Origin of the sequence: Acinetobacter sp. YH12041 (assembly GCF_013419975.1) — a bacterium.
Taxonomy (GTDB): Bacteria; Pseudomonadota; Gammaproteobacteria; order Pseudomonadales; family Moraxellaceae; genus Acinetobacter.
On record NZ_VOZC01000004.1, the window covers coordinates 57672 to 115342 of the forward strand.

Sequence of the window (57671 nt, forward strand, 5' to 3'; positions counted from 1 at the left end):
TTAAGCAAAAACCGTTATGTCACCCAAGGCATTGGTGCTTATCAATGTACGATGCCTCAAGGACAAAACTGGATTGTTTCTATTGAGCCGATTTCTGAACGTCAGCCAGATAAGAATAATACTACCCGCACAGTACGGATTCTGAGCAAGCTTCAAAGCTCGTCTGAAGCGCGTCATTTCTATCAGGGCCATAAAACTACGGCTAAGTCTAATAAAATTGCTGAAAAGAATGCAGCCAAAACCTCAGTCAAAGATGAGAAAAAGGAAGTAGATAAAAAAGAAGCCGATAAGAAAGAGATAAAAATCCCTGCTGTTGAACCGGCAGTGATTGCTGTTCCCGCTGCTCGTACAAGTAGTATCGAAACGCCACAACAGCAGCAGATGAAACTGTATGTAGCTGCACGCCGTGATATCAATAGCGGTAAGAACCTGAACAATGCCTGCAATAATGCCCAGCGTGCCTATAACTATGGCAAATTACAGGGTACAGAAGGAACACGTGTCTATACCGAATCCGGCATGCTAGTGGCACGCTGTTTAAGCAGTATTCCAGTCTATGCTAACCGTATTCCAAATTCCAAGGTTCAGGCCAAACGAGTACTGCAGAATCTGGCCACCAACTATAACCATACTGGGGCAAAGAATCAGTTGCGGCAGTTAAAATAAGTCTACTGTTTTCACATTCAGTTTGATCATTTATTTGGCAAAGTAGATGCACATGAAAAGTCATCTACTTTAAGTATTGGTGATATTTAAAAAAGTATTTCTTAAGCATAGCAGAACTTAAAAATAATATTTTTCTTTTGAAGATCAATGATAAAAGATAAATAGTTATTCTGTTGATAGGAATAAAAATTAATTATTATTGGGTCGCAAATCGAACCTCATTTCAGAGTAAATTTCCCGCCGCCATCTCAGATTTTCTCCTCTATCTCTTTTGTTAAATACAAGCCCATTCAACGGCATATTCTAAAAATTATTGGTATATCTCTTGCTTAAAAATTATCAGTTTTGTGCTTATGGAAAGAGCAAGAAAAACTAATTGATTTTTAACATACACAATAATGAGATTTATCGCTTGAGAAAACATATTTTAAGTCATTTGATTCTTGTGGGTGCATTTCTACATTCACCTGTGAGTTATGCAGTGAGTACAACTTCATTAAAATCGGCAATTGATCTGAATGCGATTGATCGGACGGTTGATCCAAAGCAGGATTTTTATCAATTCGTGAATGGAAACTGGCTGAAAACCGCAAAGATTCCAGAAGATCAGGCATTGTCGGGTGCATTTGCTGAAGTGAGTATGAGATCAACCCAGCAGTTATTTGGCATTTTTAATGAGCTGGCCAAAAAACAGCATCCGCAAGGTAGCAATGAACAAAAGGTCGCGGATCTTTATGCCAGTTATATGGATACCGATCGGCTAGAACAGCTCGGACTTGAGGCATTGCAACAAGACCTGCAGCGGATTGAAAGTATCAAGACCAAAAAAGATCTGGCAGAATTTTTTGCCTATGCGGAAAAAATCAATCTGAATTTGCCATTCTCTACCCGTTTTTATCAGGACCGTAAAGCTTCTTCCAAGGCGATGATGTATGTAGGGCAAGGTGGTTTGGGAATGCCTGATCGTGATTTTTACCTGAGTGAGCAGCCTCGACAACAGGAAATTCGCAATACTTATATGCTTTATATCGCCAATACCCTGAATTTTGCCGGTCAGCCTAAGCCGATTGAAGATGCTCGCACTATCCTGGCTTTGGAAAAGGCACTGGCAAAAATTAGCTGGTCCGCTGTGGAGCTGCGCAATGATGAGGTGAGAACCTATCTCGTTGAAACTAAAAATATTATTAACTATATGCCTTCTTTTGACTGGATGAATTATTTCTCAGAACTGGGCTTAAAAGGAGCAAGAAAAGAGGTTGCGATCTCGCAGATTAATTATTTGCGTCAGCTGGATCAGTTATGGAAGGTCGTTCCAATTGAAACCTGGCAAACCTATTTGAAATTCAACCTGATCAATAGTTATTCGCCATTTTTAACAGAAGTTTTTCAAAACCATCATTTTGAATTTTATGACAAAACACTAGAGGGTGTACAAGCACGTTCTCCACGGAATGAGTCTGCCTTGAAGCTAACTAACGGTATTTTAGGCAATGTGCTTGGCAAGCTCTATGTAGAAAAGCACTTTAATGAAAGCCAGCGCCCAGCGATGCTGGAAATGGTGGAAAACGTCCGTAAAGCCTTTCATCTGAAACTGGACCAAGCTGACTGGATGGGTTCGGACACTAAAAAACAAGTACGGCATAAGCTAGATAGCATCAATATCAAAATCGGCTATCCGAAAGCATGGCGGGATTATTCAGCCCTAGAGATTCGTAAGGATGATCTGATTGGGAATATCCAGCGGACCCGGCTATTCAATTACCAGCGTGAACTGGACAAGGTGGGAGAACCGATCGATCCAGAAGCCTGGCACATGGCGCCACAAACAGCCAATGCTTACTATAATGTCAAGCTGAATGAAATCGTATTACCTGCGGCCATCTGGCAGGCACCATTTTATTATGATGATAGTCATGATCCTGCAGTGAATTATGGTGCCATCGGGGCTGTTATCGCACATGAAATTAGCCACGGTTTTGACGATAGAGGAAGCCGCTTTGATGCCAAAGGCAAGGGTGAAGAAACCTGGAACGAGCGCGACCGTAAGAAGTTCAATGAACGCACCAAAGCCTTAGTCGAGCAATATAAACAATATGAAGCTCTGCCAGGGCATAAGGTGAATGCGGAATTAAATAAAAGTGAAAATATCTCTGACAACCTGGGCTTAGGGATCGCTCATATGGCTTACCGCTTATCGCTCAAGGGTTAGACAGCACCTGTTATTGATGGCTTTAGTGGAGATCAGCGTTTTTATATAGGCTGGGCACAAGTCTGGCGTAGCAAAAGTAATCCTGAATATCTGTTAAATAGCCTAAATATTGCCAGCCACGCGCCAGGTCATGTACGTGGCAATGGCGCCGTCCGCAATCAGCAAAGTTTCTATGAAGCTTTTGAGATTAAAGAAGGGGACAAGATGTATTTATCACCTGAAAAACGAATCTCCATCTGGTAACAGGATTTAAAAAAACAGGTCTGTTCATCTGAAAAGAGACAGGCCTATTTTTTTCTGCGAAGGAACAGCATGCAGAGCCAAGACCAGTTTAAAAATTGGCATATATGCTGCTTATAAAGATTTAAGTGTTTGATTATCAGGTCAACACGTATTGATAAATTCAACTGCGCAGTGAAGCGCGAGGATAGCAAGCTTTGAAAATTTTTCTAAAAACCGCATTGGTAAGTGCTTTATTAGCCGTTTCCTCTGCAAATTATGCTTCAGATCAAACCGCTATTGCAGCACTTGGCTCGGGGATTCATCTTCAACATTTTGATAAAAAAATCGCACCACAACAGGACTTCTATCAGCATGTAAATGGGCACTGGTTAGAGCATGAGGAAATCCCGGCTGATATGCCAAACTGGGGCGCATTCACGATTTTGCGTGAAAACTCGACCCAGCAATTACATGACATTGTAGAAGAGCTGGCGAAAACCAAATCGGATTATGGCAGCAATGAGCAGAAAGTGGGGAGCTTATATGCCAGCTTTATGGATACGGAAACTTTAAATGCAAAAGGTATCCAGCCGCTAAAAGCAGATATCGCCAAAATTGATGCCATGAAAAGCAAGAAAGATTTTACTTTGTTGCTTGCAGACTATGCAAAGAACCGTGTCAGTACACCTTTTGAATTTGGCGTGATTCCTGACTTGAAAAAGTCTGATCAAATGGCGGTGTTTTTGGGGCAAAGTGGTTTAGGTTTACCGGATCGTGACTACTATTTAAAAGACGATGAAAAACTGAAAAGTGCCCGTGAAACTTATGTTAAACATATTGCTAAGCTGTTAACGCTATCGGGTGAAACAGAAGCAGATGCGGCTGCACATGCACAATCTATCCTGAACTTAGAAACTGAAATTGCCAAAATTCAGTGGGATAATGTGCAGAACCGTAATCTCGAAAAAATGTATAACGTCTATACATTAAAAGACGTCAAAAGCCTGGTGCCAGAATTTGACTGGAAAACCTATTTTAAAGCGACGGGTTTAGATAAAAAAACCAAAACCGTGATTGTGGCGCAAAAAAGTTATTTTGAAGATTTAAACAAGATTTTAAGCAGCACACCCCTCGATGTATGGCAAACCTATTTCAAATTCCATCTGATTGATGGCGCTGCACCTTACTTAAGCCAGGAATTTGCTGATGCAAACTTTGAAATGTACAGCAAAACCTTACGCGGTGTGACCGAGCAACGGGCACGCTGGAAACGTGGGGTTGATATGACCAATGCGGTACTCGGTGAAAGTCTGGCACAAGTCTATGTCGCAAAACATTTCCAGCCTGAACAGAAACAGCGTATGGAAAAACTGGTAGAAAATCTGTTGCTGGCATTTGAACAGAATCTGGAAAAACTGGACTGGATGGGCGCAGAAACCAAAGCACAGGCACACCGTAAGCTAAAAAGCTTTAGAGTGAAAATCGGCTATCCAAATAAATGGCGTGACTACAGCAAGCTGGAAATTAAAGATGGCGACCTGATTGGTAATCTGCGTCGTACCAACAGTTTCAATTATGACATTGCGCTGGATAAACTGGGTAAACCAGTTGATCGTGAAGAATGGCATATGCTGCCGCAAACGGTAAATGCTTACTACAACCCGATGGGCAATGAAATTGTTTTCCCTGCTGCGATTTTACAGCCGCCATTCTTTGATATGAATGCTGATGATGCCGTGAACTATGGGGCAATCGGGGCAGTAATCGGGCATGAAATCAGTCATGGCTTTGATGATCAGGGCAGCCGCTTTGATGCAGATGGCAACATGAAAAACTGGTGGACCGAAGAAGACGATAAAAAGTTCAAGGAAAAAACCAAAGCTCTGGTCGAGCAATATAATGCTTATGAAGCGATACCGGGCTATCACGTCAACGGTGAGCTGACCTTAGGCGAAAATATTGCCGATAACTCAGGTCTGGCGATTGCCTATGAAGCTTATAAATTGTCACTAAATGGCAAGCCTGCTCCGGTGATTGATGGATATACCGGAGATCAGCGTTTCTATATTGGCTGGACGCAGGCATGGCGTGCCAAAGTTCGTCCAGAACTGGCATTACAGCTGTTAAAAACAGATCCGCATTCACCAGCAGCCATTCGTGGTCGTGCGACCTTACTTAACCAGAAACCTTTCTATGAAGCCTTTAGCGTCAAGCAAGAAGATCCAATGTATCTGGAAGAAGATAAGCGTGTGAAAATCTGGTAAGTCTGATTTCCTCATTCGATTCCAAAAGTCCTGACTGATGTCGGGACTTTTTTTTATCTCTCAGGTTACAGAGTTCTACAGGTTTTCTAATCTTTTACATGCTACAAAGAAACTGCATTGTTCAAGCAGTTTGAACGGGTGAAAAAGGAAAGGAATATGGGATTCAAAGCTTTATCGGGTCTTCGGGCAGTCTTTATGACTACAGCATTGCTGGGTGCAACTCAGATTGCGACAGCCGGTCCAACAGTTGATCAGCTTAGTGACTGTTTAATGAAATCCACGACGGCCACTGATAAAACCACAGTCTTGCAATGGACCTTTGTGGCATTGGGTAATCATCCCGATCTAAAAGCTTTTAGCAATGTAACTGCAACTCAAAAGGAAACGCTCGACAGAAATTTAGCGATGGTTTTACAGCGGATTCTGGTTGAGCAATGTCCAACTCAAACCAAAGCAGTGATTCAGGCTGAAGGAGTACAAGCAGTGGGCGAAAGTTTCCAGGAGCTTGGGCGGGTCACAGGTGAGGAAATACTGAAAAATCCCGAAATTAAAAGTCAGCTAAGTGGCGTACTTAAATATATCGATATGAGCAAACTGGTTACAACTTTTTTGACCCCTGAGGTGTGGAATAAATTAGGCATCACCCGTTAATGAATTGCAGATGCAGTAAACTTAAACCGCAAAAATGTAGTTTAAGTTTTATAGAGCTTGCCTGGAAACAGGCGGTCTCGAATTTCATTCCAGTTGGTCGATAGCCAGCAAATAAATGAACCTAAGGTGACCATCATCGTACCGATCCAAAAGGTATGCGATAGACTGGTATTCAGTACCCACATCGAAATGATAGACGAAAAGATCGGGCTAAAATAAGATAACGCGACCAGCATTGCGATATTACCCTGATTAATCCCGATATTCCAGGCTGCATAGCCCAATCCAGTTACGACCGAAACCAGCAACATATACAGCATGATATTTAGGTCAATATTAAGAAGTTGTGGTAGTTGTTCGTGATCTAACAGCAGCGTCTTGCTCCAGAGAACTACACTTACCATCGCGAAAAAGAACACGATCGGGTTATGTCCTTGGCTGTATTTTTTGGTAAATACACAATATAACGACCATAAACTCGCTCCAATAAATGCCAATATGTAACTGGTTGGATTGGCTTGCATGTTATGAATGACGGTTGCTAAATGAATATCGCCGTTACCCGTCTGGATATAAAAAATACCTGCCAGACTAATACTGAGCCCAACCACCACCAAGCTGTGAAATTTTAGTTCATGAAATAAAATCAGCATGGCGATGGTCATACTGGGCCACAGATAATTCACCAGACTAATTTCAATGGCTTGCTGTGCAGTTTGTGCAAGTGCTACGGCATAGGCAAAGCAGATTTCATATACCAGAAATAATGCAGCTGCACTCAGCAGATAAAATTTGGGTATGGTTTTGAGTTTGGGAACGCCAAAAACAGCCAGTAAGAGCAGGGTGCTTAAGCTATACATCATAAGTACAGCCAGATCAGGTCCAATACTAAAACTGATTTTTTTGAGTAATCCCACGATAGATGACCACTGTAAAATGGCACTTAAGCCAATCAGCGTAGCGAGGTTTTTCGACATGGTAAGGGCGGGATGGGAGAATGTGCAGATTGTATTCCTGTTGAGTGATTTTCAATATGGGACAGACACGATTTTATGAGCAAATTCAAAAAAATCGTTAACAACCGCTTTATGATTTGAATATCCCGATCATGAGTTTAATGATCCAGAAAATGGGCGTGAAAATTAGCTCGATACCATCGGCAAGGTTGGCTAACTTGGAGTCTCGACTGCTTCGAGTTTTAGAGGGTGTAGTGATTTTGCTACGGGACTTGGGATGAAGTAGAAGCAAGATAATGAGCAGAATAAAGATCCCAAGACCAAAGAAAATATAGAGCTGTAATTGTTCAGGTGTCATTTTTATTTTTCTTCGGTTTGTTTTTGATTTTATAGCATGAATGTAACCTTTCTCTAAGCCTCTCTAGTGCTTCATTTTAGAAATACCTCTCCCTAACCCTCTCCTAAAAGGAGAGGGGATTATTCACTATTAAATTAATGCAGTCATGAAATTATTTGGTACTCCCTCTCCCTTAGGGAGAGGGTTGGGGTGAGGGAGAATTACAAAAAATCAGGATAAAACTTCTCAAACTCCGGATTTATAGCTTCACCCCGCAACAAATAACCTTTCGGTTGAATATAGCTATAAATTTCCCGTGCAGGCTGTTCATGCCAGCCAATATTAAAAGCACAAAGTTTTGGGAAAAATTGTAGATGGCTATAGTTCAGATTGTTATGAATCCAATAGGCAAGCTGTCGCCAGTTGGATTGGTCTTTTTCATACAGTTCTAGAAATGAAGGAATGACTATACACGCCGTTGCACCGTAGCCTTTTTCGTCGGGATAGTCCCAAATATGGCTGGCAAAGTTTTTCTCATTGCTGGCACAGTTGTGTCCTTTTTCATTGCCAAGTTGGTTGACGCTTGGTGAGCGATAAGCCGAGCGAATGGTGATCCGTCCGAATTTTTCTTGTAATGGTTCGAGCAGTTGCTCACACAGTTGTGTGCCTGTGTAGATGGCTTTTTCAGGATGGTCTGGAAAGTTGGGGACACCGTACCAGTTGGTGATTTCGCTACACATGAAGTCGCGCATAAAGAAGGACTTTGAAAGTTGAACACGTCCTAAGTCTTCGAGTGTGGCGATGGAGGATAATTTTTTGATGGTCATGTTTTGATATTGCGACTTATTTTAGGAAAAATTTGCTGAGCATTGGTTTGACTAATAAAATTAAAATATCCTTCTTCTTCTTGTGTCATAAAATTTAGATCTAAAGGTGTATGTTGAAAATGTCTTGAAAAGACTTCCTTCAATTTTTTTATATCTTCGTACGTTCTATAAACTATAAGAAAATCAAGGTCAGCCCACTTGCTACTCTTCAAGTAGGAGCCGAATAAATAGATATCACAATCAATCTCTAATATTTGAAGTTCATTAATTAAATTTGAAATTTCGAGCACTTATGACTTTGGATTTGCTAAAAATGAAAAAAGAGCAGCCCACAATCCAATTTTTACTTCTTGACCACGGTAGGTGTAGTCTTTCCAATGGGCGTTTGGATTTGCTGCAAGAACAAAGTCAAATGGTGCATAAAGCTCATAAATTTCATTTATTCTTTCTTGTGTAATAGCATATTCATTAATAAATACAAAGGTAATATCTCGACCATCATGACGTTTAACGGAAACTTTTCGGTTGGAAGTGAGTTGATAGCTTTTAACATTAAAATTTGTTCCTAAATTCTTCATGACGTATTCAGAATCTTTGTTAATGAAATTTGGATAAGCAGTTTCTGTATCATTCAACAACCTAAATAAATCACCACCTGTACCAAAACTAATATTATTTTGTTTTAATAATCGAATAGCCTCCTCATCTAGGAAAAAATTTTTCTTATTGCACAGTAAAAAATCAAACTTATAAGTTTTTAAGAGGGTTTGAAGCATTTTGCCCGTTAATTTCTCATTAAAGTTTGAAAGAGATAAAAGTTCAGGTCGATTATCTTTCGTAGTTATTTTAATGAGATTACCTTCTTTATTAACGGTTTCAACATTATCATGAGCTTTTAAGCTGTCTAACCAATTCATAATTTAATCCTTAAATATTGTGACTATATCTTGGGGGAATCTTCTATTGGGTAAATAACCTGATTCATGACACGATTTAAAATCGGTGACATGATCTTCATATTGATGATATAAGTCACGTTCCTCTTGCGTCATTAGCAATAGATTTTCAGAGCATATATCCCTAATTTTTTGATGATTAGGCAACATTATTTCTTTAACTTTTTTTCGCCATTCTTCTGTTGCATTACCCTCTAAATCATAGAAAGCATCATTGTTTTCATGAGGACCATAATTAATAAAGATCTGATAGTTCCGATCCCAGTAAGGTTTAAGCTTTTTATAAAGGCGGCTTCTTTGGGCACTTTTCCTGTTTTTGAATTTTTTGTAACCCCATCCTAAAATAGAAAGAACAATGAGAATTAAACTAACAGTCCAACCACTAAAACCAACATTTTGAAGATGTTCTGAAGATAATATCTTGTCCATAAAAAAACCCCGCATTAAGCGAGGTTTTTATCTCATGAAAACAACTGATTAGTCAATTCTCAACCAATCAATTTCTTCATCAACTCATTCACTTGTGCTGGGTTAGCTTTACCCTTAGACGCTTTCATCACTTGACCAACTAGACCGTTGAACGCTTTCTCTTTACCAGATTTATACTCTTCAACCATCTTCTCGTTAGCAGCAAGAACTTCCTTAATAATTGCTTCGATCGCACCTGTGTCAGTTTCCTGTTTCAAGCCTTTCTCAGCAATAATCTCGTCCGCAGTTTTGCCTTCTTCCCACATAAAGCCGAACACTTGTTTCGCAATCTTACCGCTAATGGTGTTATCAACAATACGTGCGATCATGCCACCCAGCTTCTCAGCAGATACAGGAGAGTCAGCAAGGTCTAGGCCAGCTTTGTTTAAAGCACCTGAGAATTCACCCATCACCCAGTTCGCAGCAATCTTACCTTGTGCAGCACCGCCAGCAGCCTTAACGACTTCTTCGTAAAATTCTGACATTTCACGAGTCAGTGTCAGTACGTGAGCATCATACTCAGTCACACCGAAGTCAGCCACGAAACGCGCACGACGTGCAGCAGGCAGCTCAGGCATTTGCGCTTTAATCGCTTCGATTTGCGCATCTGGAATCACCACAGGCAACAAGTCTGGATCAGGGAAGTAGCGGTAATCGTTCGCTTCTTCCTTAGAACGCATTGAACGGGTTTCCATCTTCACAGGGTCAAACAGACGAGTTTCTTGGTCGATGGTGCCGTCCCATTCCAGAATTTCCATTTGACGTTCAATTTCAACATTGATCGCCTGTTCAATGAAACGGAATGAGTTCAAGTTTTTCAATTCACAACGTGTACCGAACGGTTGACCCGGACGACGTAAAGACACGTTACAGTCCGCACGGAACGAACCTTCTGCCATGTTACCGTCAGAAATACCTAACCAGCGTACCAGCGTGTGAATCGCTTTAATGTAGGCAACGGCTTCTTCAACTGAACGCATATCCGGTTCAGATACGATTTCAAGCAGTGGCGTACCGGCACGGTTCAAGTCGATGCCTGACATGCCTTCAAACTGGTCATGGATTGATTTACCCGCATCTTCCTCAAGGTGTGCACGAGTCACGCCAATGCGTTTTACTGTGCCATCTTCAAGCTGGATGTCAATATGACCCAAGCCCACAATTGGGTTGTCCATCTGGCTGATCTGATAGCCTTTTGGAGAATCCGGGTAGAAGTAGTTTTTACGTGCAAATACAGAAGCCTGATCGATATAAGCATCGATACCCAAACCAAAGCGAATCGCAAGATCAACCACTTCTTTGTTCAGCACTGGCAATACGCCCGGCATGGCCAAATCTACAAGGCTCGCCTGAGTGTTTGGATCATTACCAAACTCGGTAGAAGAACCAGAGAAGATTTTAGATTTAGTCGCAAGCTGAGTGTGAATCTCGATACCAATAACGACTTCCCAACCGTCAATCAGGTTAGATTTTGGTTTAGCAGCGTTTTTAGCCATTATGCATTCTCCTCAGCAATTGCAGCGCGTTTAGTATGCCAATCGGTTGCTTGTTGATACTGATGTACCACAGACAACAATTGAGATTCTGACCAGTAGTTACCAATCAACTGTAAGCCAACTGGCAAGTTGTCTTTGTCAAAACCAACAGGCGCGTTAATCGCAGGAAGACCTGCAAGGTTTACCGCGATGGTATAGATGTCACCTAGGTACATTTCAACCGGAGACAGGTTTGCACCGATACGGTATGCAGTAGTCGGTGCAGAAGGCGCAGCGATGACATCTACAGATTCAAATGCTTTTAAGAAATCTTGCTGGATTAAACGACGTACTTTTTGTGCTTTCACATAATAAGCATCGTAATAACCAGCAGACAGAGCATAAGTACCGATCAGGATACGACGCTGAACTTCAGCACCGAACCCTTCTGAACGGGAACGTTTGTAAAGGTCGAGAAGATCTTTTGGCTCTTCACAACGGTAGCCATAACGTACGCCGTCATAACGAGACAGGTTAGAAGATGCTTCAGCCGGTGCGATCAGATAGTAAGTTGGAACATAAGCTTCTGTCATGTTGAGATCAATCTCAACCAGAGTTGCACCCATTTCTTCCAGTTTTTTCAGTGATTCTTCAACACGTGCTTTCACGTCTGCATCCAGACCTTCAACATTGAAGTACTGTTTTGGAATACCAATGCGCAGACCTTTTACAGAAGTCCCGTTCAGGTTGGCAACGTAGTCATCAACATCTTTATCCATTGATGTTGAATCTTTAGCATCATGACCAGCCATCACATTCATCAGGTAAGCACAGTCTTCAGCTGAACGTGCCATTGGGCCGCCTTGGTCTAGAGATGATGCATACGCGATCATACCAAAACGTGATACACGGCCATAAGTCGGTTTCAGACCAGTCAGACCACAAAAAGATGCTGGTTGACGGATTGAACCACCGGTATCCGTACCGGTTGCAAATGGCGCTAAATCCGCAGCAACAACCGCAGCAGAACCACCTGAAGAACCGCCTGGAACGTGATCCAGTGCCCAAGGGTTTTTGGTCGCGCCAAAATAAGAAGACTCGGAAGTTGAACCCATGGCAAATTCATCCATGTTCACTTTACCAAGTGTGACTAAGCCCGCAGCTTTACCTTTCGCTACAACGGTCGCGTCGTAAGGAGAGATAAAATTGTCCAGCATTTTAGAACCGGCAGTGGTTTTAATGCCTTGGGTACAGAAAATATCTTTATGTGCAATGGGCACACCAGTCAGGGCGGTGGCGTTGCCTGCTTTGATTGCAGCATCGGCAGCATCAGCTTGAGCCAATGCCTGTTCAGCAGTCACGGTCACATAAGCTTTGACCTGTGCATCAATTTTTTCGATGCGTTTTAAATAGTGTTGAGTCAATTCGCGGGATGAAAATTGAGCATTTGCCAAACCTTCAGTCAGTTCACGAATGGATAAGCGGTGTAAATCTGTCATGAGAAATAATTCTTTACGTTTAATTTAATAAAAAGAATGAACTGGGTAGTAATTACTCAATCACGCGTGGGACGAGATACAAACCGTCCTGTACAGCAGGTGCAACTGCTTGGTATTCCTCACGATGATTGCTTTCCGACACGACATCTTCACGTAAAGGCTGTGGGTGGTCGAAAGGGCTTTTCAGTGGTTCAACACCGTCAGTATCGATGCCTTTCAGGGTTTCCATCATGCCTAAAATTTTATTTAAACTTTGAGCATATTCAGCAGATTGCGTATCATTAAGAGATAACCTTGCGAGGTTGGCAATAGCTGAAACTGTTTCTGCATTTAAATCTGCAGAAGACTGTGCATCCGATGTAGACATAATATTACCTAATCAGTATTAAAAAAATTCAAATTATCATGCGTTATGATAAGCGATTGACTTGTCCAAATCATCACATTTAGTTAAAGTGGCCACCTTGCGTCCATATAAAGTTTAACTGAGAACGTCCCCGTGATTCTAAAACGACTAATAGGCTTGTTTTCGCCAGATCTCGCTATTGATTTAGGTACTGCAAATACACTTATTTATGCGCCAGGACGAGGCATTATATTAAATGAACCGACGGTTGTAGCCATCCGTCACAGTGGTTCACATAAAATTGTTGCTGCCGTAGGTCTTGACGCGAAACAAATGCTTGGTCGTACCCCAGCAAATATTTCTGCAATCCGTCCGATGAAAGACGGCGTGATTGCGGATTTCGAAGTGACCGAAACCATGTTAAATCAGTTCATTGGTAAGGTACACGAAAAACGTTTATTCCCGCCAGCGCCACGCGTGGTGGTTTGCGTGCCATGTAAATCGACACTGGTTGAACGCCGTGCGATCCGTGAAGCAGTTTATAATGCGGGTGCGCGTGAAGTACGTCTGATTGAAGAGCCGATGGCAGCTGCAATTGGTGCAGGCATGCCGGTTGAGCAGGCGTGTGGTTCGATGGTTGTTGATGTGGGCGGCGGTACAACTGAGATTGCAGTAATTTCATTACAGGGCTGTGTATATGCAGACTCGCTGCGTATTGGCGGTGATGTATTTGATGAACAGATCATCAACTACGTGCGTAAGGCACATGGTTGCGTGATCGGTGAAACCACAGCTGAAGTGATCAAAAAAGAAGTTGGCATGGCACTTCCAGATGAAGGTGCAAAACCGCTGGAAATTGAAGTTCGTGGCCGTAACTTGGCTGAAGGTGTGCCTCGCGCGATTGTGGTGAACTCGGATGAAGTCACTCAAGCGATCTCTGATCCACTACAAAACATCGTGTCTGCGGTGAAATCTGCATTGGAACAAACACCTCCTGAACTGTCTTCTGACATCGCTGAACGCGGGATCGTGTTGACCGGTGGTGGTGCATTGCTGCGTAACCTGGACAAGCTGCTTGCAAAAGAAACAGGTCTGCCTGTTGTGGTTGCTGAAGATCCACTGTCTTGCGTGACTCGTGGTGGTGGTAAGGTACTCGAATTCTTCGACAATCCAAATCATGACATGTTATTTGTAGGCTAAGACAAGGATTCGGCGGGTGCAAGCACATCTGTTTTCTCGACAACCGCCATCTTTTCGCTCTTTTATCATTGCACTGATAACATGTCTGGTGGTGCTATTCTTTGACTGGCGCATGCCACATGTTGTTCAACCTGCAAGGGATGTCTTGTACGCGGCCTATAATCCCATTTATGCCGTGGCTAGCTATCCGGTACTGTCGCGAGAATGGCTGAATCAACAAACCAAATCTGAAGCACAACTGCGTCGTGAGAACACCGCGATGCGGGCTGAGCTATTGCAGGCGCAAGTTCGCTTACAAAAAATTGCAGAGCTTTCTGCGGAAAATACCCGTTTGCGCGGTCTTTTAGATACCCCTCTGATTCTTGATGGACGTATGGAAATTGCTGAGGTCATTGGTACCGATGCTGATCCGCTACGCCATATCATCGTGATCAACCGTGGTTCCAATAACAAGCTGAAAGTCGGTCAGACCGTACTGGATGATATGGGGATTATGGGACAGATTATTGATGTCTATCCGCATAGTAGCCGGGTCATGCTGCTCTCTGATAAAGAACACTCCTTGTCAGTGCGTCTGGAACATACTGGTATGCGTGCCATTGTCTCGGGGACCGGGGATCTGGGACGCCTGAAAATGGAATATGTACCGACCAGCGCCAATATCAAAGTTGGTGAAAAAGTTTACAGTTCAGGTCTAGGACAGCATTTTCCGGCAGGTTATCTGGTGGGAACAGTATCCAATGTGAAACGGCATAATTCAGGGGAATTTGCCCAGATTGATGTTACTCCAGCGGCACAGTTGGCCGGTGGTCATCATGTCGTCGTGCTGTTCTCTGACTCATTAGCGATGGAGCAACCGCATGTCAATCGCTAAGATGCGACCTAAAACACATCGTGATCCTTTATTTGCCATTGTCATATCGGTGATCGTGGCTTCTGTTCTCTCAGTCTATCCACTGTCTTACGAGACCTCGGGATGGCGTCCATTATTTATGTTAATGGTTATGCTGTTCTGGGTATTGTGTCAGCCGACCTGGTGCGGGATCTGGTTTGCATTTGCTACCGGGATCTTCATTGATTTACTGCTTGATGCGCCCTTAGGTCTCAATGCACTCAGCTTTATCATCATTGCTTTTGTGGCACGTTTCCTGACCCGTGAGCGCCGTATTCTGACCTTTGCTAATTTATGGGTCATCACGACAATTGCGATTCTGGCACATTTGATGATTATCTTTTTTGCCCAGATTTCGACCGGCGTACAATTCTCATTTGCACGACATTGGATTCCCATGCTGACTAGTGTCATCATATGGCCAGTGCTTTATTACTTTTTGAGAAAATGGCGCATTTAATCCTCGCTTCCAGCTCACCCCGACGCCGTGAACTTCTGCAGCAACTCGGGCTGAACTTTGAGATCTGTAGCCCAGATGTAGACGAATCTATACTGGAAAATGAGTCCATTGCAGCCTATGTCGAACGTCTGGCGCAAGTCAAAGCGGAAGCGGTGGCCAAGCTGTTTCCGGATGCCATTATTATTGCTGCGGATACCAGTTTAGGTGTTAATAATGAGATTTTGGGGAAACCTGAATCCAAACAGCATGCCTTTGAAATGTGGGAAAAAATTTCAGGAAGATGGCATGATGTGTATACTGGGGTGTGCGTCCGCACAAAAGAAGAAAAATACAGTATAGTAGTCCGTACACAGGTTGAATTTCAGCCACTAAATAGCCATGATATGGAAAGTTACTGGGCAACAGGTGAGCCGCTTGGGAAAGCAGGTGCCTATGCAATACAGGGAATTGCAGCGCGTTATATTCCAAGAATAGAAGGTAGTTATTCTAATGTAGTGGGATTGCCACTATATGAAACAGTACAGTTATTGCAGACGGTTAAGGCACTAAATTAACTGCTGAAAAAGAATTCTTATAATGTTTTGAGTGTTGTTATGTCTGACGAGTTGTTGATTAACGTCACACCGATGGAATGTCGTGTGGCGTTGATTGAAAACGGCACGGTGAATGAACTGTTTGTCGAGCGTACGGCCAAGCGCGGATTGGTCGGGAATATCTATAAAGGAAAAGTGGTCCGGGTCTTGCCGGGCATGCAGGCCGCTTTTGTCGATATTGGCCTGTCCAGAACGGCATTTTTGCATATCAATGACATGGTCTGGCCACGTAGCCAGCCAACGCCGAATGTATTTGAGCTGTTGCAGCCAGGTCTGATTCTTACCGTTCAGGTGATGAAAGATATGCTTGGCACCAAGGGCGCTCGTCTATCTACTGATCTTTCTATTCCTTCACGTTATTTGGTCCTGATGCCATATGGCAATCATATTGGCGTATCGCAGCGGATTGAATCCGAAGATGAACGCAATCGTTTACGCTCGATCATTGAGCGTATTCAGGCAGAACACAAGTTGCCTGGCTCCGTGATTGTCCGTACTGCTGCGGATGGCATTGAAGAAGAGGCGATTGCCCAAGATATGGCTTACTTAGCCAAACTGTGGGAATACATCCAGCGCAAACAAAAAGTTATTGCAGTGCCTTCATTGATCTTTGAAGAGCTGCCTTTGCCACAGCGTGTCATTCGTGACCTGGCCAATGAAGAAACCGAAAAGATCTATATCGATTCACGCGAAATTCACGGCAAGTTGAAAGAGTTTGTGGATGAGTTCGTGCCGAATATGAAAGACCGTTTACTGCATTATCCGGGCGAGCGACCAATTTTCGATTTGTACAATGTCGAAGAAGATCTGCAAAAGGCTTTACAAACCCGTGTCGCACTAAAGTCTGGCGGTTATCTGATGATTGACCAGACTGAAGCCATGACCACCATTGATGTTAATACCGGTTCTTATGTGGGCGGTCGCTCGCTGGAAGATACGGTGTTTAAAACCAATATGGAAGCTACACAGGTGATTGCACGTCAGCTGCGTCTGCGTAATCTGGGCGGTATTATCATCATCGACTTCATTGACATGCAGGAAGCCCAGCACCGTGAAGAGGTGATGAACCAGTTTGTGAAAATGTTGGAACGTGATCATGCCAAAACCAAGATCACCCAGGTGTCTGAACTGGGGCTGGTGGAGATGACGCGTAAGCGTACCCGTGAGTCTTTGGAACACTTGTTATGCGAGTCCTGTCCGACCTGTCAGGGACGTGGATATGTGAAAACAGCAGAATCAGTGTGTTACGAAATTTTTCGGGAAATCCTGCGCTATGCTCGCGCTTATGAATCACAAAGTGGCTTTACTGTGGTTGCTCATCCGGCAGTGATTGATCGGCTGTTAACTGCAGAAGCCCCAGCTGTAGCGGATCTGGAACACTTTATTAATCGTGTAATTAAATTCCAGGTCGAAAATTTATACACGCAAGAGCAATACGATATCATTCTCAGCTGAAATTGTAACAGAATATCGTTAAACACTTGTTACATCTGAAATTTTACAACTCTACTGATATTTACAATACTAGAAACATCAAATTAGCCAAAGCCTTTCTCCCAGTTCTAGGCTTAGCAAAAGGAGTCTATGATGAGTATGAGTAAAGTTGTAATCAATAAAAGCTTGAAACACGTATTAGAACCAAAGGCTGTGCATGCAGGATATATTGTGGATGAACGCGGGAATGAAGTTCAGATTACAGCTTCTATGATTCGCTCTGTCTGCCATCAGTTATTGAAACAATGTCGTACTATTAAAAGTTAATTAAACCAAAATAGATTGCGGTTGTATGAATTTCATTCAAACTATAAAAAGAATAAAATCAAGGGGCTTAAATTGCCCCTTTATTTTTTACTAAACGATTGGCAAAAGTGCTCACATACTTTTTAGCAGTCCATTGCCAGATTTTATTCGTCCGCGGCTAACTGACCGCTTTCAACTTTGGGACGGGTTCACCATCCACAATTCGTTCGAAACGCTGAATTTCTTCTTCAAGATGAGTCAACAGATTCTGCATTTTTGGTAGAGCATTACGGCAAGCGGTAAGACCTACTTCAAGCTTGTCCATATAACTGGTCATGGTGATATTCAGTGCTTGTCCATCCAGTACAATTGAAGCCGGATATAAAGCTTCTAAACGTGCGCCATTCCAGTACAGAGGTTCCTGAGGACCAGGAACATTAGAAATGATCACGTTAAATGCCTGACGTTTTGGCATTAAGCCAGATGCAATATTGAATCCTGCAAGACCGTAGACAAAGGCACTATAGTTCAGAATCTGATTGGCATTCATGCGCTTAAAGCGTTCTTTAGCACTGAGTACACTGCGACGTACCGTTTTAAGACGCTCCAAAGGATCATCCTTATGCGTCCCCAGATTCGCCAGAATCATGGTAATACGGTTAGAAACATCGGAATCATCGCTACGTACAGAAGCGGGCACCATCGCAATTAATGGTTTTTTCGGCAAGGCATTTTGTGTGAGTAAATATTCGCGTAAGGCACCTGAACAGATCGCCAGCACGATATCATTAATCGTTACACCTAAAGCTTTAGAAATATGCCGCAGACGCGAGAACTCAAAAGATTGGGCTGCGAAACGACGTGAGGCACTGACACGCTGATTTAAAATAGAACTTGGTGCCTGAAAGCTGGACACATAATCCGGATTACGCCCCATATCTTTCAGTACGGTTTGCGATAATTCATAAGCCACTCGTGGCGTACATTCCAGCTGTCCTTTAATCGCCTGTAGAACATTCTTCATGCGGCTGACTTTCGGCGCTTTCAGACGTTTTGCTCGTGGGCCTTCTACACACCAAGGTGGCACAATACTTTTGGCATTTGGATCATGAGAAAGTGATTTTTCTACCAGACGCATGCCTGCAATACCATCTACCATCGCATGGTGAATCTTGAAGTACATGGCAAAACGGTTGCCTTCAATGCCTTCAATAATATGACAGGTCCATAAAGGTTTAGCGCGGTCAATCAGTGCGCTGTGTTCTTGGGAAATATAAGTCAGCAGCTCGCGGATACGCCCAGGTTTCGGTAAGGCAATATGACGAAAATGATGATCTAAATCAAACTCTTCATCTTCATCCCAAAATAAACCGTTTAAATAGTTATTAAATGGAGGAATCGGTGAGGATTTGGAATTGCGAATATCAGTCACCAGATCCCGGATAAAAGAGGCTGGTGCATTGTCAGGAATTTGAAACAAAAATAACCCGCCTACATGCATAGGCTGCTGTCGTTTCTCTAAAGACAAAAAAATAAAGTCAATCGGATGTAATGGACGCATAGCGTAGATTGCCTCACTGCATTTTCTTCAGCTGCTCATGTATAAGCAACCTTGTTAGAATTATTGGTATCACATTACAAAGTATAGCGATTTTGTCGCATAAAGGTACTGATTTTTCTGTAGCCGATTGGTTCACAAAAAAACCACCCGACGAACGGATGGTTTTTTAAGATTATTTTTTCAAGTTCCCGGCATGCAAGCCACATTCTTTATGGGTGGCTTCTTCCCACCACCAGCGTCCTTCACGTTCATGCTGATTTGGTAGCACAGGACGGGTACAAGGTTCACAGCCAATGGAAATAAAACCTTTTTCATGTAGTGGATTGTATGGAATTTCCATCATACGGATATAATTCCACACATCTGCACTAGACCAGTTGGCAAGGGGATTATATTTAATCAGCTGTTTGCCTGGACCAGAAAAACCTTCATCAGATTGAACCACTGGAATGTCATTACGTGTTCCCGGGCTTTGGTCTTTACGCTGACCGGTAATCCAGCCATCTAAAGTTGCCAGTTTTTTGCGTAAAGGTTGCACCTTGCGGATTCCGCAACATTCCTGATGGCCGTCACGGTAGAAACTGAACAAACCTTTTTCAGTCGTCAGTTGTTGAATCGCATCTGTTTCCGGGAAACAGATTTCGATATCAATATTATAGTGCTGGCGAACTTTTTCAATAAATTGATAAGTCTCAGCATGCAGACGCCCTGTATCCAGGCTAAATACCCGGAAAGGTTTACCTAAATTAGATGCCATATCAATCAGTACAACATCTTCTGCACCAGAAAATGAAATGGCAATTTCGCCTTCCTGCTCGAGAGCAAGCGCTAAAATTTCACTTGGTGATTTATCTGCATATTCAGATGCAAGCGCATCTACCATAGCAATAGTGGGGATTTTGGTCATATGAGTCCTGGCGGCATAGGCTTGGAAATGACGTGGCCTATATGAATTTATTTCAGATTTATTCTATTTTAATAGAAATGCCCAAAGCTACTTATCACTAAAAAATAAATACTTATGAAAAAAACAGATTTAAAAAAGAACAGTGCAAAATCTTTTTCTTCAGCTATGATAGGGCAAAATTTTTTCAATACAACTGAGGGGATGCTTCATGGAAGTCGTATGTCTAGATCTAGAGGGCGTTTTGGTTCCAGAAATCTGGATCAATTTTGCTAAAAAAACAGGTATTAAAGAGCTCGAAGCAACGACACGTGATATTCCTGACTATGATGTGTTGATGACCCAGCGTTTGAATATTTTAAAACAGCATGGTTTGGGTCTAAATGATATCCAGGCTGTGATTGCGGATATGGGACCATTCGAAGGCGCCAAAGAATTTGTAGAATGGGTAAGTACTCATTTTCAGCTGATTATTCTATCTGATACTTTCTATGAATTTGCTCATCCTTTAATGAAGCAACTAGGCTGGCCAACGATTTTCTGTCATAAGCTGGAAACTGATGAAGAGGGCATGATCACTGCTTATAAACTTCGCCAGCCAGATCAGAAGCGTCAGGCAGTAAAAGCATTACACGGTCTGAATTTCCGTGTGATTGCAGCCGGTGATTCATATAACGATACCACAATGCTGGGTGAAGCAGATCATGGCTTCCTGTTCGACGCACCAGAGAATGTGATTGCAGAATTCCCGCAATTCCCGCCAATTCATGGTTATGACGCATTGAAAGAAGCAATTCGTAATGCATCAGTACGTAATATTCCAGCTTAATTTTTAAGTTTGAAATTAAAAAAAGGCACCAAAGGGTGCCTTTTTTTATTAGAGTAAAACTCTTTATTGCTTAGAAACGGTAGCCGATTTTTAGGCCATAACCCATGGCATGGTTGTCTTCAAAATCACCTACAATAGTACCGCCAGTTTGTGCTTGGGCATCGCCTAACCAGAAATATTTTACGCCAGCCTGAATAAAGTAATTCTCAGCAGGGCTATATTGAGCACCTAAGCCTACATTCCAGTAACCTTCAGTTGGACCTAAAGTCGTTACAGGGTTGCCTGCACCTGAGTCATAACCTACAGAAGCTGAACCTGACCATTTATTATTGAATTTGCGACCTACACCGACTGTTGCTGACCATTGATCATTAGAGTAATCGATCAGATTTTGTGCTTTTTCTTTTGCCAAGGCTGAAGCTTGAGCGAGTAAAGATGGTGTCACAGCAAATTGGTCCCAATGAACCCAACGAAGATTTGCAAAAGCAATAGTATTTTGAGCGATACCTGACTGTAGATCAATATTTACCGACTGAGGTGTAACCGCCTCAACAGTGCTTTCTCTTTCACCTAAAGTCGCCAATAATGGTTTTGCTGGACTTAAAGGATGACCTGCATCAGGAAGTTGTTGTCCTAAAAGAGCTAAATCAGACTGTTCAGAAGATTTTGCTTTATGCTTAATTTCTGAACGATAGGTAACAGAAGCTTTTAATGCAATTTCAGGAATTTGATAAGCAAATCCAGCAAGCCATCCAAAGGCTTCTTCTTGTTTAAGCTGAATGTTATAGCCACTTAATAAAGAATAAGCACCCCCCCGTAATTTAATATCAGCCTCAACAGTTTGCCACACTGGACCAGCATAGAAATTCCAGTTTTCTGTAGGTTGATAACCAATGAGGGCAGTTAAATTATGTGTGTCAACATCAACTGATGTACCTTCTACACCATTACCAAAAGAACCAGCAGTTTCAGCGTATGTTGCATCTGCTCCAAAAGGTTGATCATAGATCAAGCCTAAAGAAATTTTGTCTGTTGCTTGAACTTTAATTGCAGCAGAGGGGAAATAGTAATCTTCCCCCATGTCGTTAATTTTTTCACCTTCAAAAGCAGATACTTTAGATGTCCCTTTCACAGTTGGATCAAGAACAGAAATTCCTGCTTCTGCATAGTTACCAGGTTGTAAAAAAGCCTGAATAGACTGGCCTGAACGGTCTAAACCGGCAGCGAACACGAGAGAAGTAGGCAGGCTAGAAAGAAGAATAGCGATAGAGATTGGCTTAAGCTTCATGGCTCATCCTTGACAATGTTGCATAAATATTAATAAAAGTTGTGGAAAAGTAACACAAATTTAAAAAGAGTAAATGCTCCACTTCGTCCAAGAAATGAACTATGGCGGTTATAAAAAATGATTGCTTAGAGTATTTATACTATATTTTTTTGATTAACTTAATGAAAATAAACAAATAATAATTTTTATCAAAATATATTAAAAACAAAATTTAGGCAAAATTTGATTGGTGATAAAAGCATCGAATAGTATACGGGTGTATAAAAATATAAATGAGACAATAAAAACCACCCGAAGGTGGTTTTTATTAACTAACAGGAATTAGAAGCGATAGCCCATTTTTAAGCCATAACCTAAAGCATGGTTATCTTCAAATTGTGCCACAGAGTTTCCTGTACCAAACATTGATGCAGGTTGAGCTTTAGCATCACCTAACCAGAAGTACTTCACACCACCAGCGATAAAGTAGTTTGCAGCAGGTGAGAATTGTAGACCTAGGCCAACGTTCCAGTAACCTTCAGTTGGACCTAAAGTTGAAACAGGGTTGCCTGCACCTGAATCCCAACCTACAGAGACATTACCTGCCCATTTTTCATTAAATTTACGGCCTACACCTACAGTAGCTGACCATTGATCATCTGTATAACCCACTAAGTCAAAACCATTTGGATTATCTGGGGTTAAGCCTGCGGCACCTAAAGCTTCTGAAACTGTACCAAACTGTTCAGGACGAATTGAAAAATCTTCCCAGTTTACCCAGCGCACATTAGCAAAAGCGACTGTGTCAGCCATGATACCAGTTTGGAAATCAAGGTTTACAGATTGTGGAGTTGTAATTTTGGTAGTAGTGTTTTCGTTATATACCGCACCTGGTCCAGGAACTAAACCAGTTAAAACTAAGCTTGTACCATATTCATTCGTTGCTGCTTCGTGATCAATTTCAGAGCGATACGTTAAAGATGCTTTTAATGCGATTTCAGGAATTTGGTAAGCTAAACCTGCAATCCAGCCTACTGCAGAATCTTCTTTCATATCTGCATTATATTGGCCTAATGCAATAGTAGAACCGTATGCGGTACCACGTAATTGAACATTCCCTTTAACGGTCTGGTATACTGCACCACCATATAGATTCCAGTTTTCAGTTGGTTGGAAACCTAATAGGAACGTTAAATTTTCGGTTGTAACTTCTACTTCAGTTGCTTCTTGGCCATCATGGAATAAGCCCTGTCCAGCAAATAATGCAGCTGGAAGCCCCAAGCCTGCTAATGCTGGGTTTGCTCCAGCATCACCAACTGAATAGGCTGCATCAGCACCAAAAGGTTGATCGTATAAAAGACCCACTGATAATTTATCAGCTACTTGAAACTTTAATGCTGCACTTGGGAAGTAATAATCTTCACCCATGTCTGATAGAGAGGTATTCTCAAGACCAGCTAATGCTGTAGGAATAGCAGCGTTAGGTGTATAACCTGCATTAGCTTTACCAGATACAGATGGGTCTAAAACAGAAATACCTGCTTCAACATAGTTACCAGGTTGTAGGAAGGCTGCAATAGATTGGCCTGAACGATCTAGTGCTGCTGCAAATGCGCCTGTCATAGGCACAGTTGCAAGAATCATTGCAGTAGTTAATGTTTTTAATTTCATTTACGTCTTTCCTTGAGGTACAAATTTATATCTAGCGTTGTTGTTTGCACTTATTAAATTCTTGGAGATTTCGGGTATTTATCCGCAATCATTTGTTACTCCATGTGACAAAAATAGCACAATTAAAATAAGAGTAAATGCTCTAGAAAAAACTAATTAGTCTAAAAAAGCACCAAAATAGAGTTTTTGCACCAAAAAATAGTCGTATTTTAAAATAAGTATTTGAAAGTAAAAGAAATAAAATAATGGAGAAAAAATGATTTTTTGTATAAAAAATATTCTAAAAATATGAAGATTAACGCTGATTTTTTGAAGTATAGATCACATTTTGAAAAGATGGTGCGCCCTGCGGGACTCGAACCCACGTCGGTCGCTTAGGAGGCAACTGCTCTATCCAGTTAAGCTAAGGGCGCGAAAGAAGGCTATTGTACTGTAAAAAATGCAAAAAAAAAGTTATTGCCGAAGCAATAACTTTAAAAATCATCGATTAAAAGATTTTTTGATTAATTCTTAGGGCGCAGTGCCTTAAACAGAATAAACATGATCACTACCCAGATCGGAAGCATCAGTACCGATTCTTTAAAGCCTTGTGTCCACATGATGTAAAGAATGGTCGCAATGAAAGCTAAAACCAGAATATTACTTGCAGGTGACCACAATGCAGGGAAACTGGTCTTTTGTCCTAACTGCTTCATGCTTTGCATAAACTTGAAGTGAGTCAGACTAATCATGGCCCAGTTCAGTACCAATGCACCTACCACCACATAAATCAGGTGACTTAAAGCATCTTCAGGAACAAAGTAATTTAGAAGTACACAGCCGAAAATCAGCAGGGCAGAGAACAGAACTGCAGGAATTGGCACCCCTTGCTTGTTCACGGTCTTGAAGATTTTAGGGGCATTACCTTGCTGTGCCAGACCATAAAGCATACGGCTATTGGCATACATACCACTGTTATAAACAGAGAGTGCCGCTGTCAGGATGATGAAGTTCAGCAGATGTGCTGCCCAGTCAATCCCCAGCTGGCTGAAGATCATCACAAACGGGCTTTTATCTAGACCACCCAGTTCCAGCTGGTTCCAAGGTACTAATGACAACAGAATGGTCAAGGCACCTACATAAAACACTAGAATACGGAATACGACCTGATTAATCGCTTTTGGAATGGTTTTTTCTGGATTTTCAGCTTCTGCTGCTGCCATCCCGATCAATTCAATCCCACCGAAGGCAAACATCAGGAAAGCTAGCATATAAAATAAGCCTTCAAAGCCATTCGGGAAGAAACCGCCTGCTGTCCAAAGGTTGCTGAAAGAAGCACCTGAAGATGCATCAGCAGTCAGGATCAGATAGAGACCAAAGACAATCATGGAAACGACCGCAGTCACTTTCACAATAGACAGCCAGAATTCTGATTCACCGTAGAATTTCACATTGCCGAGATTGACCAGCGTAATTACGATGAAGAAAAACAGGACTGAGGTCCAAGCAGGAATATGAGGCCACCAGTAATTAATATATTTTGCAACGGCGGTGAGCTCGGTCATAGCCACCAGGATATATAAGATCCAGTAGTTCCAACCCGCAAGGAAACCAGGGAATTTGCCCCAGTATTTATAAGCAAAATGGCTGAATGAACCTGCTACAGGTTCATGAACAATCATCTCACCCAATTGACGCATGATTAAGAATGCAATTAAGCCACCAATGGCATAGCCAAGAATAATAGAAGGACCCGCAGATTGGATCACCTGTGCGGAACCTAAGAATAAGCCTGTGCCAATTGCACCGCCCATGGCGATCAACTGAATATGACGGTTCTTTAAGCCACGCTGAAGTTGTGAAGACTCGTTATTCAAAGTGTTCAGCCCGACAATGTAAGAAATAGGTATAAAGATTGTAATGGAACAAAGATAAGAAGCCTAGAGCACCCGTCTGGATGAAATATTATTATCGTATTTATAAAAAAAAATTATAAAAATAAATAGAATAAAAGATATGTGAATCAATATATTAATTTTATTGAAAATGTAACTGATGAGTTTGCTGTTTTTTTAACTCGACACAAATGCTGTTTTTTTATACTTAGGTCGGGCAAGGCAGCTACTTGGCTTTAAACCGATTATACTCGTCTCAGAAATATTCAATAATTTTGATCAGAATAAAGACAAGCCAGAGGAAGAAAGTATTCATGAGTTTCGCTGCCCAAATCAAAATCCCGGCCACTTACCTGCGCGGAGGCACCAGTAAAGGGGTGTTCTTTAAACTGGACGATTTACCTGCTGCTGCACAACAGGCAGGCCGAATTCGGGACCAGTTATTATTAAGAGTGATCGGCAGCCCGGATCCTTATGGCAAACAGATTGATGGGATGGGCGGTGCCAGTTCAAGTACCAGCAAAACCGTGATTCTGACTAAAAGTCAGCAAGAAAATCATGATGTGGATTATCTTTTTGGTCAGGTATCGATTGATCGACCTTTTGTGGACTGGAGTGGTAATTGTGGCAATCTGACTGCAGCAGTTGGGGCATTTGCGATTTCCAATGGCCTGGTCGATCCTGCACGTATTCCTGAAAATGGGCTGTGTACGGTGCGAATCTGGCAGGCGAATATTCAGAAAACCATTATCGCCCATGTACCGATGCAGAATGGTCAGGTTCAGGAATTAGGTGATTTTGAGCTGGATGGCGTAACTTTCCCAGCAGCCGAAGTACAGATTGAATTTCTGGATCCTGCCGATGATGATGCCGAGGGCGGTTCAATGTTTCCGACCGGAAATTTAACCGATACGCTAGAAGTACCGAATATTGGCAGCTTTGAAGTAACGATGATTAATGCCGGGATCCCGACAGTTTTCTTAAAGGCAGAAGATCTGGGCTATAACGGTACCGAGTTACAGGACCATATCAATAATGATGCAGCTGCCTTGGTGAAGTTTGAAACCATCCGAGCCTATGCTGCTCAACAGATGGGTCTGATTCAGGACATTAGTGAAGCTGTTACACGTCAGCATACGCCAAAGATCGCTTTTGTGGCTCCGCCAAAGACTTATACGTCCTCTAGTGGTAAGGAAGTCACTGAAACAGATAGCGATATTCTGGTCCGTGCCTTATCGATGGGTAAGTTGCATCATGCCATGATGGGAACAGCCGCTGTAGCGATTGGAACAGCGGCAGCGATTCCGGGAACCTTGGTTAATCGTGTTGCAGGTGGCGGTGAACGTGAATCAGTCCGCTTTGGTCATCCTTCCGGTACCTTAAGAGTGGGTGCGCAAGCGGTGCAGGAAAATGGAGAATGGAAAGTAAAAAAAGCCATCATGAGTCGTAGTGCGCGTGTGCTAATGGAAGGTTGGGTGCGTGTTCCTGAAGATGTTCTTTCTTAAAATTATTTCTTGAGAAATTAGCCTAAGTAAAACCATCAGTTCTCTGGTGGTTCTTTTATTGATGCAGATTTTCTATCTCAAATTTTCAGTCTAAATACAGAATTATGAAACAACATTTGGATTTAAGACTGAAAATTCAAAGCAATTCTAGGTACAATGCCTGATAACAGACAGGCACTTATAAACTGTCATTTTATTATTCTGGCTACGTATTCGAGGCGAATGTGTCATCTATCACTGACGTATCAACCCATGCACTAACTCAAGCACAACAACGGATTCAACACGATTTAATGACTGCTTTGGAAGCCTTTTCCATTCCGGAACCGTTAAAGTCGGCAGTACATCATGCCGTAATGCTAGGAGGAAAGCGGGTACGTCCAGCACTCTGTTATGCCACTGCCGCTTTAAAACCGAATCAGAATAGTGCTGCGGTACGCCGTGCCGCAGTTGCGATCGAGTTTATTCATTGCTATTCACTGGCACATGATGATCTGCCATGTATGGATAATGACTTGTTACGTCGTGGTCAGCCCACTTGTCATGCTGCTTTTGGTGAAGATACGGCTCTTTTGACGGGTGATATTTTGCAATCTATGGCGTTTGAAATTCTGGGTAGTCGTCTGTTTGATCAGGGGCCTGCAGTAGAACCTGCGATTGTCTTGAAGCAGATGCAGATTCTGGCGACTGCTTCCTCGAAAATGGTCAATGGTCAGGTACTGGATTTACAGGCCGAAGGCAAAAAAATTGATCAGGAAGCACTGGAGACGATTCACCGAAATAAAACCGGTGCCTTGATCAGTGCAGCGATTATGATGGCAGCGGTGACGATCTTTGAAGGAACTGATCTGGCCATTCCAAAATTGCGTGAATTCGGGCAAGCCATTGGTCTTGCTTTCCAGGTGCAGGACGATATTCTGGATATTATTTCTGATACAGAAGTGCTGGGTAAAACGGCGGGCAAGGATGAACAAGTGGAGAAGTCAACTTATCCTGCATTGATGGGTTTAGAGCAAGCCCAAGCCTATGCACAGCAATTACATGATCAGGCCATGACTGCACTGAATCATTTTGAAAGTCAAGCCGATGACCTGATGCAGATTACCCAGTTCCTGCTGACACGTAAAAGCTGATTTGAATAAACTAATCTTCCTGAAATCAGCTGAAAACGAGCATAAAAAAGAGGACTTAAAGTCCTCTTTTTCTTTTATATTAAATTATTTGCTTTCGTTATACAGACGTTCTGCCTGTTCAAAGCGTGTTGTAATTTCAGCTGTTGGTGCTTTGCCTAAGAGACTTACAACTACAATCGCAATCCAAGAACAGATAAAGCCTGGAATAATTTCATAGATGCCGGCTGGAATAAAACCAAGACCTGTTCCACCAATAGTATTCTTCCACAGAATCACCATACATGCACCAACGATCATGCCTGCCAAGGCACCATTCAAGGTCATACGTTTCCAGAACAGAGACAGAATAATCAGTGGACCAAAAGCAGCGCCAAAACCTGCCCAGGCATACGCCACCAGACCAAGCACTTTAGATTCAGGATTACCAGCCATCCAGATCGCCAGTAAAGCAATGAGAAGCACCATCAAACGACCGACCCAAACCAGTTCTTTTTGTGAGGCATTTTTACGTAGGAATGATTTATAGAAGTCTTCAGTCAGGGTACTTGAACACACCAGTAACTGACAGCTAAGCGTACTCATCACCGCGGCCAAAATTGCCGCCAGAACCACACCGGCAATCCATGGATTGAACAGGATTTTAGTCAGTTCCATAAACACGGTTTCAGGATTGGCATTCACCACAGCAGCGAGTTCCGGATGTTGCTGGAAATAGGCAATACCAAAGAAACCTGCGGCCACTGCACCACCCAAACAAAGCGTCATCCAGGTCATCCCGATACGGCGTGCATTTGGAATCGACTTCACTGAATCGGCGGCCATGAAACGCACTAAAATATGCGGCTGACCAAAATAACCCAAACCCCATGCCATTAATGACAGGATCGCGATGGTACTCAGATCACCGACCAAGTTCATGGCCTGTGGACGTGCGGCTTCCAAAGCGAGCGTAACTTGCGACATATCTGAAAAAGTCAGGATGGTTACGATTGGCGTAAGAAGCAGGGCGAAGATCATCAGGGTTGCCTGAATGGTATCCGTCCAGCTGACTGCTAGGAAACCGCCAATAAACACATAACTGATCGTTGCAATCGCACTGATCCAGAGCGCTGTACTATAAGACATGTCGAACATACTTTCGAACAGCCGCGCCCCTGCCACCATGCCTGAAGCACAGTAAATTGCAAAGAAAATCAGAATGACAAATGCAGAAACCACACGCAGTACTTTTTTCTGATCGTTAAAACGGTTCGAGAAATAGTCCGGTAGGGTCAGGGCATTATGCTGGACTTCGGTATGGACCCGTAAACGACCCGCAACCAGCAGCCAGTTCAGCCAGGCACCGATAATCAGACCAATCGCAATCCACATTTCAGACAGGCCTGAAAGATAAATTGCACCCGGCAAGCCCATCAGCAGCCAGCCACTCATGTCGGAAGCCCCTGCAGAAAGTGCAGTTACGAAACTACCTAAACGTCGGCCCCCTAAGATGTAATCAGAAAAGTTGTTTGTCGCGCGGTATGCCATCAGGCCAATTACGACCATGCCGACAATATAAAAAAGAAAGGTAATTAAGGTTGGATTTAGGGAGCTCATACGGTATCCATTTTTAAGTTGGACAGTAGATCGAAACAAGGATTATGACAGATGCGAAAGACTTTAACCCGAAAGCCAGGCAACATCGAATCCAGAGGATTTCAAAAATAAACGCGAAATTTAACCATAAATTCACAATCTTTGCTGAGATTTTCTTATTTTGAAAGAAAATAGGCAACCAATTGGCTGCCTATTGTGAAGTATCTCTGAAATTTAGTGACGTCCCATCACACCGCGAATGGTATTCAGCACATCGGCAGGCAAGACCACAGTCTTGGCATTTGGAGACTTGGCCATATCCTGCATGGCTTTGACATATTGTTCACCCAACAGATAAGCCACAGGAATTTCCTTATCGCCAATTGCCTGACTCACCATATCAATCGCACGCTGTGAAGATTCTGCCAGTACGACTTGCGCTTCTGCATCACGACGTGACGCTTCCAGACGACCATCAGCTTCCAGAATGGCGGCCTGTTTTTCACCATCCGCTTTAGTGACGGTTGCACGACGTTGACGCTCTGCCGCTGCCTGTTCTTCCATCGCCGTCTGCATGGTTACAGAAGGTTTGATATCCTGGATTTCAACCGTCTTTAAGGTGATTCCCCAGTCTGAAATATCATCAGAAATGCTGGACTTTAAACGTGCCTTGATATGATCACGCGAAGATAAGGCATCATCCAGATCCATTTCACCCACGATCGAACGTAGCGAAGTTTGTACCAGGTTCTGAATTGCCCATGAGTAGTTCTCAATCCCGTACACCGCTTTTTCAGGAGTTGTCAGGTTGATATAAGCTACCGCATTCATCAGCAGAACTGCGTTATCACGGGTAATTACTTCCTGCGAAGGAATATCCAAAACGATATCTTTCGTGGTGACTTTATAAGCCACTTCATCTACATAAGGTATGACAAAATTCAGGCCAGGATTAAGCGTGGTGTGGTATTTACCCAGACGTTGCACGATCCACTTATAGCCTTGTGGAACAATTCGTACACCTTTAAAAATGGTAATCGCAACAAAGGCCAAGAACGCAATAACAATGATAGTGCCAGCAGACATAATTTATTCACCTTTTTCGTTTTGATATTGAGTGCTGTGGGGCTGTACAACCAGGTCATTTCCCAAGATATCGACAACACGGACACGATCTCCGACTTGAACTTTATCCAGAGCGCGGCAATCCCATTCATCCGAGCCTAAAACAGGCAGCGGAAACCGGACCCGGATCTGATCCTGTTCAAGATCGGTCTGGATCACCATGCCAATTTGGCCAATGGTTGCTTCACGCGACAAGCCGGCTTTGGTCTTGTCGATAGAAAGTGGCTTGATAAACTTGAACCAGAGCAAGGTACAAAGAACAGACAGGATGATCCAGGTCAGGATTTGAGTGGTCAATCCCATCATCGGGAACATCCAGTACAGAATGCCGACCATAATGGCACCAATCCCGAACCAGAGGGCAGCAAAAGCGGGCAGGAGTAATTCTGAAAGAATAAGAAGTATTCCCAATACAAACCAGTGCCAAGGTTCAAGAACTAATTCCATATCGTGACCTATATTGCTAAGTATTTAATTAATCATCATCTTTATATGATTTACTTCCAATGTAGCAGATGCTGCAGCAGATGAATATAAAAAATTTCTGATTAAAATTTTGCCGGTCGTGCAGGCTTGAATGCAGCCGGAGACTGCTTAAAATCACTGATGGCTTTTTCAATTGAACGGATTTTCAGTTGCGCGGCTTTTTCACCTTCAAGAATGGTTTCATTGCTGGCTTTTAAATCCAATGTGCCGATATGGCCTACTTTAGGCTGGATTACAATATTGGCCTGGCTGAGTTCTTCATTGATGCTTTGCTGACCCATGATATTAATCGTCTGGTCCAGTACGCCCCACATGTTGAGCGCTTTATTGCTGTCCGGACGGGCAGAAATATCTACGGCAATAACAATATCAGCTCCCATATCTTTGGCCGTTTTTACTGGAATTGGGCTAACCAGACCGCCATCGACATATTTTGTACCGCCAATTACAGCGGGTACAAAGACATTCGGAATACTGCAAGAGGCACGCACGGCTTGTCCGGCATTGCCTTTAATAAAATCAGCTTTACGGCCATTGTCCAAGCGGGTTGCCACTGCCGCGAAGCGAATCGGGAACTGTTCAATCGGTTTATTCGCCACATTTTTATTGACGAAATCCTGCAGTTTCTGTCCGGCAATAATCCCTTGACGGTTCAAGGTTAAATCACGAATATCAGATTCCTTAAAGTTCAAGGCGATTTGCTGCAACTGATAAGGAGATTTGCCGCTGGCATACAGGCTGCCCACGAAGCTTCCGGCACTGGTGCCAGTAACAATCTTCGGTTTGATGCTATGCGATTCGAGGACTTTGAGTACCCCGATATGGGCAAAGCCTTTGGCACCGCCACCACCGAGTGCAATAGCCACCACAGGTTCACGAGCCTGAAGAGGAGTAGAGGTTGTTGGGGTTTTAGTAGCTTTATCACATGCTGCAAGGCTTAAACCCAGGCAGCCAATCAGAGCATAACGGGTTAATTTCATTATAAAAAACTGGCGATTAAATCAACAAAATTCAGGCTATCACATCAAAAAAAGCCAGTTTTGCCTAGTCTTTTTTCAAAAGCTTTTGTAACGGCTTGGCGACCCAATCCGGATTTTTGGCCGAAAATTTACCTTCATAATGCTTATAGATTTGTTCCAGATCATATTCATAATCACCTGTCAGGTGATATACACCGAGGATATGAATGGTCTTGATATCATAGTCAAAGGAAAACATCACGATCGGCAAATTGGCTGCCTTGGCAATGTGGTAGAAACCGCTGCGGATTTTTTCTGGCGCCTTGCGAGAACCCTCTGGTGCCATACCCACCCAGATCCGGTCTGCTTTATTAATCACATCAACAATCTGTCGGGTATGACCTTGCGGTGTATCGCGTACTACAGGAACTACACCGATCCATTCCAGAATGGGTTTAAGCGGAGTACGAAACAGGCTGTCTTTACCAAAAATCGTAATCTGAATACCCAGACCGAGTAGAGCATTAAAGCCTAACCAGGCATCGATATTCGAGGTATGTGGGGAAATAATTGCCACTGCTTTAGGCAGGTTAGGGAACTCGCCTTTGAGCTGCCAGCCCTGAGCCAAAAATAGCTGTTTAAACAGGGTTTGGCTCAGTTTACCTCCGCGGGAGGGAACCAATGGAGGGAGTTTGGGAAAGCGTGTTGTACTCATCGATGTCTCATCCTGAAACGTATTTTTCTTTATTTTTGATCATATTAGACTGTTGAAAAATCTGGATCATTGGCAAAATGTATAGCGATGATGGATGCTTTTAGCATTTTTACCTTAAGGACCTGCGCTGAATATGCGGAATACTTATATTTTATTGTTTTCCCTATATTGGGCACAGGGGCTCCCGGTCGGGTTTATGACCCATGCCTTGCCGGTCATTCTGCGGGCTGAAGGCGTATCTCTGGCACATATTGGTGGCTTTGGCCTGCTCATGCTGCCATGGTCGATAAAAATCTTCTGGGCACCTTTAGTTGATCGCTATGGATCAAGATCCAGAGGCCATTATCGAAGCTGGATTATTCCTTTGCAATGGCTTTCTGTCGCTGTGCTGATAGGACTGTCTTTCTTGCCGATCCAAGCCTTAAACCAGCCGCTGTATCTGCTGATCTTTTTTATCACGTTGTTAGTAATGAATGGGATCGGTGCTACTCAGGATATTGCTACTGATGGACTGGCAGTCAATATTCTGAAAAATGAACAGCAACACTGGGGCAATACCTTTCAGGTGATTGGCTCCCGCTTGGGCTTTATTGTTGGAGGCGGGGCAATCCTGTGGTTACTCGACTTTTTGCAATGGCAGATGACCTTTTTGCTACTGGCAGCTCTGGTCTTTCTGAATACTTTACCGGTGTTATGGTTTAAAGAACCAGATCATCAAAAGATGATTTCTTCATCATCTGAGAAATTACCTGCTCCGGCTAGAATCAAAGCCTATTTTCAATATTTTTTAGCTGATTCTACCTTGGCGACATGGCTGCTGGTTTTACTAACCTTTAAAGTGGCGGATGGTCTGTCTGGGCCCTTATTAAAACCTTTGATGGTCGATTTGGGACTGAGTTTTAGTCAGATCGGTATTTATGTCACCATGCTTGGTGCTTTTGCAGCATTAATTGGCGCAGGGCTAGCAGGCTGGTGTTTGAAATACTGGTCGCGCAGCTGGAGTTTAATGATTTTCTCTATTCTGAAAATACTCAGTCTAATCGCTTATGCCTGGCTGGCTGCACAATATGAAGCCCAGAACAAAGTAGCAAACTGGATCATTTATCTCATTAATGCTGTTGAAGATATGGTATCGGCCATGCTCCTAGTGGTTATGCTGACCTTGGTGATGCAATACAGTCGCAAGCATCTGGCAGGGACTGATTTCACCTTTCAGGTCGCCTTGATGGCTACTATAAGCGGGGGACTTTATAGCCTGAGCGGGCTACTAGGGGACGCTTTAGGTTACCAAAACTATCTAAATTTGATCGTAATTATTGCGATTTTTTGCCTGATTCCTATTTTCCGATGGATGAAAATGGCAAGAAATATTTAAAATCCTTTATGTATAAATAAGTTAATGACTCCCCACCTAAAGTATTAAAAAGAATATGTAAATATTTTTTTAATAATTTTGTAATATAGGCGTCGTGTGTATTATTTGTAACAAAATAAGTTAAAGGATTTTTTAATGAAAACTAAGTTAGCAACAGCAATCGCACTCAGCCTTTTAGCGGGGACTACATTTGCAGCACCAACTTTCTATGGTGAAATCGATCTTTCTCTAGATCATGTACAAGCAGATAATAAAAATGGCGTAGAAGATCGTCATATTACTGACCTGAACTCTAATAACTCATTCTTGGGTTTAAAAGGGGACGAAAAATTAACCGACCGTTTAAGCGCGTTATACCAAGCTGAATTCACATTCTATAGTGATGAAGGTTCAAACAGCAGCAATGACGTATTCGTACCGCGTAATATTCTCATTGGTTTAAAAGATGAGAAATTAGGTGCGTTAAAAGTCGGTAAGATTGATACGCCTGTAAAACAGCTTTCTGCTGTAGTGGATACTTTCAACAACTATGTAGCAAACAATGCTGACGTAAACGGTATTATGGCAGGTGAAAACCGTATCGATAACGTATTGGTTTATGAAACTCCTGCATTCAATGTTGGCGAAGGTAAAGTTGAAGCAAAACTTCAACTTGCAACTGGTGAAGGTAATGACACAATTAAATCTACTAAAGGCGGTTATACAGTCGCTGGCCGTGGTTTAGGTGACTCTTGGTCTTCTTCAGTCGTTTACTCAGACAAAACTTTTGTCGCAGGTCTGGGTTATGACAAAGCAATTCCTTCTCGTTTCTTAGGTCGTGGTTTCCTAAATGCCGACAATACAGCTCCTCGTTTAGGCCAAGATGTTACAGCAAGCCGTAATGTTGTTGCAGAAGCAAATACAGTTCGTGCAATTGGTCGTGTCAACTTAGAGAATGGTCTATCACTTCGTGCATTGTATCAAACTTCTGATATTGAAAATGCTTCTGCTAGTCCAGCAGCAAACCAAGCCGCAGCAGCAACTATCGACGATGCTCAAGCATGGTTGATTGGTGCTGAATATAATCTACCAAACGCGAAAAAATGGACAGTAAAGGGTCAATATAGCTACAGCGATGTGACTTTCAATAATGCAACTCCAGACTTTGAAGCTAAGCAATTTCTTGCTGGTGTAGACTACGCTTTATCTAAGCAAGTGAAAGTGTACGGTACAGCAGGTTACTTAACTATTGAACAAGGTTCTGATGAAGACAATCAGTTACTTGTTGGTACAGGCTTCGAATACAAATTCTAATTTTAGAACAAAATAAAAGCGGTGCTTCGGCATCGCTTTTTTATGCCTGAAACAACAAAACTTAGCAATTTTAGGTCTAATCCTGAAAGTTCCCAGTTGTTACCATGACAGAAAACTTTCAATTCCTTTTTAAATTATGACCATTCAAGCTGTTCTATTCGATCTCGACAATACCTTGACCCATCGTGATCTGACGACACAGGCCTATAGCCGTTATCTGGCGGAGTATTATGCTTCGGCACTAGCACAGATTGAACTTGAGAAAATTATTGAGATTGTGCGACGCATAGACAATGGCGGTTATCCGAAAAAGGAATTGCTGACTCATGGCAGTATTGGCGCTTCAGCTGCATATGCATTGTTGCAGGAATTATCATGGTTAACTCCACCAGATCTAGATGAGCTAGCGCAGTTCTGGTTCAGTCAGTTTGGACGTTTCGCCGTAGAGATGCCGCAAGCAGGGCAAGTATTAAAACAGCTTAAAACTGAAGGTTATCGCTTAGCCATTGTGTCTAATGGTGGACATGAGACCCGATTAAATACTATTCGCGGTTTAGGTATTGCAGAGTATTTTGATGAGATTGTCAGTTCAGGATTGGTCGGTTTCAGCAAACCGCAGGCAGAAATTTTTCAGATTACCGCAGAGCGTTTAGGCGTGCAGCCAGAGAAGTGTCTATATATTGGCGATCATCCTGTTAATGATATTCAAGGCGCAACAGCCGCAGGTATGCATGCTTTATGGATGCAAGGTTTCCATCCGGATGCCGGACATATTCAATATAAGATTCAGCAATTACCAGAAATCTTTGATCATTTACAGCGGCTTAAGCAGCTTTAAGTAATCCGGTGACTATTCATGGCTTTTGCCCATTGGTGAGAATGACAGCGTGGACAAGTCTGTTCCGCTTCTTTTAAATACTGGACTTGACCGCAATAAATACAAGCATAAAGCTCTTCTGGCTTGACTTCTTTGACTATGCAGCAGGATTTAGGGAAAAGCGGGAGCCCATGCCGAACATCATCTGGATGGAAATACAAAATGCTGAATTTACCGTCAGTTTCCAGTAAACCTAAACGCACCTGACCCAAATGTTCAATGCCTTGCTGACGCATTTCAGCAAAGAATTCATCATGAGACATTTTGCCTTTTTTAATTTCATCAATGACCAGTAAACCATCTTCCACAATATGAATCGGTTTGCCTTCGAGCAGGTCTTCAAACCATTGAAATTTCATCATGAGCCAAGTGGTCAGACGATACAAGAAAATGATCACCGACATGATCAGCGCCGCCTGGATCAGGGGAAGATCTTCTGTAAACATCGGATCGCCGGCAATAGAACCCAAAGCAAGAATGATGGTGACTTCAAAGATCGAAAGTTGTCGTACCCCACGTTTACCTGTCAGCCGCAGAAACAGGATAATCATCGCGTACATGACTACACAGCGCAGCAAAATCTCTGTGGCAAATTCCCAAGTCGTATCATTTATAAATATGGTGGCCCAGTCCATTGTTATTATTCCAGATCACTCTTTGTTCTGAGTCTAGCAATCTCGGCTGTTAGTTTGCTGCTGTAATTGTGTAAGATTTTGAATAAAAATAAATTATGTTTTTTGAATGTGATTGCTGTGAGTAAAAGATATAAGGACTTTAAGAAAATAAGATAGATATTTCGTGTAAATATTGATTGATTATTCAACAGATTAAATTTGAACCAGTTCACATTTTACTCTGTGTAATTTTTAAGCAGCACAAATAATATCCTGCTGAAATATATCAAGATAAAATCTGAGCAATTTCCTGGGAATAATGAGAACTATTTAATGATTTGTAATCAAATAACTTGATAATTATAAATTTCTGTATGTTGTGCCCTGAAAAATATAGCGATTAGATCAAGCTAAAAATCTGTTTTTTAAATTAAAAATATTGATTTTGACTTCCAAGAAAGGATGTATTGTGAAAAAGATATTCACGCTTTTAACGGTTATGGGCTTAAGTACAGCGGTATTTGCAGATGCAGACTGGAATTATACTCAGCCTGAACAATGGTCGACTCTAAACCAGAAATATTCAGCCTGCAATGGACTGAATCAGTCACCGATCAATATTGAGCGAACTGTCAAAGCCGAACTGGAACCGCTCAAGTTTAGCTATAACACCATGATTCACGCAATCGAAAATAAAGGTCATACCGTTCAGGTGGACTTTGCTCAAGGCGGAGAATTGCAGCTGGATGGTGAAACTTTTGTACTGAAACAGTTTCATCTGCATAGCCCAAGTGAGAACCTAATTAAAGGCAAGAGCTATCCTCTAGAGATTCATTTTGTCCATGCCAATACTCAAGGTGAACTTGCTGTAGTGGCGATGATGTTTGCGCAGGGTACAGAAAATCCGATGCTTAAACGTATGTGGAATCGCTTGCCGAAAAAGCAAGGTGAAAAAGTCGTCTTGAAAACTCCGCAACCTGTAAATGAGATGTTGCCTAAGAATTTGGATTATTACCGCTTTAGTGGTTCGCTGACGACACCACCATGTTCTGAAGGTGTGCGCTGGTTGATTTTGAAAGAGATCCAACAGGCCTCTGCGACACAGATTTCAGAATTTTCCAAGTTAATGGGTCATCCAAATAACCGTCCGGTACAGCCCTTAAATGGCCGTGTGGTGCTGGAATAACAAAAATCTGGATGAGAAAGCAGACTTAGTTCTGCTTTTTTTAATTCTGATACAAATTTCAATAGCCTAAGGTCAAAAGAACTTTGTGGCGAAAGCTGAACGAATTAATATAGATAAGATTTCCTTGGGTCTTTCTGCTGCCATGCTCTTTGACTTAAAAACCATGATCCAGCCATTCACAGCGCTTTCGCCACAGCAGAAGAAGCTGGATCGTCTGATTGATAAAATCGAACAGCAGAAGCTGGAGTTAAAACAATGGCAACAGGCTGAAGAAGATCTACAGCAATATACGCATAAAACTTTCATGCCGGTCTATCATGAATTGCATGGTGTTCTGTTTAAGCAGCTCGAACAGCTCTGGAAGCACTTGCAGGAAACAGATTTTACCAAGGCCGAGTTGGTAGTACTGGATGAGAAGATTCAATACCTGGCAGATTATCTGCAAGATTCTCAGGCGATGTCAGCGCAAGAAGCCAATAAGGTCAATGAAATCTTCACCTATTATCAGCAACGTGCTGAACATGCTCAATTCAGAAAAAGCCAAAAAAAGACCAATGAACTGGAAAGATTCTTTAAGAATGAAAATGTCCCAGATCCGGCTGATGCTGAGGGATTTGAAGAATGGGCCTCTGATCATTTTCAGCAAATCCGCGAGCGAGCCAAACTAAAACGCCAGCGGGAAAAGCAGGAACAGGCAGCCGCGATGGCAGAGCAGTCAGTGAAATCGGTGTATTTAAAGATTGCTGCGGCGATTCATCCAGATCGTGAAGCGAATGATGTAAAGAAGATTAAAAAGACTGAATTGTTGCAACGTGCCAACGAGGCATATGCAGAACAGGATTTGTTTGCCTTACTGAAAATGCAGCTTCAGATTGAGCAAGATCGAGATCCTTCGCAAAAGAGTTTAAGTGCAGAGCAAGTCAAGCTGTATCAAATGGCTTTGGATGTGCAGAGCCAGAAGTTACAAGAGCAGATTGATGCATTGATCAATCGATTGGTCTGGTCATCAAAAACCAGAATTGCAGTCAAAAAAGCAAAGGGAAAAGTTCAAATTGCTGATCTGTATAAGCAGATTGATGAAGATACTTCTACTATAAAGCAGCAGATTAAAGTAGAAAAAGAACGTTTGATGTATATCAAAAAGGTGAAAGGATTAGAGATGTTTTTAAGGCATGGGATGCTCTAATGTTTTTCTCCCTCTTCCTTTGGGAAAGGGTCGGGGTGAGGGTTATTTTTTAGATTCACCTCTCCCTAACCCTCACTTGCGCTTCGTTTTAAAGCAGTGCTTTAAAACTTGCTCAGAAGAGGGAATTCCATTGTGTATCATATAATAAGAATAATATTAAGAAGAAATAAAATGAAAATAGATCCTCAATTATTAGAATTCGCTAAATCCATGCGCCACTCTGCTACAGATACAGAAAACCTGATGTGGCAATTGCTTCGTGCTAAACGCTTTATGAATCTCAAGTTTCGCCGTCAGCATGTGATTGCTTCCTTTATTGTAGATTTTTACTGTCATGAAATTGGTTTAGTGATTGAGTTGGATGGCAGTCAGCATGGAACGGATGATGTTATTGAATATGATGCTGAACGGACTAAGTTTTTGGAAGCTTTAGGTTTAGCGGTTGTACGGTATTGGAATAATGAAGTGTTGTTAGAAACTGATGCTGTATTAGATGATTTATGGGAAGTGTGTTTAGGGCTTAAAAGTAAAAACACCTCTCCCTAACCCTCTCCTAACAGGAGAGGGAATTTCATTACTAAATCCATGCAAGTATTAATTCAAATGACGCTCCCTCTCCCTTTGGGAGAGGGTCGGGGTGAGGGAAAATTAAGAGAAAATTTTATTCATTATAAGACTCAGTTCACAATGATTATTTTGTTGATACGGAATTTTGGGTAAATAACCGATATGCTCTTTCTCAATAATTTTTAGAGCGTTAAGAGCTTTTGAAGGCTTATCTTCACCTGAAGTTTGATTTGGATAATAAGCTTCAATAGCACCTAAATTTAATACAAAATAACCTAAATCATATAAGCGGTTTATTAGTTGAATTTTTTCTTCTAAACAGAAAGTTTCGGGTAATTTTAAAGCTTCTCTCCTTTTATTATTTGTTTCAAATTCGAAAAGTTCATCAATCTCTTTTAAATCATCATCTGAAACTTCATCTCGGTTTTTAATCTTATTTGCTAGTGCTTTTAAACGTTTATATTTATCTTGCCAAGAAAGCTTCTTTATCTGTTCTGAAATAATTGATCCCTTAATCTTGCTACTGATATTTTTCTCCTCACATATCTGATCTAGTTTTGTTAATAGTTGCTGTCTCAAACTATTTAGTTCAGATGCATTAGAACTAAAATCAAGTTTATCGAACCCGTCTATTAGTATATCTAAATCTAATAGGGTAAAGACTTCAATATCAAAGTGTTTATAGAACTCATAAAATCTTTTAGTGTTCATCTTTCCATTTATTCTAATAATGGGAATATTTGTTTTTTCAAAACAGTAATTTTCATTGATAAATTTTGATAATCCCTTTAGGAAAATTAAATCTGAATCACCTTCTACTAACAATACTTTTTTAGAGAAGAAAGCAGGGGTACTATTTTCATAGCAGATAATTTGGAAAGCATCTTTATAAGAACTATTTTGAACAAAGTTAATTTCTTTGGCTTTTGAACATGGAGGAGTTGAGGAAAAATCTTTATATATTTTAATAAAACAAGTTTCTTTGGCCGTAGCAGAAAAAAAGTTTGGAGAATGTGTTGTGACAAATACTTGGTCTTTGATTGATAGTTTTTCAAGAACATTGTAGAGGATTCTTTGACCATTGGGGTGAAGGTACAACTCAGGCTCTTCAAAGAGGAATATATAATCAGTATTTTGACTATCAGAATTAAGCTTCTCAACATAAGTTCTAAGTATAGAAAATACTAAAGTGCGCTTAACACCATCACCTTTATAATCAATGGTAGTTTTTATGCCATCATCAACTAGAATTTGAGTACTATTAAAAATCTGTCTTACTTCTGGGTTAGGTATTTGCAATTCTAATTTAATCTGAGAAAAACTTTCTTGAAAGACTTGTTGGATATCAGACTCTAGTATTTTTAAGCTATCTAATCGTTCATCTAATAATTGCTCATTCCCTTCATCATCTTTGATGAGCTGACGATTAAGCATTTTATTAAGTTTTTCAAATGAATTTTTTATTTCTAAAAATTCTGGAGACTTCTCAATTTGAGTAAATAAAATTTTGACTAATTTACCAAAACTTGTACTTTCTTTAGTTTTTGTTTCATCCGTGAAATCTTTCACTGCTGGTATATAAATAGGTTCAGGAAACATTGGTGTAACTGTGTTGCTGAAACCTGTTGGTAAATGTTCCCAGTCATAGGCGAATTGATCTGAAGGTAAGTTGAGAATCAACCCTTCTATTTTTTCCTTAGCAGCGGCTTGAGAAGAAATATTACTTACATCATTTTGTGTAAATTGATATGTGTCTTTTAGAAAAGTTTTTAGTTCACCCCCTTTCTTACCTTTAAGCTCACTAGCTATCCAATCTGCTTTATAAATTATATTAATCGGCACTTTTTTATAGCAAAGTAACTCACTCGTACAATCTATTTTGTATTTTCTTCGAAATTTAAGTTCATTGTTTTCAATAATATTTTTAATGCGAGATCTATTTTCCTTATCTAAAATTTTATTTAGATCTGTTTCTGTGACATTTGAAAATGTCACATCTATAAAAATTTCTTTAGATTTTTCATAAAAATCCGATTCTGAGATTTTTGTGCCTTTTAAAAATAAGTTAATTGCTAAAAGACCAGTTGATTTTCCTGCATTGTTCTCTCCTATAATACAGTTCATCTGTGCAGGTGAGAGATCAATCTCTTTTATACCCCTAAAGTTTGCTATATGTATCTTAGAAATTTTCATTAAATTTTATCTTCTTGATTATTTGATAAATAATATATTTTTTAAACAAAAAAAAGTCACCCTGTGGATGACTTTTTTTAAATTTAATTATCGTATTACAGTGCCGCAATCTGCTCCATATTCGCTTTAATCTTTGCTAACTGATCAGCAAATTCAGCAAGTTTCACTTTCTCGCCTTCAACCACAGCAGCAGGTGCTTTTGCCACGAAACCTTCATTCGAAAGTTTGTTGGCAATCTGGTCATGCTGTTTTTGAACCTTGTCTAAGTCTTTTTGCAGACGGCCCAATTCCGCTTTAGGGTCAATGAGGCCCTTCATTGGAACGAATACAGACACGTGACCAACCACAGAAGAAGAAGACAATGGAGGTTGCTCACTGTCGCCTAAGAAGGTGATGCTTTCAACTTTCGCCAATGCTTTGAACAGTGCTTCAATACGAGTGATCTGTGCTTTTTCAGCTTCAGTTGTATTCTGAAGAAGAACTGGTAATAAGCGAGCATTACCTAAGCCCATTTCACCACGGATGTTACGTACCGCACCGATCAGACCTTGCAGCCATTGCATATCTGCTTCAGCTTGTTCGTTGATCTTCGCTTCGTCAGCAACAGGGTACTGAGCCAGCATGATGGTTTCGCCAGAGATTCCCAGTTTAGGTGCAAGCGTTTGCCAGATTTCTTCAGTCAGGTAAGGCATGATTGGGTGAGCAAGACGTAAAGACGCTTCCATCACAGCCAATAACACACGACGAACTTCAGCTTTACGCTCTTCAGATACGTTTTCATCGTTTAGAACCGGTTTAGTCAGCTCGACATACCAGTCACAGTATTCATTCCAGATGAACTCGTAGATCGCTTGCGCAGCCAGGTCTAAACGGTAAGTCGCGAATGCTTGCTGAACTGCTTGTTCCGCTTTTTGCAGACGGCTCACGATCCATTGTTCAGGCAATTCCCAAAGATCAGGACGTGCAGTTTGACCAACGGTTTGACCTTCCACGTTCATCATCACGAAACGAGTACCGTTCCAGATTTTGTTGGCGAAGTTACGGTAACCTTCCACACGTTTCATGTCGAATTTGATGTCACGGCCAGTATTGGCAAGCGCACAGAATGTGAAACGAACTGCATCCGTACCGTAAGCCTGAATACCTTCAGGGAATTCTTTACGGGTCGATTTTTCAATCTTCGCAGCCTGTTTAGGGTTCATCAGACCGAAAGTACGTTTTTGTACCAAGGTTTCCAGATCAACACCATCAATCAGGTCTAATGGGTCAAGCACGTTACCTTTAGACTTAGACATCTTCTGACCTTCGCCATCACGTACCAGACCGTGTACATACACAGTTTTGAATGGTACTTGTGGTGTGCCATCTTCATTTTTCATGAAGTGCATGGTCATCATGATCATACGGGCAACCCAGAAGAAAATGATGTCGAAACCAGTGACAAGAACATCAGTCGGGTGGAAAGTATTCAAGAAATAGTTTTCTTTATCTTTCGCTTCGTCGCCAGTCCAGCCTAAAGTTGAGAATGTCCACAAACCAGAAGAGAACCAGGTATCCAGTACATCTTCGTCCTGTTTCAATTCAACTTCAGGTGCAATACCGTGTTTCGCACGAACTTCTTCTTCATTGCGACCGACAAATACATTACCTTCAGCATCGTACCAAGCCGGAATACGGTGACCCCACCACAATTGACGCGAGATACACCAGTCCTGAATGTTATTCATCCATGACATGTACATGTTGCTGTACTGCTCAGGAACGAACTTGATACGGCCATCTTTAACCGCTTCAATTGCAGGTTCAGCCAGTGGCGCAATTTTTACATACCATTGGTCTGTCAGTAATGGCTCAACGATCACACCTGAGCGGTCACCGCGAGGTGGTTTTAGTGTGTAAGGCTGGATTTGGTCTAACCAGCCTTCAGCTTCTGCTTGCTCAACCAGTTTTTTACGTGCTTCAAAACGCTCTAAACCAATGTAGTCTGCAGGCGCAGGGATGGTTTTAGAAATCTGTTCGCCCGCTTTCGCGATGTATTCAAACTCAGCCAGAACTTCGGCATTTTTGTTGAAGATGTTGATCAGTGCCAGACCACAGCGTTTACCCACTTCATAGTCATTGAAGTCGTGCGCAGGCGTAATTTTCACACAGCCTGTACCGAATTCTTTTTCTACATATTCGTCAGCAACAATGGCAACGGTACGACCAGTAATTGGCAATACGATATTTTTACCAACAAGATGTGCATAACGCTCATCTTCAGGGTTGACCGCAACCGCAGTATCACCGAGCAAGGTTTCAGGACGAGTGGTTGCAACGACAATATGGTCTTTGCCATCTTGAGTGCGAAGCGATTTATCTTCAAAGAAATATTTGAAGTGCCACAATGAGCTTTGTTCTTCTTTATCAGATTCTACTTCAAGGTCAGACAGGGCGGTTTGCAGTTTAGGGTCCCAGTTCACCAGACGTTTGCCGCGGTAAATCAGGCCTTCTTCATGCAGTTTCACGAATACTTCTTTAACAGCGTTGGATAAACCTTCATCCATGGTGAAGCGTTCACGTGACCAGTCTACTGAAGAACCCAAACGACGGATTTGACGGGTAATGTTACCGCCAGACTGTTCTTTCCATTCCCAGACTTTTTCGATGAACTTCTCACGCCCCAAATCATGACGACTTACGCCTTGAGCACCTAACTGACGCTCAACAACCATCTGGGTTGCGATCCCCGCATGGTCAGTACCTGGCTGCCATAAGGTATTTTTGCCTGACATACGGTTATAACGAGTCAAGGCATCCATGATGGCATTGTTAAAACCATGACCCATGTGCAAGCTACCAGTGACGTTTGGCGGCGGAATCATGATACAGAATGATTCACCTTTTTGAGACGGCTTGAAGTAACCGCGCTCTTCCCAGGTTTGGTACCATTTTTTCTCGATCTCGGTCGGATCGTAGGTCGTAGCAATATTTTGCGCTGAATCAGTCATAGTCTAAACAGATCAAAAGTGGATAAAAAATTGCATCTATTGTAGCAAAAAAATCAAGGCATGCGGCAGCTTAACCAAAAGCAAACTTTCGCCAATTGGCAGTTGCCTGAACTCAACGTATGATAGATTGATAAAAACGCGACTCATCGCAGACGATTAAAAAAAGGATAACAAGATGAGCTATAGCATTTCTCTCAAGATTCACCCCGATACCCATCAACGGTTTAAAGACCTGCATTCCCGATTTAATGCCGGCGAGCAGGAAAGTCTGGCCAAACTGCTCGGTGAAAATCTGGCTGATATTGCCTGTGAGATTATTGACCAGATTTTTGGTCGTGTCGTGCAACTCTCTAGCTCCCCAGATCAGGAATCCGAAAAAGTCATTCAACAGATTTTAGAAACGACTCGCAAATATATGCCATGGTCGGTTTCTTTCTTTGGTAATGATCGGCTGATTCCTATGGTGAACTATCTGTATAAGATGACCCATGAAAATGAAAATGGATACTTTGTTCGCTATCCGGTAGAACGCATGCTGATCACGGAACTGCTGGGCTGCGTGGAGCAAATGAAAGGTGGCAATAACCAGTATGTCTCACCGGCACTGAAAGCTTTTATTCAGGTGGTGGATCAGGGTGTGACGCATCTGGTGCGTGAACCAAAAAAGATGCTGAAATTTAATGTGGTGGTGGATAAAACATTGAATGGTGTGATTCACCTGACCACACAACTGGGTTATAAACGTTTTGATAAACTCGGTAGCCTCTATGATGCGGATACCATGAGTTATTATTTTGAGCAGTTGCTGGCATTTCTGGAAGATGAAATGCCGCCAGGAACACATTCATATAAAGAGGGTGACAAAATTTAATGGCAAAACTAGAAAATTTACAGGGAAAAGTAGTCTGGATTACCGGAGCATCTTCAGGAATTGGTAAGGCACTGGCTGAAGAATGTGCTGCCCAAGGTGCACAGATAGTATTGACTGCACGACGTTTGGAAGAACTGGAAAAAGTCCGTTCAGGACTGGTGAATCCTGATCAACACATCTCAGTCGTGGCCGATATTACTGATGAAAGTCAGGTACGCACGGCTTATGAACAGGTGCTGAGTGAGAAAGGCCGCATTGATTGGCTAATCAATAATGCCGGACTCAGCCAGCGTGCCCTGATTCAGGAAACCACCATGCAGACTGAACGCGCCATTATGGAAGTCGATTATTTCTCTCAGGTGTTTTTCACCAAAACAGTTTTACCGACATTTTTAAAACAGAAATCTGGCCGGATTGCTTTTATTTCCAGTGTGGCCGGCCTGCTTGGAACTCAATATCGGGCGTCTTATTCAGCAGCCAAAGGCGCGATTCATATGTGGGCGAATAGCCTGCGCGCTGAAATGGCAGATCAGGGTATTCAGGTATCCGTGATTTTTCCGGGCTTTATTAAAACTAATGTGTCTTTTAATGCCTTAAATGGGGAAGGCAAACCTCAGGCCAAGCAGGATGAAGCGATTGAAAATGGCCTGGAACCGGCTGATTTTGCCCGTCAGACTGTAGAAGCGTTGAAACGTGGTGAAGAATATATCGTGGTGGGGGGCTCTAAAGAAAAACTGGGTGTTCTAGTGTCACGTCTATCGCCAAAAGTATTGTATAAGATGATTCGCAAAACTAAGGTGAAATAATCTGTTTGCAAGATCAAGCTGGTTGTCATCGGTTACAGGTTTATTGCTCGATAGAAATAGACCTGTAATCTGAAAATAGTATGCTCATCTTTATAATTTATCTATTTTAAGCTTCCTGATCTTGTCCAATGAATTCATTTATTTCCTCTATCTCTTTTGTCCATATCCCATTTTCACAACATAAAACTGCATAAAAGTAGCAAAACCGTCTTCAGTATTCAGTTTTAATAAAAATGATATAAAAGATTGAGATGGGAGCATTTGCCATGAAAACACCGGTACCGGATTACTTGAATCATGTGCTTTCTGCTTGCCATGATAATAAAAAAGGCGCGCTGGCAGATTACATTCCTGAACTTGCTGCGGTTGATCCTGACAAGCTCGGACTTGCACTATCGACAGTAGATGGAACCCTCTATTCTGCCGGGGATGATGATGTTGAATTTACCATGCAGTCGCTTTCCAAGCCTTTTGCCTATGCGCTAGCAATCAAGGAACTAGGGCTAAAACAGGTACTGGAAAAAGTGGGTGTAGAACCTTCGGGAGAGGCCTTTAACCAGATTTCGTTGGAAAAAGAACGCAATATTCCAAAAAACCCGATGATTAATTCTGGTGCGATTACCACGCATTCTCTGATTCCTGCCAAGAAAACAGTATCACGTGCTGAACAGTTACGCCGTTTTTTAAGTGGACTGGCTGGACGTGAATTGTCCTTTGATGAGCAGGTGTATAACTCTGAGATTAAAACAGCTTTTCGGAATATGTCGATTGGCTACATGTTACGTACTGTTGGGGTGCTGGACGAAGATCCTAAAGAAATCGTGCATGGCTATATCAAGCAGTGTGCGATTAAGGTCACCGTCAAAGATCTAGCCGTGATCACCAGTATATTGGCCAATGGTGGTGTGCATCCCAAGACGGGTAAGCGCATGCTGGATCGGGCCTTAGTCCGGCAATTGCTCAGTGTCATGCTGACCTGCGGTATGTACGATGCTGCTGGGGACTGGCTGACCACAGTGGGTATTCCTGCCAAGAGCGGCGTGGCAGGTGGCATTATTGGAGTACTGCCAGGGCAAGTGGGGATTGCGGTCTTTTCACCGAAAATCGATGAGCATGGTAATAGTGTACGTGGGGTCAGAATCTTTGAAAATCTGTCGCACGATATGGGGCTGCACCTTATGGAAGGTACGCCGTCAGCACAGACCATTCTGCAAAGCCGTTATACGGTGGGTAAAAAGAATAACGTCGTGGTTTATGAACTGCGTGGAGTGCTGCAATTTACTGAGTCTGAAATGCTGCTACGCATTTTGCAGGATGAACCTGAAGGTAAAAGTACCATTATCCTCGATTTGACTAATCTCACTTTGATGCATGATGTTGGTGCCCGGATGCTGTTTGAAGGAGTGGATCGTTTAAAGCAGGATGGGCATAAAGTATTGGTTATAGACTCAGAAGGTCTGCTGGATAAGGACCAGTTGAAGGGTAGAAAAAGGGTGGTGGTGACGGAGGAGTTGGAGAAGTTTTTGGAGAGATTTAAATAAAGGAATGGAGTCCCCCTTTTACAAAGGGGGACTCCATATGGATCAAATAACAATATTAAATTCGCGTGGTTCCTCTGTTTTCTAAAGGAAGGTTAGGAGGGATTTTTAATTATTTAATATGCTCAGCAATATCAGTAAAGATCACACCTAAACCATGTGCGCCAGCATCTGGATAACCCAGACTACGATCACCTACAGTCCCGGCACGGCCCATACGCGCTACGATCTCTTTAGTTGATTCCGCACCTTGAACTGCTGCTTGAGCACCTAGAGAAAAGTTTTCTTTAAAGGTCTTGTCAGTATTCGCTGACCAAGAATCTGCACATGGAACCAGAGCATCAATCAGGGTTTTGTCACCAACCACGGCACCACGACCAAATGAACGCTCACCAGTCGTTTGAATGCCTTTTACCGCTGCTTGCAGCATTTCGGCAAAATCCGCCACAGTTAATGTGGTTTTGCCTTTAATGGATTTACTTGCTGCACGGAAAGCAGAACCCCAGATTGGACCAGATGCACCGCCACAATGCTCCATGATAATCATGGAACTATTCAGCAGGAATTCATCCATATGCTGTGCTTGAATCAGGCTTTGCCATTCACGTTTCAGCTGTTTAAAACCTTTAGCTACACTCATGCCAAAATCACCGTCGCCTGCATGGGCATCCAGCTCGCAGAATGGCACTTCATTTTTGATGATGCAGGCCGCCATCACATCGACCACATAGCGCATGTTTTCAATCTTGAACTGTTCATTTTGAATTTCAGCATGTTCAGGCTGAGTTTCGACTTCCGTATTTATTACATCTTCTGCTGCGGCATTTTTTGTTGAGAAGATTAAAGGTTGTGCTGCTGAACCATCCATTTTAAGAGCGGGCGTGTTCGCCTCTGCATCTAAATAACCTTTTAGTTCATCATCCACAGCTAGCAATGACACCGAAGCACCGTTCATGTCGATACTGGTCATATAGTTGCCGACAAAAGTACGATAAATCTTGATGCCTTTGCGCGCCAAATGTTCGCACACATCATTATTGAACACATACAATTCTTGCAGTGGCGTTGTACCAAAGCCATTTACCAGAACAGCCACTTCAGTCAGGTCAGGACGATCCAGGAACAGGTCATCGACAATACGTTGCGCCAGTTCTTTAGACGGCAGGATTTTTTCACGACGGATGCCCGGTTCACCGTGGATGCCGACGCCGTATTCCATTTCATCATCAGCTAAAGTGAACGTTGGTGTGCCTTTGGCGGGGACGGTACAAGAGGTATAGGCAAAACCAAGGCTAATCACATTGTCCGCAGCTTTTTGTGCAAGTTCTTTAACACGTGCCAGCTCATAACCTTTAGATGCAGCAGCACCGGCAATTTTATGGACGAAGACCGTACCGGCAACGCCACGACGGCCAACTGTATATAGACTGTCTTTTACTGCTATGTCATCCGCTACTTTCACGTAATCAACCTTGATGCCATCTTCAGTGGCTAAGGCTGCGCCATTCTGGAAATTCATCATATCGCCAGAATAGTTTTTAATAATCATTAGGACGCCTTTGTCAGTCGCGACTTGCTGCAAGGCTTTATAGACCTGAATTTGTGAAGGAGAGGCGAACACGTCACCACATACGGCAGCATCAAGCATGCCTAGACCGACAAAACCGGCATGGGCAGGTTCATGACCGCTACCACCCCCACTGATCAGGGCGACATTTTGGTGTTTTTCTTTTCTAGAAATGATTTTATAAGATTCATTAAATGCCAGTTCTGGATGTGCCAGGACAAAGCCTTTGCACATTTCGACAACGATGTTTTCAGCACCGTTCATGAGTTTCTTCATTGGAACACCAATAGTCATTGATTTGGGAGATAAATTTATTGGTCTATTATTCATGAAAGTGATGATTTTTGTAGACTTAAAAATGTAATAACGAACAGTCGAGGATTGATGGGTTAGAAAAGGGGCGCATATTTGATAAATTAAATCCCTCCCTACCTCCCTTTAATAAAGGGAGGAGCTGTCACGTAATTCATCTGATATGTGGAGTCCCCCTCTTTGTTCTTGCGCCATATATGGCTCAGGGTTAGGGGAGATTAAAAATAGAGAATAAAAATGAAACCCTATAATAAAAACTTAAAACAAGCCTCGCGTGACTTACGTAACAACCTGACCGATGCTGAAAAATTATTATGGTCACGACTTCGGAATAAGCAAATTTTAGGTTTGCAGTTTTATAGACAGAAGCCAATTTTAAATTACATAGTGGACTTTTATTGCCCAGCAGCGAATTTGGTCATTGAATGTGATGGTAGTCAGCATTTTACAGATGGTGGTTTAGAGGCAGATCGGGTTCGTGATAAAGCCTCGGCTCAGCTAGGTTTAAAAGTATTGAGATTTGATAATAGGCAGGTGATGGGGCAGATTGATGATGTGGCAAATGTAATTTATAAATATTGTTTGAATGAACTTCCTAAAGAATCCCCCTAAATCCCCCTTTTATAAAGGGGGACTTCACGCGAATTTGATGGCGGTTATGGAATCACGTAGTTCCTCCCTTTTTCAAAGGGAGGTTAGGAGGGATTTTTTATACAGAACGATAATTCACATGTAGGTTTTACTGAATGAGTGAATTTTTCATATTTAAATTCAAGTAGCTTGTCGTGTGAAGTGTCTGAAAAATTTTCCAAGTTATAAATATTTTCTATATGGACATGATTTAAACTAGCTTGGAGTGAGTTTCCAAGTAAGCAGTTTATAGCTTCACTATAAACGCTTAAGTATTTGGGAATAAGATTAAGATCATAGAGAAATAGTTTAATTTTTAATTGATTAACAGTATCTTCATTGCCTTGAATATAGTAGGTTAATGTAGAAGGATTAAAATTATCATCTAATTCAATTGGTTTGGATCCAAACCAAGTCTCATCTCCGACATCTGTATACTTAACTTGAAGGTTGAAATCACTCAGATAATTTTCAGCTTTGTATATATTCCAACCATTCTCTAAAGGAATATCAATTAGATTTCTTCTTTTAAAACTTCTATGTTTTATGAGAGAAAATGAATTAAGAAGCTGTTTATAATTTTCAATCTTGTGTATTTTGATGTGATGAAACCACTCATCGATCAAATCTTTTTGAGTTTGAAAGTTAATAATGACTAAAAATTTTGTAAGGGTGATAAGTTTCTTATCTTTGATATGAAATTGAAGCCGTACAAAAATTTCTTCATATTTTATATATAACAGAAGAAACCATAGAAATGGTAAATAGAGTATTGTCAAAATGATTGGTATGAAGAAATCTTGTAATGCTTGATAATTGATAAATGTTGAAGGGGCCTTGAAAGTTTGAAGAATAAAATGGATAAAAAATATGAGAAATATAAAAGCTAGTAAGAAATCACAAAGTTTCTTAACTAATATCTGATCTTTTGTTTGATTAGCGACAGTACTGATGATACTTAAAAGGGTAATAAGAGGAATAAGTACAATTAATTCTAACAAAAAATTAAATGTGTGAAAGTTAATGATAAATTGAAGGAGGATGCTTAAGTTTACTGAGGATTTTATAGTTTGAATAAAGAAGTTATGTGAATTTTCTTTGATAGTATTTAAACTAAACATAGTACCAATTGCAAAAAATACATACCAAAAAAACGTGTTTTTAAGCTGGTTAAAATCCCAGATTTGTATTTGGTATAATATAAATACACTTAGTAATACATATGTAGTAATTAATAAAATAGAAGTAATAATTTTAATTTGAAAAAATGTTTTGATAACAGCGATAAGAGAATATCTGAGTTGAGCATTTTTTACAGAGTAGAATATTAAAGCCATTATAAGTATGGCTCCCCATGTAATTGAGGCTAATTCTCTGGTATTAAATTGATCCATAATTGTAAAAATTACTTTAATTTTAAGAGTTTAGTATAATTCAATTTACACGATTGTTTAATCCCTCCCAACCTCCCTTTAAAAAGGGAGGAGCTGTCACGTAATTAAATTGATACGTGAAAGTCCCCCTCTTTGAAAAAGAGGGGTTAGGGGAGATTAAAAACAAAAAAATCCCCTCATTAGAGGGGATTTTTTCTTCTCTAAATTAGAGGGCTCTTAAACCACTGAATCATCCAGATTTGGCGCTAACCAGCGTTTCGCTTCATCCAGTGTCCAGCCTTTACGCTTCGCATAATCTTCCAGCTGATCGCCAGAGATTTTACCCACGTTAAAGTATTCAGTTTGAGGGTTTGCATAATAGAAACCACTCACTGATGAAGGTGGCCACATCGCAAAGCTAGAAGTCAGGTAAGTACCCATCTTCTCAGTCGTACCTAACCAGTCAAACAATGGCGCTTTTTCAGAATGTTCAGGACAAGCTGGGTAGCCCGGCGCAGGACGGATGCCGACATACTTCTCTTTGATCAATTCATCATTGTCCAGAGTTTCGTCAGCCTGATAGCCCCAGAACTCTTTACGGATCCGCTGGTGCAGATGCTCTGCAAAGGCTTCCGCAAAACGGTCACCCAAGGCTTGAACCATAATCGCATTATAGTCATCACCTTTGGCTTTATATTCCTGAGACAACTCTTCCGCACCGAAGATCGAAACGGTAAAGCCACCCAAGTAATCCTGAGCCACATCTTTAGGCGCAATAAAGTCAGCCAGAGAGTAGTTCGCTTTACCAGTTACTTTGTCAGACTGCTGACGTAGGTGCTCGAAGGTATGCGTTACATTGCCAGCTTCATCTGTTACCGCAACTGTATCTGAACCGGTACGATTTGCAGGATAGATGCTGAACGTTGCACGCGCATCGAAACGTTTATTTTCGATAATGTCTTTCAACATCGCTTGCGCTTGTGCATACAGGTCACGTGCGGCTTCACCAACGACTTCATCTTCAAGGATTTTCGGGAATTTGCCTGCAAGGCTCCAAGAGATAAAGAATGGTGTCCAGTCAAAGTATTCCACCAAGGTTTCTAAAGGATAGTTGGTGAAAGTCTGTGAACCGATGAAGTTTGGTTTAAATGGCGCATTCTTATCAAAGTCGATTTTAAAACCATTTTCAACTGATTCAGCATAAGACAGTTTCGCTGCTTTCGGCTGTTTGTTGGCAAGACGGGTACGGATTTTTTCATAATCCGCTGCATAGTCTGCTGCCAGTTTTGGTTTCATTTCGGCAGAAAGCAATTGAGTTGCTACACCGACGGCACGAGACGCATCAGCAGTATAGTACACGCCATCATTCTGGTATTGAGGGGCGATCTTCACAGCAGTATGCGCTTTAGACGTCGTTGCACCACCAATCATCAATGGAATATTAAAGCCTTTACGCTGCATTTCTTTGGCAACGAAAACCATTTCATCTAGAGAAGGAGTGATCAGACCAGACAAACCGATGATATCTACTTTTTCGTCAATCGCAGTTTGCAGAATCTTTTCACATGGCACCATGACACCAAGATCGACCACGTCATAACCGTTACAGCCCAGTACCACGCCTACGATATTCTTACCGATGTCATGCACGTCGCCTTTTACGGTCGCCATGAGGATTTTACCTTTGGCTTCACCTTGGGTTTTTTCTGCTTCGATGTACGGGTTCAACCAGGCCACGGCCTGTTTCATCACACGTGCAGATTTTACTACCTGTGGCAGGAACATCTTACCGGCACCGAACAGATCACCGACCACGTTCATACCGGCCATCAATGGACCTTCGATCACATCGAGGGGACGAACGGCTTTCAGACGAGCTTCTTCAGTATCTTGATCGATGTAAGTGGTGATGCCTTTGACTAGCGCATATTCAAGGCGCTTTTCAACCGGTTCATTACGCCATTCAAGGTTTTCTTCCGCTTTTTGAGCGCCACCTTGACCACGGTATTTTTCAGCAATTTCAAGTAATTTTTCAGTGGCTTCGTTGCCGCTTTCGCCTTGATTACGGTTCAGGATTACATCTTCAACCGCATCTTTCAGCTCTTTGTCGATGTCATCATAAATCGCCAGCTGACCAGCATTTACAATACCCATGGTCAAACCTTGCTGGATACCGTAGTACAGGAATACCGCATGGATCGCTTCACGCACCGGTTCATTGCCACGGAATGAGAACGATACATTCGAGATACCACCAGAGATCATCGCATTTGGCAGGTTCTGTTTGATCCAGCCAGTCGCTTCGATGAAATCAACAGCATAGTTGTTATGTTCTTCGATACCGGTTGCCACCGCGAACACGTTCGGGTCAAAGATAATGTCTTCAGACGGGAAGCCAACTTCATTTACCAGCACGTCATAAGAACGCTTACAGATTTCTTTTTTGCGTTCAGCTGTATCTGCCTGACCATTTTCATCAAATGCCATGACGATCACAGCTGCACCGTACTGACGGCAGAGGCGGGCACGTTCTACAAACTCGTCATAACCTTCTTTCAGGGAAATCGAGTTAACAACTGCTTTACCTTGGACGCATTTCAGACCAGCTTCAATGATTTCCCATTTAGATGAGTCAATCATGATTGGCACACGAGAGATATCAGGTTCAGATGCGACCAGATTCAGGAAGTGCACCATCGCGCCTTCTGAATCGAGCATGCCTTCATCCATATTGATGTCGATGATCTGTGCACCGGCTTCAACCTGTTGACGCGCAACATCTAGCGCTTCTGCAAAGTTTTCTTCTTTGATCAGGCGCAGGAATTTTTTCGAACCAGTCACGTTGGTACGTTCACCGACGTTCACGAATAATGAATCTTTGGTGATGTTAAATGGCTCTAAACCACTTAAACGACATGCTGGCTCAATTTCAGGGGCCTGACGTGGAGCAATGCCTTCAACGGCTTGAGCAATCGCGCGGATATGATCCGGCGTCGTACCACAACAACCACCGGTGATATTGATCAGACCACTTTCCGCAAATTCTTTAATGAAGGCTGCAGTTTCTTCCGGCGTTTCATCATAACCACCGAAGGCATTTGGCAAGCCGGCATTTGGATGCGCTGACACAAAAGTATCGGCAACGTCAGACACAGTTTTTACATGTGGACGCATTGCATCTGCACCAAGAGCACAGTTGAAACCAATTGAAATTGGTTCTGCATGACGCATTGAGTTCCAGAATGCTTCCGCAGTTTGACCAGTCAAGGTACGGCCAGATGCATCAGTAATCGTACCGGAAATCATGATTGGCAATTCAGTGCCCAGTTCCTTGAACACTTCTTTCACTGCAAAGATGGCAGCTTTGGCATTTAAAGTATCGAATACGGTTTCGATCAGGATGATATCGACACCACCTTCAATCAAGGCCTTGGTTGATTCGATGTAATTCACTTTCAATTCGTCAAAAGTGATATTACGGAAGGCAGGGTCATTTACGTTTGGAGAAATTGAAGTAGTACGTGATGTCGGCCCAATCACACCTGCCACAAAACGTGGTTTTTCAGGCGTTGAATATTTTGCACAAGCTTCTTTAGCCAGGCGTGCTGCTTCACGGTTGATTTCCGGAACCAGATCTTCCATGTGATAGTCAGACATTGAAACACGGGTACCGTTAAAGGTATTGGTTTCAATAATATCGGCACCAGCTTCAAGATACGCTTCATGAATGCCTTGAATAATCTGTGGCTGAGTCAGCACAAGTAAGTCGTTATTGCCTTTAAGGTCGTATGCCCAATCAGCAAAACGCTCACCACGATAATCGGCTTCTTCCAATTTATGGCGTTGGATCATGGTACCCATCGCACCATCGATAATTAAAATTCTCTTGGCAAGAAGTTCTTTTAGGGTGGCAAGTGTGGACATTCAAACTTTCTCAGTAAGCATCAAAAACGGCAATAATCTTAACAGATTAGTGCGCAGTTTTCTGTAACGCTTATACAGAATGCTGGATATGCTTGATATGAAAATTTGATAAAGAAACTCAAGCCGGTATAGAAAGCTGAAAACAGATGGAAATCTGGAAATTAAAGTTTTTGATAAAAGGGTACGACTGGAAAATAAAATGTAAGCAGCTTTCATCAGAGTGTCATATTACAAAGCTAATCTTTAGCCAAATATGACAGGCTCGGAAATATGACAGCCGGGTAGGAATGATCAGATATATTGCAAAACATGAATAAAGCCGGGTGATTCAAGCGTTTTATTTTTAATAAATATTTGATTATATTTGTATATTTTTAAAATTCAGAGCATGTGGTTACAGGATAAACGGCAACGAGAAAGTCTAAAAAACTGGTTTATATGACAGCACTTTGTCATATAATTGTCACAATTTAACTGAACAATATGGGGATTCTTGAATCCTCTATTCCTGCTTGCATGAATTCTAATCAAACTCCCTTAGGTTCAGCACAACAGTCGCCTTCTGATAAGCCGGCCAATGTTCATGTGCCAACACCGAAATTTTTTATGCCGGTGTTTCTGACTCTAATTATCTCCACGCTGATCTATATCGGCTTCCAATTGACTTCAGATTTAGCTCATGTTCCACCGATCGGTCTGTATTCAATGATTCTTTTAGGCACGGCGTTATTCATTGCGCTGGGCTTCGAATTCGTCAACGGTTTCCACGACACGGCCAATGCGGTTGCGACCGTGATTTATACCAATGCATTGTCTGCACCCGTTGCAGTCATGTGGGCAGGTTTTTGTAATTTCCTTGGGGTAATGGTGGCCAGTGGTGCTGTTGCATACGGAATCATTGCATTATTGCCTGTTGAATTGATCATGAATGTTGGCACAGGTGCCGGTTTTGCCATGGTCTTTGCCATGCTGATCGCTGCGATTCTCTGGAATCTGGGCACCTG

48 protein-coding genes, 1 tRNA gene and 1 pseudogene (2 of these 50 cut by a window edge) are annotated in these 57671 nt (G+C 42.0%); 24 read left to right on the plus strand and 26 right to left on the minus strand.

All coding sequences use genetic code 11. The features are described from left to right. The 4 genes and pseudogenes from FTU00_RS04180 to FTU00_RS04195 form a co-directional block, all read left to right on the plus strand. A protein-coding gene (locus FTU00_RS04180; protein WP_180179163.1) for a hypothetical protein crosses the window boundary here: on the plus strand, positions 1-666 show its 3' portion. The gene continues 318 nt to the left of window position 1, outside the view; 666 of the gene's 984 nt are visible here — the last part of the coding sequence; its start codon lies off the left edge, out of view; it ends in the stop codon at positions 664-666. Positions 667-1147: 481 nt separating this feature from the next. Beyond that, positions 1148-3118 (plus strand): annotated as a pseudogene (locus tag FTU00_RS04185) (M13 family metallopeptidase). A gap of 194 nt (positions 3119-3312) precedes the next feature. Continuing rightward, positions 3313-5361, plus strand: a complete 2049-nt coding sequence (locus FTU00_RS04190; protein ID WP_179993174.1) for a M13 family metallopeptidase — start codon at positions 3313-3315, stop codon at positions 5359-5361. A 156-nt stretch (positions 5362-5517) separates the two neighbouring features. Beyond that, positions 5518-6012: a hypothetical protein gene (locus FTU00_RS04195; protein ID WP_180179164.1), complete on the plus strand. Its 495-nt coding sequence runs from the start codon at positions 5518-5520 to the stop codon at positions 6010-6012. Between the two features lie 41 nt (positions 6013-6053). Here FTU00_RS04195 and yddG read toward each other — a convergent pair whose 3' ends face one another. From yddG to gatC, 9 genes are all read right to left on the minus strand, one after another. Then, the gene (gene yddG, locus FTU00_RS04200; protein WP_180052673.1) at positions 6054-6989 is read right to left on the minus strand and encodes an aromatic amino acid DMT transporter YddG; all 936 of its coding nucleotides are present in this window, start codon (positions 6987-6989) and stop codon (positions 6054-6056) included. Between the two features lie 109 nt (positions 6990-7098). Further along, the gene (locus FTU00_RS04205; RefSeq protein WP_104511591.1) at positions 7099-7326 is read right to left on the minus strand and encodes a hypothetical protein; all 228 of its coding nucleotides are present in this window, start codon (positions 7324-7326) and stop codon (positions 7099-7101) included. Positions 7327-7526: 200 nt separating this feature from the next. Beyond that, positions 7527-8132 (minus strand): hypothetical protein, encoded by a 606-nt coding sequence (locus FTU00_RS04210; RefSeq protein WP_180179165.1) that lies wholly within the window; start codon positions 8130-8132, stop codon positions 7527-7529. Next, positions 8129-8422 carry a nucleotidyltransferase domain-containing protein gene (locus FTU00_RS15685; protein ID WP_180014046.1) on the minus strand — a complete coding sequence of 98 codons (294 nt, stop codon included), beginning with the start codon at positions 8420-8422 and terminating at the stop codon, positions 8129-8131. Before FTU00_RS15685 ends, FTU00_RS04210 begins: the two co-directional genes overlap by 4 nt. Then, positions 8423-9049: a hypothetical protein gene (locus FTU00_RS04220; protein WP_180014048.1), complete on the minus strand. Its 627-nt coding sequence runs from the start codon at positions 9047-9049 to the stop codon at positions 8423-8425. Between the two features lie 3 nt (positions 9050-9052). After that, positions 9053-9517: a hypothetical protein gene (locus FTU00_RS04225; RefSeq protein WP_180179166.1), complete on the minus strand. Its 465-nt coding sequence runs from the start codon at positions 9515-9517 to the stop codon at positions 9053-9055. A 59-nt stretch (positions 9518-9576) separates the two neighbouring features. Further along, complete coding sequence (gene gatB / locus FTU00_RS04230; RefSeq protein WP_180179167.1) at positions 9577-11052, minus strand: Asp-tRNA(Asn)/Glu-tRNA(Gln) amidotransferase subunit GatB; 1476 nt, start codon at positions 11050-11052, stop codon at positions 9577-9579. Beyond that, the gene (gene gatA / locus FTU00_RS04235) at positions 11052-12530 is read right to left on the minus strand and encodes an Asp-tRNA(Asn)/Glu-tRNA(Gln) amidotransferase subunit GatA (RefSeq protein WP_004783101.1); all 1479 of its coding nucleotides are present in this window, start codon (positions 12528-12530) and stop codon (positions 11052-11054) included. Before gatA ends, gatB begins: the two co-directional genes overlap by 1 nt. A gap of 52 nt (positions 12531-12582) precedes the next feature. Further along, a complete protein-coding gene (gatC, locus tag FTU00_RS04240; protein ID WP_005234479.1) occupies positions 12583-12897 on the minus strand; it encodes an Asp-tRNA(Asn)/Glu-tRNA(Gln) amidotransferase subunit GatC in 315 nt (104 codons plus the stop codon). A 132-nt stretch (positions 12898-13029) separates the two neighbouring features. Here gatC and FTU00_RS04245 point away from each other — a divergent pair, with 132 nt between their 5' ends. The 6 genes from FTU00_RS04245 to FTU00_RS04270 all read left to right on the plus strand — a co-directional run bounded on the left by FTU00_RS04245 (position 13030) and on the right by FTU00_RS04270 (position 17782). Further along, positions 13030-14076 carry a rod shape-determining protein gene (locus tag FTU00_RS04245; protein ID WP_005234480.1) on the plus strand — a complete coding sequence of 349 codons (1047 nt, stop codon included), beginning with the start codon at positions 13030-13032 and terminating at the stop codon, positions 14074-14076. Positions 14077-14092: 16 nt separating this feature from the next. After that, positions 14093-14950 (plus strand): rod shape-determining protein MreC, encoded by an 858-nt coding sequence (gene mreC, locus FTU00_RS04250; protein ID WP_004783097.1) that lies wholly within the window; start codon positions 14093-14095, stop codon positions 14948-14950. Then, positions 14937-15428, plus strand: a complete 492-nt coding sequence (gene mreD, locus FTU00_RS04255) for a rod shape-determining protein MreD (protein ID WP_004783095.1) — start codon at positions 14937-14939, stop codon at positions 15426-15428. Before mreC ends, mreD begins: the two co-directional genes overlap by 14 nt. Next, positions 15416-15982 carry a Maf family nucleotide pyrophosphatase gene (locus tag FTU00_RS04260; protein ID WP_180053688.1) on the plus strand — a complete coding sequence of 189 codons (567 nt, stop codon included), beginning with the start codon at positions 15416-15418 and terminating at the stop codon, positions 15980-15982. Before mreD ends, FTU00_RS04260 begins: the two co-directional genes overlap by 13 nt. A 39-nt stretch (positions 15983-16021) precedes the next feature. Continuing rightward, complete coding sequence (rng, locus tag FTU00_RS04265; protein WP_034703386.1) at positions 16022-17476, plus strand: ribonuclease G; 1455 nt, start codon at positions 16022-16024, stop codon at positions 17474-17476. A gap of 132 nt (positions 17477-17608) precedes the next feature. Beyond that, the gene (locus tag FTU00_RS04270) at positions 17609-17782 is read left to right on the plus strand and encodes a PA1571 family protein (RefSeq protein ID WP_004783090.1); all 174 of its coding nucleotides are present in this window, start codon (positions 17609-17611) and stop codon (positions 17780-17782) included. A 157-nt stretch (positions 17783-17939) separates the two neighbouring features. On the opposite strand, the gene FTU00_RS04275 is transcribed toward FTU00_RS04270, so the two are convergent. Together FTU00_RS04275 and FTU00_RS04280 are read right to left on the minus strand one after the other, a co-directional pair. Next, entirely contained in the window at positions 17940-19322 is a 1383-nt protein-coding gene (locus FTU00_RS04275) for a wax ester/triacylglycerol synthase family O-acyltransferase (protein WP_180179168.1), read from the minus strand. A gap of 172 nt (positions 19323-19494) precedes the next feature. Beyond that, on the minus strand, positions 19495-20229 hold the full coding sequence (locus FTU00_RS04280) for a phosphoadenylyl-sulfate reductase (RefSeq protein WP_034703384.1): 735 nt from the start codon (positions 20227-20229) through the stop codon (positions 19495-19497). A gap of 208 nt (positions 20230-20437) precedes the next feature. On the opposite strand from FTU00_RS04280, the gene thrH reads away from it, so the two are divergent. Next, the gene (thrH, locus tag FTU00_RS04285) at positions 20438-21055 is read left to right on the plus strand and encodes a bifunctional phosphoserine phosphatase/homoserine phosphotransferase ThrH (RefSeq protein WP_125279669.1); all 618 of its coding nucleotides are present in this window, start codon (positions 20438-20440) and stop codon (positions 21053-21055) included. 70 nt (positions 21056-21125) lie between these two features. On the opposite strand, the gene FTU00_RS04290 is transcribed toward thrH, so the two are convergent. The 4 genes from FTU00_RS04290 to FTU00_RS04305 all read right to left on the minus strand — a co-directional run bounded on the left by FTU00_RS04290 (position 21126) and on the right by FTU00_RS04305 (position 25849). Beyond that, positions 21126-22343, minus strand: coding sequence for an OmpP1/FadL family transporter (locus FTU00_RS04290; protein ID WP_180179169.1), 1218 nt, complete (start codon positions 22341-22343; stop codon positions 21126-21128). 321 nt (positions 22344-22664) lie between these two features. Continuing rightward, the gene (locus FTU00_RS04295) at positions 22665-23993 is read right to left on the minus strand and encodes an OmpP1/FadL family transporter (protein WP_180179170.1); all 1329 of its coding nucleotides are present in this window, start codon (positions 23991-23993) and stop codon (positions 22665-22667) included. 337 nt (positions 23994-24330) lie between these two features. After that, a tRNA-Arg gene (locus tag FTU00_RS04300) sits at positions 24331-24406 on the minus strand. 90 nt (positions 24407-24496) lie between these two features. Then, positions 24497-25849, minus strand: a complete 1353-nt coding sequence (locus tag FTU00_RS04305; protein ID WP_166139632.1) for an amino acid permease — start codon at positions 25847-25849, stop codon at positions 24497-24499. Between the two features lie 332 nt (positions 25850-26181). On the opposite strand from FTU00_RS04305, the gene prpF reads away from it, so the two are divergent. Together prpF and FTU00_RS04315 are read left to right on the plus strand one after the other, a co-directional pair. Beyond that, positions 26182-27372, plus strand: a complete 1191-nt coding sequence (prpF, locus tag FTU00_RS04310) for a 2-methylaconitate cis-trans isomerase PrpF (protein ID WP_180179171.1) — start codon at positions 26182-26184, stop codon at positions 27370-27372. Between the two features lie 224 nt (positions 27373-27596). Next, on the plus strand, positions 27597-28505 hold the full coding sequence (locus FTU00_RS04315) for a farnesyl diphosphate synthase (protein WP_180179172.1): 909 nt from the start codon (positions 27597-27599) through the stop codon (positions 28503-28505). Positions 28506-28589: 84 nt separating this feature from the next. Here the strand turns inward: FTU00_RS04315 and putP are convergent, their stop codons facing one another. The 5 genes from putP to FTU00_RS04340 form a co-directional block, all read right to left on the minus strand. Next, complete coding sequence (gene putP, locus FTU00_RS04320; RefSeq protein ID WP_004783075.1) at positions 28590-30101, minus strand: sodium/proline symporter PutP; 1512 nt, start codon at positions 30099-30101, stop codon at positions 28590-28592. A gap of 213 nt (positions 30102-30314) precedes the next feature. Next, positions 30315-31166: an SPFH domain-containing protein gene (locus FTU00_RS04325; protein WP_005234507.1), complete on the minus strand. Its 852-nt coding sequence runs from the start codon at positions 31164-31166 to the stop codon at positions 30315-30317. Between the two features lie 3 nt (positions 31167-31169). Next, entirely contained in the window at positions 31170-31652 is a 483-nt protein-coding gene (locus FTU00_RS04330) for an NfeD family protein (RefSeq protein ID WP_004783073.1), read from the minus strand. Between the two features lie 101 nt (positions 31653-31753). Further along, the gene (locus FTU00_RS04335) at positions 31754-32671 is read right to left on the minus strand and encodes a patatin-like phospholipase family protein (protein WP_180179173.1); all 918 of its coding nucleotides are present in this window, start codon (positions 32669-32671) and stop codon (positions 31754-31756) included. Positions 32672-32735: 64 nt separating this feature from the next. Beyond that, positions 32736-33365 (minus strand): 1-acyl-sn-glycerol-3-phosphate acyltransferase, encoded by a 630-nt coding sequence (locus tag FTU00_RS04340; RefSeq protein WP_180179174.1) that lies wholly within the window; start codon positions 33363-33365, stop codon positions 32736-32738. Positions 33366-33498: 133 nt separating this feature from the next. On the opposite strand from FTU00_RS04340, the gene FTU00_RS04345 reads away from it, so the two are divergent. From FTU00_RS04345 to FTU00_RS04355, 3 genes are all read left to right on the plus strand, one after another. Further along, positions 33499-34740: an MFS transporter gene (locus tag FTU00_RS04345; protein WP_180179175.1), complete on the plus strand. Its 1242-nt coding sequence runs from the start codon at positions 33499-33501 to the stop codon at positions 34738-34740. Positions 34741-34875: 135 nt separating this feature from the next. Then, complete coding sequence (locus FTU00_RS04350; protein ID WP_180179176.1) at positions 34876-36033, plus strand: porin; 1158 nt, start codon at positions 34876-34878, stop codon at positions 36031-36033. Between the two features lie 136 nt (positions 36034-36169). Beyond that, on the plus strand, positions 36170-36871 hold the full coding sequence (locus FTU00_RS04355; RefSeq protein ID WP_180179177.1) for an HAD family hydrolase: 702 nt from the start codon (positions 36170-36172) through the stop codon (positions 36869-36871). Here the strand turns inward: FTU00_RS04355 and FTU00_RS04360 are convergent. Then, entirely contained in the window at positions 36868-37545 is a 678-nt protein-coding gene (locus FTU00_RS04360) for a DUF421 domain-containing protein (protein ID WP_180179178.1), read from the minus strand. The two genes, FTU00_RS04355 and FTU00_RS04360, sit on opposite strands and share 4 nt — an antisense overlap. A gap of 478 nt (positions 37546-38023) precedes the next feature. Between FTU00_RS04360 and FTU00_RS04365 the strand changes: the two genes are divergently transcribed. From FTU00_RS04365 to FTU00_RS04375, 3 genes are all read left to right on the plus strand, one after another. Then, complete coding sequence (locus FTU00_RS04365; RefSeq protein ID WP_180179240.1) at positions 38024-38710, plus strand: carbonic anhydrase; 687 nt, start codon at positions 38024-38026, stop codon at positions 38708-38710. A gap of 142 nt (positions 38711-38852) precedes the next feature. Next, positions 38853-39896 (plus strand): molecular chaperone DnaJ, encoded by a 1044-nt coding sequence (locus FTU00_RS04370; protein ID WP_180179241.1) that lies wholly within the window; start codon positions 38853-38855, stop codon positions 39894-39896. Positions 39897-40067: 171 nt separating this feature from the next. After that, on the plus strand, positions 40068-40442 hold the full coding sequence (locus FTU00_RS04375) for an endonuclease domain-containing protein (RefSeq protein ID WP_180179179.1): 375 nt from the start codon (positions 40068-40070) through the stop codon (positions 40440-40442). A 102-nt stretch (positions 40443-40544) separates the two neighbouring features. Here FTU00_RS04375 and FTU00_RS04380 read toward each other — a convergent pair whose 3' ends face one another. Together FTU00_RS04380 and FTU00_RS04385 are read right to left on the minus strand one after the other, a co-directional pair. Beyond that, positions 40545-42656 carry an ATP-dependent endonuclease gene (locus tag FTU00_RS04380; protein ID WP_180179180.1) on the minus strand — a complete coding sequence of 704 codons (2112 nt, stop codon included), beginning with the start codon at positions 42654-42656 and terminating at the stop codon, positions 40545-40547. 95 nt (positions 42657-42751) lie between these two features. Beyond that, the gene (locus FTU00_RS04385) at positions 42752-45646 is read right to left on the minus strand and encodes a valine--tRNA ligase (RefSeq protein ID WP_180179181.1); all 2895 of its coding nucleotides are present in this window, start codon (positions 45644-45646) and stop codon (positions 42752-42754) included. Positions 45647-45821: 175 nt separating this feature from the next. Here FTU00_RS04385 and FTU00_RS04390 point away from each other — a divergent pair, with 175 nt between their 5' ends. From FTU00_RS04390 to FTU00_RS04400, 3 genes are all read left to right on the plus strand, one after another. Next, positions 45822-46517, plus strand: coding sequence for a hypothetical protein (locus FTU00_RS04390; protein WP_180179182.1), 696 nt, complete (start codon positions 45822-45824; stop codon positions 46515-46517). Further along, entirely contained in the window at positions 46517-47323 is an 807-nt protein-coding gene (locus tag FTU00_RS04395; protein ID WP_159122835.1) for an SDR family oxidoreductase, read from the plus strand. Before FTU00_RS04390 ends, FTU00_RS04395 begins: the two co-directional genes overlap by 1 nt. A 266-nt stretch (positions 47324-47589) precedes the next feature. Further along, positions 47590-48864: a glutaminase gene (locus FTU00_RS04400; protein ID WP_180179183.1), complete on the plus strand. Its 1275-nt coding sequence runs from the start codon at positions 47590-47592 to the stop codon at positions 48862-48864. A 109-nt stretch (positions 48865-48973) separates the two neighbouring features. Here the strand turns inward: FTU00_RS04400 and dhaK are convergent, their stop codons facing one another. Then, the gene (gene dhaK / locus FTU00_RS04405) at positions 48974-50704 is read right to left on the minus strand and encodes a dihydroxyacetone kinase subunit DhaK (protein ID WP_180179184.1); all 1731 of its coding nucleotides are present in this window, start codon (positions 50702-50704) and stop codon (positions 48974-48976) included. Positions 50705-50977: 273 nt separating this feature from the next. Here dhaK and FTU00_RS04410 point away from each other — a divergent pair, with 273 nt between their 5' ends. Next, positions 50978-51352: an endonuclease domain-containing protein gene (locus FTU00_RS04410; RefSeq protein ID WP_180179185.1), complete on the plus strand. Its 375-nt coding sequence runs from the start codon at positions 50978-50980 to the stop codon at positions 51350-51352. Between the two features lie 83 nt (positions 51353-51435). Here FTU00_RS04410 and FTU00_RS04415 read toward each other — a convergent pair whose 3' ends face one another. Beyond that, complete coding sequence (locus FTU00_RS04415) at positions 51436-52764, minus strand: hypothetical protein (protein ID WP_180179186.1); 1329 nt, start codon at positions 52762-52764, stop codon at positions 51436-51438. Between the two features lie 216 nt (positions 52765-52980). Next, entirely contained in the window at positions 52981-56667 is a 3687-nt protein-coding gene (gene metH, locus FTU00_RS04420; protein ID WP_180179187.1) for a methionine synthase, read from the minus strand. 516 nt (positions 56668-57183) lie between these two features. On the opposite strand from metH, the gene FTU00_RS04425 reads away from it, so the two are divergent. After that, positions 57184-57671, plus strand: partial view of an inorganic phosphate transporter gene (locus FTU00_RS04425; RefSeq protein WP_180179188.1) — the 5' end (the start) only. It continues 1132 nt past the right edge of the window; 488 of the gene's 1620 nt are visible here — the first part of the coding sequence; it begins with the start codon at positions 57184-57186; the stop codon falls past the right edge of the window.

Excerpts from the sequence above, each read along its gene's own strand:
- FTU00_RS04195 (WP_180179164.1), top strand. The coding sequence starts at position 5,518 with ATGGGATTCAAAGCTTTATCGGGTCTTCGGGCAGTCTTTATGACTACA.
- yddG (WP_180052673.1), bottom strand. The coding sequence starts at position 6,989 with ATGTCGAAAAACCTCGCTACGCTGATTGGCTTAAGTGCCATTTTACAG.
- FTU00_RS04205 (WP_104511591.1), bottom strand. The coding sequence starts at position 7,326 with ATGACACCTGAACAATTACAGCTCTATATTTTCTTTGGTCTTGGGATC.
- FTU00_RS04210 (WP_180179165.1), bottom strand. The coding sequence starts at position 8,132 with ATGACCATCAAAAAATTATCCTCCATCGCCACACTCGAAGACTTAGGA.
- FTU00_RS04220 (WP_180014048.1), bottom strand. The coding sequence starts at position 9,049 with ATGAATTGGTTAGACAGCTTAAAAGCTCATGATAATGTTGAAACCGTT.
- FTU00_RS04225 (WP_180179166.1), bottom strand. The coding sequence starts at position 9,517 with ATGGACAAGATATTATCTTCAGAACATCTTCAAAATGTTGGTTTTAGT.
- gatB (WP_180179167.1), bottom strand. The coding sequence starts at position 11,052 with ATGGCTAAAAACGCTGCTAAACCAAAATCTAACCTGATTGACGGTTGG.
- gatA (WP_004783101.1), bottom strand. The coding sequence starts at position 12,530 with ATGACAGATTTACACCGCTTATCCATTCGTGAACTGACTGAAGGTTTG.
- gatC (WP_005234479.1), bottom strand. The coding sequence starts at position 12,897 with ATGTCTACATCGGATGCACAGTCTTCTGCAGATTTAAATGCAGAAACA.
- mreD (WP_004783095.1), top strand. The coding sequence starts at position 14,937 with ATGTCAATCGCTAAGATGCGACCTAAAACACATCGTGATCCTTTATTT.
- FTU00_RS04260 (WP_180053688.1), top strand. The coding sequence starts at position 15,416 with ATGGCGCATTTAATCCTCGCTTCCAGCTCACCCCGACGCCGTGAACTT.
- rng (WP_034703386.1), top strand. The coding sequence starts at position 16,022 with ATGTCTGACGAGTTGTTGATTAACGTCACACCGATGGAATGTCGTGTG.
- FTU00_RS04270 (WP_004783090.1), top strand. The coding sequence starts at position 17,609 with ATGAGTATGAGTAAAGTTGTAATCAATAAAAGCTTGAAACACGTATTA.
- FTU00_RS04275 (WP_180179168.1), bottom strand. The coding sequence starts at position 19,322 with ATGCGTCCATTACATCCGATTGACTTTATTTTTTTGTCTTTAGAGAAA.
- FTU00_RS04280 (WP_034703384.1), bottom strand. The coding sequence starts at position 20,229 with ATGACCAAAATCCCCACTATTGCTATGGTAGATGCGCTTGCATCTGAA.
- thrH (WP_125279669.1), top strand. The coding sequence starts at position 20,438 with ATGGAAGTCGTATGTCTAGATCTAGAGGGCGTTTTGGTTCCAGAAATC.
- FTU00_RS04290 (WP_180179169.1), bottom strand. The coding sequence starts at position 22,343 with ATGAAGCTTAAGCCAATCTCTATCGCTATTCTTCTTTCTAGCCTGCCT.
- FTU00_RS04295 (WP_180179170.1), bottom strand. The coding sequence starts at position 23,993 with ATGAAATTAAAAACATTAACTACTGCAATGATTCTTGCAACTGTGCCT.
- prpF (WP_180179171.1), top strand. The coding sequence starts at position 26,182 with ATGAGTTTCGCTGCCCAAATCAAAATCCCGGCCACTTACCTGCGCGGA.
- putP (WP_004783075.1), bottom strand. The coding sequence starts at position 30,101 with ATGAGCTCCCTAAATCCAACCTTAATTACCTTTCTTTTTTATATTGTC.
- FTU00_RS04325 (WP_005234507.1), bottom strand. The coding sequence starts at position 31,166 with ATGTCTGCTGGCACTATCATTGTTATTGCGTTCTTGGCCTTTGTTGCG.
- FTU00_RS04330 (WP_004783073.1), bottom strand. The coding sequence starts at position 31,652 with ATGGAATTAGTTCTTGAACCTTGGCACTGGTTTGTATTGGGAATACTT.
- FTU00_RS04335 (WP_180179173.1), bottom strand. The coding sequence starts at position 32,671 with ATGAAATTAACCCGTTATGCTCTGATTGGCTGCCTGGGTTTAAGCCTT.
- FTU00_RS04340 (WP_180179174.1), bottom strand. The coding sequence starts at position 33,365 with ATGAGTACAACACGCTTTCCCAAACTCCCTCCATTGGTTCCCTCCCGC.
- FTU00_RS04345 (WP_180179175.1), top strand. The coding sequence starts at position 33,499 with ATGCGGAATACTTATATTTTATTGTTTTCCCTATATTGGGCACAGGGG.
- FTU00_RS04350 (WP_180179176.1), top strand. The coding sequence starts at position 34,876 with ATGAAAACTAAGTTAGCAACAGCAATCGCACTCAGCCTTTTAGCGGGG.
- FTU00_RS04355 (WP_180179177.1), top strand. The coding sequence starts at position 36,170 with ATGACCATTCAAGCTGTTCTATTCGATCTCGACAATACCTTGACCCAT.
- FTU00_RS04360 (WP_180179178.1), bottom strand. The coding sequence starts at position 37,545 with ATGGACTGGGCCACCATATTTATAAATGATACGACTTGGGAATTTGCC.
- FTU00_RS04365 (WP_180179240.1), top strand. The coding sequence starts at position 38,024 with ATGGGCTTAAGTACAGCGGTATTTGCAGATGCAGACTGGAATTATACT.
- FTU00_RS04370 (WP_180179241.1), top strand. The coding sequence starts at position 38,853 with ATGCTCTTTGACTTAAAAACCATGATCCAGCCATTCACAGCGCTTTCG.
- FTU00_RS04375 (WP_180179179.1), top strand. The coding sequence starts at position 40,068 with ATGAAAATAGATCCTCAATTATTAGAATTCGCTAAATCCATGCGCCAC.
- FTU00_RS04380 (WP_180179180.1), bottom strand. The coding sequence starts at position 42,656 with ATGAAAATTTCTAAGATACATATAGCAAACTTTAGGGGTATAAAAGAG.
- FTU00_RS04385 (WP_180179181.1), bottom strand. The coding sequence starts at position 45,646 with ATGACTGATTCAGCGCAAAATATTGCTACGACCTACGATCCGACCGAG.
- FTU00_RS04390 (WP_180179182.1), top strand. The coding sequence starts at position 45,822 with ATGAGCTATAGCATTTCTCTCAAGATTCACCCCGATACCCATCAACGG.
- FTU00_RS04395 (WP_159122835.1), top strand. The coding sequence starts at position 46,517 with ATGGCAAAACTAGAAAATTTACAGGGAAAAGTAGTCTGGATTACCGGA.
- FTU00_RS04400 (WP_180179183.1), top strand. The coding sequence starts at position 47,590 with ATGAAAACACCGGTACCGGATTACTTGAATCATGTGCTTTCTGCTTGC.
- dhaK (WP_180179184.1), bottom strand. The coding sequence starts at position 50,704 with ATGAAGAAACTCATGAACGGTGCTGAAAACATCGTTGTCGAAATGTGC.
- FTU00_RS04410 (WP_180179185.1), top strand. The coding sequence starts at position 50,978 with ATGAAACCCTATAATAAAAACTTAAAACAAGCCTCGCGTGACTTACGT.
- FTU00_RS04415 (WP_180179186.1), bottom strand. The coding sequence starts at position 52,764 with ATGGATCAATTTAATACCAGAGAATTAGCCTCAATTACATGGGGAGCC.
- metH (WP_180179187.1), bottom strand. The coding sequence starts at position 56,667 with ATGTCCACACTTGCCACCCTAAAAGAACTTCTTGCCAAGAGAATTTTA.